The sequence below is a fragment of the Streptomyces sp. NBC_01320 genome, assembly GCF_035974375.1.
Taxonomy (GTDB): Bacteria; Actinomycetota; Actinomycetes; order Streptomycetales; family Streptomycetaceae; genus Streptomyces; species Streptomyces yanii.
In genome coordinates this window covers 9,168,189-9,224,092 of the sequence record NZ_CP108390.1, presented here as the reverse complement: position 1 = coordinate 9,224,092, position 55,904 = coordinate 9,168,189, and the positions used below count along the sequence as shown (strand labels likewise).

Annotated in this window: 57 protein-coding genes and 1 pseudogene (2 of these 58 cut by a window edge); 24 read left to right on the top strand and 34 right to left on the bottom strand. The window is 70.3% G+C overall.

Going from position 1 to position 55,904, the window contains the following annotated elements; genetic code table 11:
* Positions 1–1,248: the 3' portion of a GNAT family N-acetyltransferase gene (locus OG395_RS41990; protein WP_327249629.1), read on the top strand. Its footprint begins 183 nt before the window's first position; the window shows 1,248 of its 1,431 coding nt (coding positions 184–1,431); its start codon lies beyond the left edge, outside the window; its stop codon occupies positions 1,246–1,248.
* Here OG395_RS41990 and OG395_RS41985 read toward each other — a convergent pair.
* A complete protein-coding gene (locus OG395_RS41985) occupies positions 1,184–2,395 on the bottom strand; it encodes a trans-sulfuration enzyme family protein (RefSeq protein ID WP_327247591.1) in 1,212 nt (403 codons plus the stop codon). The two genes, OG395_RS41990 and OG395_RS41985, sit on opposite strands and share 65 nt — an antisense overlap.
* 59 nt (positions 2,396–2,454) lie before the next feature.
* On the opposite strand from OG395_RS41985, the gene OG395_RS41980 reads away from it, so the two are divergent.
* From OG395_RS41980 to OG395_RS41970, 3 genes and pseudogenes are all read left to right on the top strand, one after another.
* Positions 2,455–2,961 (top strand): Lrp/AsnC family transcriptional regulator, encoded by a 507-nt coding sequence (locus tag OG395_RS41980; RefSeq protein WP_327247590.1) that lies wholly within the window; start codon positions 2,455–2,457, stop codon positions 2,959–2,961.
* A gap of 121 nt (positions 2,962–3,082) precedes the next feature.
* A complete protein-coding gene (locus OG395_RS41975) occupies positions 3,083–4,768 on the top strand; it encodes a DUF885 domain-containing protein (protein ID WP_327247589.1) in 1,686 nt (561 codons plus the stop codon).
* A gap of 94 nt (positions 4,769–4,862) precedes the next feature.
* Positions 4,863–5,772 (top strand): annotated as a pseudogene (locus OG395_RS41970) (ATP-grasp domain-containing protein).
* A 118-nt stretch (positions 5,773–5,890) separates the two neighbouring features.
* Here OG395_RS41970 and OG395_RS41965 read toward each other — a convergent pair.
* On the bottom strand, positions 5,891–6,385 hold the full coding sequence (locus OG395_RS41965; RefSeq protein ID WP_327247588.1) for a rhodanese-like domain-containing protein: 495 nt from the start codon (positions 6,383–6,385) through the stop codon (positions 5,891–5,893).
* A gap of 88 nt (positions 6,386–6,473) precedes the next feature.
* Between OG395_RS41965 and OG395_RS41960 the strand changes: the two genes are divergently transcribed.
* On the top strand, positions 6,474–6,920 hold the full coding sequence (locus OG395_RS41960) for an Lrp/AsnC family transcriptional regulator (RefSeq protein ID WP_327247587.1): 447 nt from the start codon (positions 6,474–6,476) through the stop codon (positions 6,918–6,920).
* Here OG395_RS41960 and OG395_RS41955 read toward each other — a convergent pair.
* From OG395_RS41955 to OG395_RS41940, 4 genes are all read right to left on the bottom strand, one after another.
* Complete coding sequence (locus OG395_RS41955) at positions 6,910–9,996, bottom strand: SMC family ATPase (RefSeq protein ID WP_327247586.1); 3,087 nt, start codon at positions 9,994–9,996, stop codon at positions 6,910–6,912. The two genes, OG395_RS41960 and OG395_RS41955, sit on opposite strands and share 11 nt — an antisense overlap.
* Positions 9,993–11,159, bottom strand: a complete 1,167-nt coding sequence (locus OG395_RS41950; protein ID WP_327247585.1) for an exonuclease SbcCD subunit D — start codon at positions 11,157–11,159, stop codon at positions 9,993–9,995. Before OG395_RS41950 ends, OG395_RS41955 begins: the two co-directional genes overlap by 4 nt.
* Before the next feature lie 146 nt (positions 11,160–11,305).
* The gene (locus OG395_RS41945; protein WP_327247583.1) at positions 11,306–11,536 is read right to left on the bottom strand and encodes a hypothetical protein; all 231 of its coding nucleotides are present in this window, start codon (positions 11,534–11,536) and stop codon (positions 11,306–11,308) included.
* A gap of 28 nt (positions 11,537–11,564) precedes the next feature.
* Complete coding sequence (locus OG395_RS41940; RefSeq protein WP_327247582.1) at positions 11,565–12,191, bottom strand: YigZ family protein; 627 nt, start codon at positions 12,189–12,191, stop codon at positions 11,565–11,567.
* A gap of 59 nt (positions 12,192–12,250) precedes the next feature.
* Here OG395_RS41940 and OG395_RS41935 point away from each other — a divergent pair, with 59 nt between their 5' ends.
* From OG395_RS41935 to OG395_RS41925, 3 genes are all read left to right on the top strand, one after another.
* The gene (locus OG395_RS41935) at positions 12,251–12,676 is read left to right on the top strand and encodes a CoA-binding protein (protein ID WP_327247581.1); all 426 of its coding nucleotides are present in this window, start codon (positions 12,251–12,253) and stop codon (positions 12,674–12,676) included.
* Positions 12,677–12,746: 70 nt separating this feature from the next.
* Positions 12,747–13,580 carry an aminoglycoside N(3)-acetyltransferase gene (locus tag OG395_RS41930; protein WP_442818649.1) on the top strand — a complete coding sequence of 278 codons (834 nt, stop codon included), beginning with the start codon at positions 12,747–12,749 and terminating at the stop codon, positions 13,578–13,580.
* Positions 13,581–13,688: 108 nt separating this feature from the next.
* Positions 13,689–14,552 carry an alpha/beta fold hydrolase gene (locus OG395_RS41925; RefSeq protein WP_327247580.1) on the top strand — a complete coding sequence of 288 codons (864 nt, stop codon included), beginning with the start codon at positions 13,689–13,691 and terminating at the stop codon, positions 14,550–14,552.
* Positions 14,553–14,639: 87 nt separating this feature from the next.
* Here OG395_RS41925 and fxsT read toward each other — a convergent pair whose 3' ends face one another.
* The 6 genes from fxsT to OG395_RS41895 all read right to left on the bottom strand — a co-directional run bounded on the left by fxsT (position 14,640) and on the right by OG395_RS41895 (position 24,289).
* Positions 14,640–18,599 (bottom strand): FxSxx-COOH system tetratricopeptide repeat protein, encoded by a 3,960-nt coding sequence (gene fxsT, locus OG395_RS41920; RefSeq protein WP_327247579.1) that lies wholly within the window; start codon positions 18,597–18,599, stop codon positions 14,640–14,642.
* Complete coding sequence (locus tag OG395_RS41915) at positions 18,583–19,935, bottom strand: TIR-like protein FxsC (RefSeq protein ID WP_327247578.1); 1,353 nt, start codon at positions 19,933–19,935, stop codon at positions 18,583–18,585. Before OG395_RS41915 ends, fxsT begins: the two co-directional genes overlap by 17 nt.
* A gap of 176 nt (positions 19,936–20,111) precedes the next feature.
* Positions 20,112–22,541: an FxsB family cyclophane-forming radical SAM/SPASM peptide maturase gene (locus OG395_RS41910; protein ID WP_327247577.1), complete on the bottom strand. Its 2,430-nt coding sequence runs from the start codon at positions 22,539–22,541 to the stop codon at positions 20,112–20,114.
* A gap of 22 nt (positions 22,542–22,563) precedes the next feature.
* The gene (locus OG395_RS41905; protein ID WP_327247576.1) at positions 22,564–22,758 is read right to left on the bottom strand and encodes a hypothetical protein; all 195 of its coding nucleotides are present in this window, start codon (positions 22,756–22,758) and stop codon (positions 22,564–22,566) included.
* Positions 22,759–23,096: 338 nt separating this feature from the next.
* A complete protein-coding gene (locus OG395_RS41900) occupies positions 23,097–23,660 on the bottom strand; it encodes a YbaK/EbsC family protein (protein WP_327247575.1) in 564 nt (187 codons plus the stop codon).
* A gap of 56 nt (positions 23,661–23,716) precedes the next feature.
* A complete protein-coding gene (locus OG395_RS41895; protein ID WP_327247574.1) occupies positions 23,717–24,289 on the bottom strand; it encodes a helix-turn-helix domain-containing protein in 573 nt (190 codons plus the stop codon).
* 93 nt (positions 24,290–24,382) lie between these two features.
* Here OG395_RS41895 and OG395_RS41890 point away from each other — a divergent pair, with 93 nt between their 5' ends.
* On the top strand, positions 24,383–25,249 hold the full coding sequence (locus OG395_RS41890; protein WP_327247573.1) for a DMT family transporter: 867 nt from the start codon (positions 24,383–24,385) through the stop codon (positions 25,247–25,249).
* A gap of 72 nt (positions 25,250–25,321) precedes the next feature.
* Here OG395_RS41890 and OG395_RS41885 read toward each other — a convergent pair whose 3' ends face one another.
* Positions 25,322–26,059 carry an acyltransferase gene (locus tag OG395_RS41885; RefSeq protein WP_327247572.1) on the bottom strand — a complete coding sequence of 246 codons (738 nt, stop codon included), beginning with the start codon at positions 26,057–26,059 and terminating at the stop codon, positions 25,322–25,324.
* 144 nt (positions 26,060–26,203) lie between these two features.
* Here OG395_RS41885 and OG395_RS41880 point away from each other — a divergent pair, with 144 nt between their 5' ends.
* On the top strand, positions 26,204–26,734 hold the full coding sequence (locus OG395_RS41880; protein WP_327247571.1) for a gamma carbonic anhydrase family protein: 531 nt from the start codon (positions 26,204–26,206) through the stop codon (positions 26,732–26,734).
* Positions 26,735–26,777: 43 nt separating this feature from the next.
* Here OG395_RS41880 and OG395_RS41875 read toward each other — a convergent pair whose 3' ends face one another.
* A complete protein-coding gene (locus tag OG395_RS41875; RefSeq protein ID WP_327247570.1) occupies positions 26,778–27,437 on the bottom strand; it encodes a DedA family protein in 660 nt (219 codons plus the stop codon).
* A 155-nt stretch (positions 27,438–27,592) separates the two neighbouring features.
* Positions 27,593–28,030, bottom strand: coding sequence for a DUF4442 domain-containing protein (locus OG395_RS41870; RefSeq protein WP_327249627.1), 438 nt, complete (start codon positions 28,028–28,030; stop codon positions 27,593–27,595).
* A gap of 168 nt (positions 28,031–28,198) precedes the next feature.
* Here OG395_RS41870 and OG395_RS41865 point away from each other — a divergent pair, with 168 nt between their 5' ends.
* Both OG395_RS41865 and OG395_RS41860 read left to right on the top strand, forming a co-directional pair.
* On the top strand, positions 28,199–29,227 hold the full coding sequence (locus OG395_RS41865) for a hypothetical protein (RefSeq protein WP_327247569.1): 1,029 nt from the start codon (positions 28,199–28,201) through the stop codon (positions 29,225–29,227).
* 63 nt (positions 29,228–29,290) lie between these two features.
* Entirely contained in the window at positions 29,291–30,589 is a 1,299-nt protein-coding gene (locus OG395_RS41860; RefSeq protein ID WP_327247568.1) for an MFS transporter, read from the top strand.
* Here the strand turns inward: OG395_RS41860 and OG395_RS41855 are convergent.
* The 5 genes from OG395_RS41855 to OG395_RS41835 all read right to left on the bottom strand — a co-directional run bounded on the left by OG395_RS41855 (position 30,551) and on the right by OG395_RS41835 (position 34,563).
* Positions 30,551–31,396, bottom strand: coding sequence for a spermidine synthase (locus OG395_RS41855; protein WP_327247567.1), 846 nt, complete (start codon positions 31,394–31,396; stop codon positions 30,551–30,553). The two genes, OG395_RS41860 and OG395_RS41855, sit on opposite strands and share 39 nt — an antisense overlap.
* Before the next feature lie 22 nt (positions 31,397–31,418).
* A complete protein-coding gene (locus OG395_RS41850) occupies positions 31,419–32,264 on the bottom strand; it encodes a patatin-like phospholipase family protein (protein WP_327247566.1) in 846 nt (281 codons plus the stop codon).
* Between the two features lie 68 nt (positions 32,265–32,332).
* The gene (tuf, locus tag OG395_RS41845) at positions 32,333–33,502 is read right to left on the bottom strand and encodes an elongation factor Tu (RefSeq protein ID WP_037690479.1); all 1,170 of its coding nucleotides are present in this window, start codon (positions 33,500–33,502) and stop codon (positions 32,333–32,335) included.
* Positions 33,503–33,595: 93 nt separating this feature from the next.
* A complete protein-coding gene (locus OG395_RS41840; RefSeq protein ID WP_327247565.1) occupies positions 33,596–33,763 on the bottom strand; it encodes a hypothetical protein in 168 nt (55 codons plus the stop codon).
* Between the two features lie 83 nt (positions 33,764–33,846).
* Positions 33,847–34,563 (bottom strand): DNA alkylation repair protein, encoded by a 717-nt coding sequence (locus tag OG395_RS41835; protein ID WP_327247564.1) that lies wholly within the window; start codon positions 34,561–34,563, stop codon positions 33,847–33,849.
* Between the two features lie 49 nt (positions 34,564–34,612).
* Between OG395_RS41835 and OG395_RS41830 the strand changes: the two genes are divergently transcribed.
* Positions 34,613–35,326, top strand: coding sequence for a TVP38/TMEM64 family protein (locus OG395_RS41830; RefSeq protein WP_327247563.1), 714 nt, complete (start codon positions 34,613–34,615; stop codon positions 35,324–35,326).
* 232 nt (positions 35,327–35,558) lie between these two features.
* The gene (locus OG395_RS41825; RefSeq protein WP_327247562.1) at positions 35,559–36,431 is read left to right on the top strand and encodes an undecaprenyl-diphosphate phosphatase; all 873 of its coding nucleotides are present in this window, start codon (positions 35,559–35,561) and stop codon (positions 36,429–36,431) included.
* Positions 36,432–37,146: 715 nt separating this feature from the next.
* Here the strand turns inward: OG395_RS41825 and OG395_RS41820 are convergent.
* Positions 37,147–37,947, bottom strand: coding sequence for an SDR family oxidoreductase (locus OG395_RS41820; RefSeq protein ID WP_327247561.1), 801 nt, complete (start codon positions 37,945–37,947; stop codon positions 37,147–37,149).
* Positions 37,948–38,048: 101 nt separating this feature from the next.
* Positions 38,049–38,873: a hypothetical protein gene (locus OG395_RS41815; RefSeq protein WP_442818648.1), complete on the bottom strand. Its 825-nt coding sequence runs from the start codon at positions 38,871–38,873 to the stop codon at positions 38,049–38,051.
* Positions 38,874–39,219: 346 nt separating this feature from the next.
* On the opposite strand from OG395_RS41815, the gene OG395_RS41810 reads away from it, so the two are divergent.
* The 3 genes from OG395_RS41810 (at position 39,220) to lnt (ending at position 42,419) form a co-directional block, all read left to right on the top strand.
* Positions 39,220–40,083: a universal stress protein gene (locus OG395_RS41810; RefSeq protein WP_327249626.1), complete on the top strand. Its 864-nt coding sequence runs from the start codon at positions 39,220–39,222 to the stop codon at positions 40,081–40,083.
* Between the two features lie 102 nt (positions 40,084–40,185).
* Positions 40,186–40,686: a nuclear transport factor 2 family protein gene (locus OG395_RS41805; protein WP_327247559.1), complete on the top strand. Its 501-nt coding sequence runs from the start codon at positions 40,186–40,188 to the stop codon at positions 40,684–40,686.
* A 107-nt stretch (positions 40,687–40,793) separates the two neighbouring features.
* Positions 40,794–42,419, top strand: coding sequence for an apolipoprotein N-acyltransferase (lnt, locus tag OG395_RS41800; RefSeq protein WP_327247558.1), 1,626 nt, complete (start codon positions 40,794–40,796; stop codon positions 42,417–42,419).
* Here the strand turns inward: lnt and OG395_RS41795 are convergent.
* The 3 genes from OG395_RS41795 to OG395_RS41785 all read right to left on the bottom strand — a co-directional run bounded on the left by OG395_RS41795 (position 42,414) and on the right by OG395_RS41785 (position 44,980).
* Entirely contained in the window at positions 42,414–42,761 is a 348-nt protein-coding gene (locus OG395_RS41795) for a hypothetical protein (RefSeq protein WP_327247557.1), read from the bottom strand. The genes lnt and OG395_RS41795 overlap by 6 nt on opposite strands.
* Before the next feature lie 91 nt (positions 42,762–42,852).
* On the bottom strand, positions 42,853–43,752 hold the full coding sequence (locus OG395_RS41790; protein ID WP_327247556.1) for a Gfo/Idh/MocA family protein: 900 nt from the start codon (positions 43,750–43,752) through the stop codon (positions 42,853–42,855).
* A 16-nt stretch (positions 43,753–43,768) separates the two neighbouring features.
* Positions 43,769–44,980 carry an FAD-dependent monooxygenase gene (locus OG395_RS41785; protein ID WP_327247555.1) on the bottom strand — a complete coding sequence of 404 codons (1,212 nt, stop codon included), beginning with the start codon at positions 44,978–44,980 and terminating at the stop codon, positions 43,769–43,771.
* A 76-nt stretch (positions 44,981–45,056) separates the two neighbouring features.
* Between OG395_RS41785 and OG395_RS41780 the strand changes: the two genes are divergently transcribed.
* The 3 genes from OG395_RS41780 (at position 45,057) to OG395_RS41770 (ending at position 46,844) form a co-directional block, all read left to right on the top strand.
* On the top strand, positions 45,057–45,725 hold the full coding sequence (locus OG395_RS41780; RefSeq protein ID WP_327247554.1) for a TetR/AcrR family transcriptional regulator: 669 nt from the start codon (positions 45,057–45,059) through the stop codon (positions 45,723–45,725).
* A gap of 40 nt (positions 45,726–45,765) precedes the next feature.
* Positions 45,766–46,278, top strand: a complete 513-nt coding sequence (locus OG395_RS41775) for a DinB family protein (RefSeq protein ID WP_327247553.1) — start codon at positions 45,766–45,768, stop codon at positions 46,276–46,278.
* 119 nt (positions 46,279–46,397) lie between these two features.
* Entirely contained in the window at positions 46,398–46,844 is a 447-nt protein-coding gene (locus tag OG395_RS41770) for a hypothetical protein (RefSeq protein WP_327247552.1), read from the top strand.
* Between the two features lie 102 nt (positions 46,845–46,946).
* Here OG395_RS41770 and OG395_RS41765 read toward each other — a convergent pair whose 3' ends face one another.
* The 8 genes from OG395_RS41765 to OG395_RS41730 all read right to left on the bottom strand — a co-directional run bounded on the left by OG395_RS41765 (position 46,947) and on the right by OG395_RS41730 (position 53,505).
* Entirely contained in the window at positions 46,947–47,420 is a 474-nt protein-coding gene (locus OG395_RS41765; RefSeq protein ID WP_327247551.1) for a hypothetical protein, read from the bottom strand.
* Between the two features lie 223 nt (positions 47,421–47,643).
* Positions 47,644–48,327 carry a uracil-DNA glycosylase gene (locus tag OG395_RS41760; protein WP_327247550.1) on the bottom strand — a complete coding sequence of 228 codons (684 nt, stop codon included), beginning with the start codon at positions 48,325–48,327 and terminating at the stop codon, positions 47,644–47,646.
* Between the two features lie 77 nt (positions 48,328–48,404).
* On the bottom strand, positions 48,405–49,985 hold the full coding sequence (locus OG395_RS41755) for an ABC transporter substrate-binding protein (protein ID WP_327247549.1): 1,581 nt from the start codon (positions 49,983–49,985) through the stop codon (positions 48,405–48,407).
* Positions 49,986–50,103: 118 nt separating this feature from the next.
* Positions 50,104–50,859 (bottom strand): SDR family oxidoreductase, encoded by a 756-nt coding sequence (locus OG395_RS41750; protein WP_327247548.1) that lies wholly within the window; start codon positions 50,857–50,859, stop codon positions 50,104–50,106.
* Positions 50,860–50,879: 20 nt separating this feature from the next.
* Positions 50,880–51,641 carry a 3-oxoacyl-ACP reductase FabG gene (gene fabG, locus OG395_RS41745; RefSeq protein ID WP_327247547.1) on the bottom strand — a complete coding sequence of 254 codons (762 nt, stop codon included), beginning with the start codon at positions 51,639–51,641 and terminating at the stop codon, positions 50,880–50,882.
* 202 nt (positions 51,642–51,843) lie between these two features.
* Entirely contained in the window at positions 51,844–52,227 is a 384-nt protein-coding gene (locus OG395_RS41740; protein ID WP_327247546.1) for a DUF3037 domain-containing protein, read from the bottom strand.
* Positions 52,224–53,138, bottom strand: a complete 915-nt coding sequence (locus OG395_RS41735) for a HipA family kinase (protein ID WP_327247545.1) — start codon at positions 53,136–53,138, stop codon at positions 52,224–52,226. Before OG395_RS41735 ends, OG395_RS41740 begins: the two co-directional genes overlap by 4 nt.
* A 178-nt stretch (positions 53,139–53,316) precedes the next feature.
* Positions 53,317–53,505 carry a hypothetical protein gene (locus OG395_RS41730; RefSeq protein WP_327247544.1) on the bottom strand — a complete coding sequence of 63 codons (189 nt, stop codon included), beginning with the start codon at positions 53,503–53,505 and terminating at the stop codon, positions 53,317–53,319.
* 355 nt (positions 53,506–53,860) lie between these two features.
* Here OG395_RS41730 and OG395_RS41725 point away from each other — a divergent pair, with 355 nt between their 5' ends.
* From OG395_RS41725 to OG395_RS41715, 3 genes are all read left to right on the top strand, one after another.
* Positions 53,861–53,986 (top strand): hypothetical protein, encoded by a 126-nt coding sequence (locus tag OG395_RS41725; RefSeq protein ID WP_327247543.1) that lies wholly within the window; start codon positions 53,861–53,863, stop codon positions 53,984–53,986.
* Positions 53,987–54,013: 27 nt separating this feature from the next.
* A complete protein-coding gene (locus OG395_RS41720) occupies positions 54,014–54,166 on the top strand; it encodes a hypothetical protein (RefSeq protein ID WP_327247542.1) in 153 nt (50 codons plus the stop codon).
* A 65-nt stretch (positions 54,167–54,231) separates the two neighbouring features.
* Complete coding sequence (locus tag OG395_RS41715; protein WP_327247541.1) at positions 54,232–54,678, top strand: Rieske (2Fe-2S) protein; 447 nt, start codon at positions 54,232–54,234, stop codon at positions 54,676–54,678.
* Here the strand turns inward: OG395_RS41715 and OG395_RS41710 are convergent.
* Positions 54,662–55,327, bottom strand: coding sequence for a cysteine hydrolase (locus OG395_RS41710; RefSeq protein ID WP_327247540.1), 666 nt, complete (start codon positions 55,325–55,327; stop codon positions 54,662–54,664). The two genes, OG395_RS41715 and OG395_RS41710, sit on opposite strands and share 17 nt — an antisense overlap.
* Before the next feature lie 143 nt (positions 55,328–55,470).
* On the opposite strand from OG395_RS41710, the gene OG395_RS41705 reads away from it, so the two are divergent.
* Positions 55,471–55,904 carry the 5' portion of a pyridoxamine 5'-phosphate oxidase family protein gene (locus OG395_RS41705; RefSeq protein ID WP_327247539.1) on the top strand. The gene runs 37 nt beyond the window's last position, so the window shows 434 of its 471 coding nt (coding positions 1–434); the start codon lies at positions 55,471–55,473; its stop codon lies off the right edge, out of view.

The window sequence follows — 55,904 nt, the reverse complement described above, 5'->3', positions numbered from 1 at the left end:
ACCTGGTGGGCACGGCGGCACAGTCACGCCCCGCCGCCGACCGCCGGCGACCACAGCGTGGGCCTGTCCCACCACACGGTCACGGACAACGCGGCGGCCACCACTGCCGCCGCACCCATGACCACGCCCGCCGTCGGTCCGGCCCCGTCCGACGAGGACACGGTGCTGTGGCGGATGCGCACCACGGTCCGGGACGCCCCCGGCAGTCTCGCCGCGCTCTGCATCACGCTCGCCCAGCACCAGATCGACATCCTCACTCTGCAGACGCATCCGCTGGCGCAGGGCACGGTCGACGAGTTCCTACTGCGCGCCCCTGCCTCGCTCCAGGTCCGGCAGCTGAGCCGGGCGATCTCCGCCGCGGGCGGCAGCTCCACCTGGATCGAGCGGGCCGACGCGCACGACCTGGTGGACGCCCCGACGCGGATTCTGGGACTCGCCACCCGCACCGCCCTGGACACCGCTGAACTCCCGCTCGCGCTACGCCAGTTGCTCGGTCGCTGCACCATCCACTCGCTGCCTGCCGTCTCGATCACCGGCCGTGCGACCGGGGAGAGCGCACCGATCGAAGGGACGCTCGAGGAGACGGTGATGCGACTGCGAGACCCGTCCGGCGGTGCGATCACCATCGAGCGGCCCTATCTGCCGTTCACCCCGACCGAGTTCGCCCGGGCCCGCGCACTGGTGGAGCTCGACGCCCGGCTCGGCCCCCGCGTCCCACGCAGCGAGCACGTGCTCACGCTCCCCGAGGGCAACGAGATCACCGTCCGCCGCGCGGACCGGAGCGACCTGGCCGCCGCCCGCGCCATGCACGACCGCTGCTCCGAGCAGACACTGCGGCTGCGCTACCACGGTCCGGTCCGCGACGCCGACCGCTACCTGGACCACCTGCTGAGCCCCAGGTTCGGCCGCACCCTGGCCGTCCAGACGGCCTCCGGCCGCCTGGTCGCCCTGGGACACCTCCTCTGGGACGGTGACGAGACCGAGGTGGCCCTCCTCGTCGAGGACGACTGGCAGCGCCGGGGAATCGGCTCGGAGCTCCTCGGCCGCCTGGTGACGCTCGCCGTCGAGGCCGGCTGCGACAGCGTCTACGCCGTCACCCAGGCGTCCAACACCGGCATGGTCGCCGCCATGCGAACCCTCGAACTTCCCCTCGACTACCAGATCGAGGAGGGCACGCTCGTCATCACCGCCCGGCTGGACGCGACTCCGGTACGCTCCCGGCCGCCGTACGAGCAGGCGGGTCGCTGAGCGCCTGACAGAGATCGGCCCACAGGTCCTCGACGTCCTCCAGGCCGACCGACATACGCAGCAGCCGGTCCCCGACACCGGAAGCCTGCCGGTCTCCCTCATCCACAATGCGGTGGCTGATGGAGGCCGGATGCTGGATCAGGGTGTCCACACTGCCGAGACTCACCGCGGGAGTGATGAGCCGTACGGCGGAGATCACCCGGTGCGGATCCCCGTACACCTCGAAGGAGACCATCGCGCCACCCACCGCCGGGTAGTGGACCCTGGCGATGCGCGGGTCGGCGGCCAGCCGGCGGGACAGTTCAGCGGCGCTCGCGGAAGCGGCACGTACCCGTACCGGCAGGGTGGACAGACCCCGCAGCAGCAGATATCCGGCCATCGGATGCAGTACCCCGCCGGTGGCGAAGCGCACCTGTCGCAGCCGAGCCGCGAACTCCTCGTCGCAGGCGACGACGCCGCCCATCACGTCACCGTGCCCGCCCAGGTACTTGGTGGCGCTGTGCAGAACGATCCGCGCGCCGTGCTCGACGGGCCGCTGGAGGACCGGGGTGGCAAAGGTGTTGTCGACGAGCAGCGGAACCGACCCGCACGAGTGCGCGAGCGCCCGGATGTCGACCTCGGCGAGCGTCGGGTTGGCCGGTGTCTCGACCACGATCAGACCGGTGTCCGGCCGGATCGCCTCCGCGATGCCCGCCGGATCGGTCCAGGTGACTTCGGTGCCCAGCAGGCCGGCACCGAGAAGATGGTCGCTGCAGCCGTACAGCGGGCGGACAGCGATCACATGGCGCAGTCCCATGCTCGCGCGGGCCAGGAGAACCGCGGTGAGCGCCGCCATGCCGCTGGCGAACGACACAGCGCTCTCGGTCCCTTCGAGCCGGGCCAGAGCCGTTTCGAACCGGGCCGTGGTCGGGTTGTCGAGCCGGGCGTAGACGGGCGGCCCGTCGAGCCTGGCGCCGGTGGTGGCGAAGGTGTCGATCCGTTCCGCTTCTCCCCTGGAGTCGTACGAGGGGTAGGTGGTGGACAGATCGATCGGCGGGGCGTGCAGGCCGAGTGCAGCGAGGTCGTCGCGTCCGGCGTGCACGGCTTCGGTGGCCAGCGCCCTGGACCGGGGTGTCGTCGAGGGCCGCATCGAGGCTTCGGTGTCCATGACACCACTCTGAACAGGTACCGGGCCGTACCGTCGAAACACCGTGCTACGTTCGGCGAATGGCCGATTCTGTCGTTCTGGACCCGGTGGACCTGCACATTCTGCGGCTGCTGCAGAACGATGCCCGGACCACGTACCGCGAGCTCGCCGCCGAGGTCGGGGTCGCACCGTCGACCTGTCTGGACCGGGTGGCCCGACTGCGCCGCTCAGGCGTGATTCTCGGCCACCGGCTGCATCTCGACCCGGCCAGGATCGGCCGTGGTCTGGAGGCGCTGCTCTCGGTGCAGGTCCGCCCGCACCGCAGGGAGCTCATCGGCCCGTTCGTCGAGCGGATCAGGGCGCTGCCGGAGTCCCGCGCGCTCTTCCATCTGACCGGCCCCGACGACTATCTGGTCCACGTGGCCGTTGCCGACACCGCGGATCTGCAGCGGCTGGTGCTCGACGAGTTCACCTCGCGGCGCGAAGTGGCTCGGGTGGAGACGCGGCTGATATTCCAGCAATGGGAGTGCGGGCCGCTGTTGCCGCCGGCCTCCACGGCGCCCGGAAGAACCACAGAATCCTCATGACCGGTTGCGGCCACCGCGGTCGGTGCTCCGCGTCCACCGCGTCGAACCGGAATGAACTGTGTCAGGTCCTTGAGGTCTATCGATAGTGACGCGGGCCCCCCAACCATACGAAGATGTCCGCATGTCAGACACTTCGAACAGCGCGCTGCCCCGCCAGGTCGCCGACGCCTACGTCGACGCATTCATCGAACTCGACCCGATCTCAGGCACCTACCTCGGTGTAGCGGAAAGCTCCCGCCGTCTTCCCGACTTCTCCCCCGCCGGGCAGGAAGCCCTTGCCGAGCTTGCCCGCGCCACCTTGGTGGAGCTCGACGCCGCCGAGCAGCTCCCGGGCGCGGACAGCGACGCAGAGCGCCGCTGTGGCCGCCTGCTGAGGGAGCGGCTGACCGCGGAGATCGCTGTCCATGAGGCCGATGAGAGCCTGCGAGCCGTCTCCAACCTGCACTCGCCGGCGCACAGCGTCCGTGAGGTGCTGACGGTGACGCCGACCGAGACCGATGAGGACTGGGCGGCGATCGTGGAGCGGCTGCTCGCGGTTCCCGGAGCCCTGGAGGGGTACCGCGCCTCGCTCGCGCTCGGCCTGGAGCGGAAGCTGTACGGCGGTCCGCGCGCCACCGCCACCTTCATCGACCAGCTGACCGAGTGGGTCGGGCAGGACGGAACCGGGTTTTACCAGGGCTTCGTCTCCGCGGGCCCGGACTCGCTGCGCGCGGATCTGGACGACGCCGCCCGGCAGGCCACGGAGGCCACGCAGGCGCTGCGCGACTGGATGCGCGATGTGTACGCCCCCGCGGTCGAGGGTGCGCCCGACACGGTGGGCCGCGAGCGGTACGCCCGCTGGTCGCGATACTTCAACGGTACCGATCTGGATCTCGACGAGGCATACGCGTACGGCTGGTCCGAGTATCACCGGCTGCTCGGCGAGATGAAGGCCGAGGCCGAGAAGGTGCTGCCCGGGGCCGGTCCCTGGGAGGCGCTGGCCCATCTCGATGTACACGGCACGCACATCGAGGGTGTCGACGAGGTCCAGGCCTGGCTGCAGGGCCTGATGGACGAGGCGATCGAAGCCCTCGACGGCACACACTTCGAACTCGCCGAGCGGGTACGGAAGGTGGAGTCCCGGATCGCACCGCCCGGCGGCGCCGCGGCCCCGTACTACACGGGTCCGTCCGAGGACTTCTCGCGCCCCGGCCGCACCTGGCTGCCCACCATGGGCGAGACCCGCTTCCCGGTGTACGACCTGGTCTCCACCTGGTACCACGAGGGCGTCCCGGGCCACCACCTGCAGATCGCCCAGTGGGCCCATGTCGCCGACAGTCTCTCCCGCTACCAGGCATCGATCGGCATCGTCAGCGCCAATGCCGAGGGCTGGGCGCTGTACGCGGAGCGGCTCATGGACGAGCTGGGCTTCCTGCCCGACGCGGAGCGCCGTCTCGGCTACCTGGACGCGCAGATGATGCGTGCCTGCCGGGTGATCGTGGACATCGGCATGCACGCGGAGATGGAGATCCCGGCGGACTCCCCCTTCCACCCCGGTGAGCGGTGGACACCCGAGCTGGCGCAGGAGTTCTTCGGCAACCACAGCGGCCGCCCGGCGGACTTCGTGGAGAGCGAGCTGACCCGCTACCTGTCCATGCCGGGGCAGGCCATCGGTTACAAGCTGGGCGAGCGTGCCTGGCTGCTGGGCCGGGAGAACGCCCGCAAGGCACACGGCGACGCGTTCGACGCGAAGGCCTGGCACATGGCCGCGCTGTCGCAGGGGCCGCTGGGTCTGGACGATTTGGTCGACGAGCTGTCGAAGCTCTGATCCGGACGGTTTTCGACACGAAGGCGGTCGGGCCCGGTTCGGTACGGTGGGCCCGACCGCTTCCCCTCCGCCGGAAGAGGGCGGCGCAACGATCATGACAAGGTTCCTGTTCTGCTCCGACCCGCTGCGTTCCACGCGCCCCGACGCACAGTTCGCCGGGGAAGCCGAAGCGGTACGGGAGTGCGGCGGCCGGGTCGCGCTGCTGGACCATGACGCCCTGCTCACCGGGGACGTCGGGGCTGCACTCGCCCGGGTGGAGCGCGACTCCGGACCGTACTGGTATCGGGGCTGGATGATTCCGGCGAGCCGGTACGAGGAGCTGGAGCGGGCGCTCACCGCCCGTGGTTGCTCGCTGATGACGGATGCTTCCGCGTACCGCCGCGCGCATGAACTGCCGGGCTGGTACGAGGTGTTCGCGGGGCTGACACCGCGCAGCGTGTGGCGTCCCGTGGCGGTGAACGGCAGCGCCTCCGGCGACGAGGCGCCGGCGGCGCTCACGGCGCCGGTGGCCTTGGCGGCGTTGGCGGAACCACTCGGCGTGGGGCCCGGGATCGTGAAAGACTTCGTGAAGTCCCGCAAGCACGAGTGGTATGAGGCCTGCTATGTGCCGGAGTTGACGGACCGGACACACCTCGTCTCGGTCGCCGGACGGTTCTGCGAGCTGCAGGGGGGACTCGCTCGCCGGGGGTCTGGTGCTGCGCGCGTACGAGCCGTTCGTACCGGGCGGCGAGGCTCGGGTGTGGTGGGTGGACGGCGAGCCGGTGCTGGTCACCGCCCACCCGGACACCCCGGACCGGTTGCCGTCGCCCGCACTCGACCCCGTACGCGCCGCGGTGAAACAGCTCGGCTGCCACTGGGTCACGACCGATCTCGCGCTGCGCGACGACGGGGTGTGGCGAGTGGTGGAGGTCGGTGACGGCCAGGTCAGCGGCCTGCCCGCGGGGGCCGACGCCGTGCCTCTGTTCACCGCCCTGATCGGGGAGGGTCCCGGTCGCAGCGCCTGAAGCCGCGCTCGACGTCGATGTCCTGCCCGGTGGTCGGCCCGCCTGCGGGATCCGCCCGGTTTGTCAGACGGGTTTCCGACGCGCCACACGGGCATGACGGACCCGCCGCGTTCGCCGTTCAGCAGCCGCAGTCGTCGGAGTCGACCGGCGCGGTGAGCGCGTCAGCGGTGCGCCGCTCGCGTCCCTCCCAGGTCTCGAACTCGAAGCCTTCACGCGCCCAGTACTCGAAACCGCCGAGCATCTCCTTGACCTGGTAGCCGAGTTCGGCGAGTGCCAGCGCGGCGCGGGTGGCGCCGTTGCAGCCGGGGCCCCAGCAGTACGTGACCACGGGGACGGCCGGGTCGAGGAGATCCCGGGCCTGCTCGGCGATGAGCGCGGTGGGCAGGTGAATCGCACCGGGGACGTGCCCCTGGTCCCAGGAGGCGGTGGACCGGGAGTCGAGGACGACGAAGCCGGGGTCACCGTCGGCCGCGAGAGCGGCGGCGACATCGGAGACGTCGGCGTGGAAGGCGAGCGAGGCGCCGAAGTACGCGGCGGCCGCGGCCGGTGCGGCCGGCGGAACGCGGAGAACGGGGTTGGCTGCGGAGGCGGTGAGCTGTGAGGTCATGACCAAAAATCTACGACCAGTGATCCTTTGCCGGAAGATGAGATCCCCGGCACACGTCTTGATCCGCCGGGGATTTCCCTGTTGTCTACGAGATATGACCGACTATTCCCCGGACACCACCGACTGGCGCATCCTTGATGTCCTGCAGCGCGAGGGACGGGCGACCTTCGCCGAACTGGCCCGCGCCGTCGCGATGTCCCCGAGCGCAGTGACGGAGCGGGTGCGCCGCCTCGAGGAGGCGGGAATCATCAGTGGGTACGCCGCCGTGGTGGACCCGGAGGCGCTCGGACTGCCGATTCTCGCCCTCGTACGGCTGCGCTATCCGAACGGCAACTACAAGCCGTTCCACGATCTTCTCGACGCGACGCCCGAGATCGTGGAAGCCCACCATGTCACCGGCGACGACTGCTTCGTCCTCAAGGTGACCGCTCGCTCGATGAGCCACCTGGAGGAGGTCACGGGGAAGATCGGCACGCTCGGTTCCGTCACCACCAGCGTCGTCTACTCCTCGCCCCTCCCCCGGCGACCGATCAGCCGCTGACCCCGCCGGCCGCGCGGTGGAACACCGCCGATCCGTGCCGCTCCTTGACCACTTCGAGCTGGGCCGGGATCCGGCGGCGCAGATCGCCGACGTGGCTGACGATGCCGACGCTGCGGTCCCGCTCGCGCAGCGAGTCCAGTACGTCGAGGACCTCGTCCAGGGTCTGCTCGTCGAGGCTGCCGAACCCCTCGTCGATGAAGAGTGTGTCCAGCCGGACCCCTCCCGCCTCGTCGGTGACGACGTCGGCGAGACCGAGCGCCAGAGCCAGGGAGGCGAAGAACGTCTCGCCGCCCGAGAGCGTCGCCGTGTCGCGCTCACGGCCGGTCCAGGAGTCGACGACATGCAGCCCGAGGCCGGACCGGCGGCCTCCGGTGCGGGCGTCGGAGTGGACGAGCGTGTAGCGGCCCGACGACATCCGCTGCAGGCGTGCGGTGGCGGCGGCGGCGACCTGTTCGAGCCGGGCGGCAAGAACGTACGACTCCAGCCGCATCTTGCGTTCGTTGTCCGCGGAGGTGCCTGCGGTGAGCCCGGCCAGTCGGGCCACCCGGTCGTACTCGTCGCGCAGCGGTCCCAGTGCGCGCACGTCCTGCCCCGCGCGGCGGGACAGCCGGCCGAGTTCGGCGCATCGCTCCCGGGCGGCGGCGAGCGTGGCGGCGGCGTTCCGCAGCCGTGCCTCGGCCGCGTCGTACGCAGCCTGAGCGGCGTCGGGGTCGGCCTCCGGGTGCTCGGCGGCGGCGCAGGTCTCGGGCTCGGCGAGCCGTTCGGCGACGGCTGCGGCCTCGGCCTGCCAGCCATCGATCCGGTGCTGGATGTCGCGGTGCTCGACGTCCGTGAGCAGGGTCGCAGCGGCAGCCTCAGGGGTGTCGAAGCCGGCCCGGAACGCGGCGTCCGCGAGCCGGCCGTCGGCCTCCTTGCTGCGCCGCGCCGCGAGCTCCTCGGCGCGCACCGCCTCGGCGGCGTCGGCGAGCAGAGCCACCCGGCGCTCCAACAGGGCAGCGTGCGCGGCGACACTGCCGGATTCGCCGCGAGCGGCCGTCAACTCGGCTTCCAGTCCGGCCTGTTCCCGATCGATCCCTTCCCGCCGCGAGGTCCGGGCGGCGGAGCGGCGCTCGGCCTGCTGCCGCGCTTCGAGCCTCTCGGTCTGCTCCCGTTCGGCGACCGCGAGGGCCTCGCGCGCGGCGTGCATTCCGGCGGCGGTACGGTGCGCATGGGCGTGCTCGGCAGCCAACTCGGCGACCAGCGCCTCAAGTTCCACAACGGCGGGTTCAGCAGCATCGGGCCCGTCATCGGCAGTCCCGGCGGCTCCGCGGTCAGAGGCATCGTCGGCAGTGGTCCCCACCACGGGCAGCGCCGCGGCACGTTCCGCCGCGTGCTTCTCCCGTACGACTCCGAGCTCCCGATCCGCCTCCGTACGCGCCTGTTCGGCCCGCCGGTACACGGCGAGAGCCGTCTCCTCGGCCGCCCGGTCGACATGCCCGTCGGCTGCCCGCGCGGGCTCCGGATGGTCGCCCGACCCGCAGACCTTGCACGCCTCGCCGTCGACGAGTTCCGCCGCGAGCTCGGCGGCGATGTCACGCAGCCGCTGCTCGCGCAGCTCAAGCCACCTTTCGTGTGCACCCAGGGCGCGTTCGCGGGCCGCGGCCAGCCGGTCGGCCGCATCCGTCGCCTCGGCCGCGAGCGCGTCGCGGCGACGGGCCGCGTCCAGGCGGCGGCGGGCCGGCTCCAGCCGCCCCGCAAGGTGTTCGGCGCGGGTCGCGGACTCCTGTGCCGTCTCGATGCGTTCCCGGAGCTCGTGGCGGGTGGACTCCCAGCCCGCCAGCCAGCCTTCCGCTTCCTGGATCAGTTCGTCGTCGGCGCGGGCCTGGCGTTCCAGTTCGGCTCGCTCGGTGTCGATCTCCGCGCTGCGCCGCTCGGCACGACGCGCGGCGTCGAGACCGCCGAGCTCCTGCCGGAGCCTGCGCTCCAGGGTTGCCAACTGCTCGGCACCCGCGTCGACAAGGGTGTCGGGCAGCTGGGCGCGGACGCGCTCATGAGCCGCTCGGGCAGTCCGATAGGCGCGCTCGGCGTCGTCGCGCAACTCCAGTGCGGGGGCGACGAGTTCGGCCTTGCGCGCTCGTTCGAGCCGCTCGCGCTGCCGGTCCCGCTCGGGGCGGCGGGCTTCGAGCTCGCGGGCGCGGCGGCGCGTCTCCTCGTACCGCTGCTGGAGTCTGGCGAGTTCGCGTGCGGTGTCGAGTTCGCGGCGGGCGAAGGCCTGCCCGCTCTCGGCGGCGGAGAGTACGGACTCGGCGATGTCGAGCCGTTCCCGGGCGTTGCTGCGGGCCGCTGCGGCCCACTCCAGTACGCCGTCCGCGAGTCCCGGATCGCCGGGCCGGGCGTCCGGCAGGGGCAGTTCACCGGCAGCAGGTCCGGCGGCCTGGGCGATCCGCTGGGCGATCCCGAGGATCTGCTCGTCCCCGGCCTTGACCTGCGTCTCGGTGGTACGGCGCAGTTCGGTCAGCCGTTCCTCGACGGCCGCGAAGCGGCGGGTGTCGAAGAGTCTGCCGAGCAGTTTGCCGCGGGCTTCGGCATCGGCGCGCAGGAAGCGTGCGAAGTCGCCCTGCGGAAGCAGCACCACCTGGCAGAACTGGTCCCGGCTCATCCCGACGAGCTGGGTGATCTCCTCGCCGATCTCCTGGTGCGAGCGGCTGAGCGCCCGCCAGCCGTGCTCGGGGTCGTACTCGCGCAGCCAGCTCTGCGCCTTCTCGGTGGTGAAGCCCTCGCCCTTCTTCTTGGGGCGGGGCTGGGCCGGGCGCCGGGTGATCTCCAGGTGCCGTCCGCCGACGGTCAGTTCCAGCCGGACCTCGGTGGGGAGGCCGGCCGGGGCGTGATCGCTGCGCAGTGAGGTGCCGGGGCTCTGGCGGGCGCCGGGCACCGCGCCGTACAGCCCGTAGCAGACGGCGTCGAGGACGGAGGTCTTCCCCGCACCGGTGGGTCCGTGCAGCAGAAAGAGTCCAGCGGCGGAGAGGGCGTCGAAGTCGACTTCCTGGGTGGCGCCGAACGGGCCGAAGGCGGTGAGGGTGAGCCGGTGGAGTCTCAACGGTTCACCTCGCGCACGCCGTCGTCCACCCGTACGTGGTCGAAGGCGCCGCGCAGCACCGTGCGCTCCTGCTCGTCCGCCCCGTTCCCGCCCCGGACATGCGCCACGAAGTCCTCCGCGATCTGCTGGTCGTCGCGCCCCCTGAGGCGCTGTGCGTATGAGGCGAGCGGGTCCTCGGGGGCCCGCTCGGGTTCGAAGACGAGGCTCAGGGTGTGCGGAAACCTGTCCAGGAGGCGGGCCATCGGCTCGTCCGGACGGACCGGGTCCGTGAGGGTCGCCTCCACCCACGCCTCCTCGTGCCGGGCCACCGCGGGGTCTTCGAGCAGGGTGTCCAGGCGGCCGCGGAGGCGCGCGAGCGGACGGGGCACAGGGCAGTCGATCCGCTCGGCGGTGATCGTTCCGGTGGCCCCGAGGTCGATCAGCCACATGGTCTTGCGGTGGGCGACCTCGGAGAAGGAGTACGCGAGAGGTGAGCCGGAGTAGCGCACCCGGTCGGTGACGGCCTGGGAGCCGTGCAGATGGCCGAGCGCCGTGTAGTCGACGCCGTCGAAGACGCTGGCGGGTACGGCGGCCACACCGCCGATGGTGATGTCGCGCTCGCTGTCGCTGGGTTCGCCGCCCGCGACGAAGGCGTGGGCGAGGACCACGGAGCGAGTGGATTCCGGCCGGGTGGCGACGTCGGCGCGGACCCGGTCCATGGCCGCGGTCAACACCGCTTCGTGTCCGGCCCGCTCAGCCTTCAACACGTCCTTGACGAGGGCCGGTTCCAGGTAGGGCAGCCCGTAGAACGCCACATTGCCGTGCTCGTCGTGCAGGACGACGGGGGTGGCGCACTCCGCCGGGTCGGTACGCAGATGGATACCGGCCCGTCCGATCAGTCCTGCGCCGACGCCGAGCCTGCGGGCCGAGTCGTGGTTCCCGGAGATCATCACCGTGGGCACGCCCGCGGCGGCGAGCCGGTGCAGGGCCCGGTCGAAGAGCTCGACGGCGGAGAGCGGGGGCACGGCCCTGTCGTAGACATCACCCGCGACGACGACGGCGTCGACCTCACGCTCACGGACGGTCGCCACCAGATGATCGAGGTAGGCGGCCTGTGCCTCCAGCAGCGAGACCCGGTGGAACGACCGCCCCAGGTGCCAGTCCGATGTGTGCAGAATCCTCAAGACCTGGCTCCGACCTGCATATTTCTCTTCCTTCGCACCCAGCGTCCGCGCCTGTCGTGTCCGGGAGCCGCACCGGACCGGCGCGGGAGCGCACGGTCGGCATCGACCACGCTAACGCCACTGCGCCCCTGATCCCTCACGAACCCTCACAGCCCACAGTCTCCCATCGCCACGCACCGCCTCCGACGTGTTCGGCGAAGATGATCGATCCGCGTTCCGATGCCGATCCGTTCCGCCTGCCGGTATGCGGCCCAGGCGACGGCGAGATCCTGCCGGAGGAGCCCGACGGGGGTGGCGGAGTCGAGCAGGGCGAGCAGCGCGCCGTCCCGTCCGCTGTGCAGACGGATCACGCCGCGGAGCGCCGGGGCGGCCCGCACGCGGCCAGTCCCACCCCGCCGAGCGCGTTCAGGTGTCCCCGTACGCCTCGCCACCCAGCTCCAGCAGCGCCTCACCCGCCGTCGTATCGGCCAGCCAGCGCCGGAAGTCCTCGACATCCGCGTCCGGCAGCCCGATCTCGATGATCACCGCTTCCTGGTACCGGACCTCCCGGACGGCCCGTCCGGTGGCGCGCAGGTCGTTCTGGAGCCTGCCCGCCCGCTGGTGGTCGACGGTGACCGTGGCGAGCCGGAACCGCTGCCGGGTGATCGTGCCCAGCTCGTCGAGAGCCTCGCCGACCGCTCCTCCGTAGGCCCGGATCAGACCGCCTGCGCCGAGCTTCACCCCGCCGTAGTAGCGGGTGACGACGGCGGCTACGTACCGCATCTCCCGGCGCATCAGCATCTGCAGCATGGGGACGCCCGCGGTGCCACCGGGCTCCCCGTCGTCACTGGCCTTCTGTACGGAGGCGTCGGCGCCGATCACGTACGCGAAGCAGTTGTGGGTGGCGGTCGGATGTTCCCTGCGGACGCGTGCGACGAAGTCCTGCGCCTCCTGCTCGGTGGCGGCGGGGGCGAGCGCGCAGATGAAGCGCGATCGGTTGATCTCGGTCTCGTGCACGCCCGCTCGGGCGACTGTCCGGTACTGCTCCTGCATCCGTCCACCCTATGCGCAGCAGCGGGAATGGCCCGCGGCCGCAGTCCGTTGTCCGCATCATGTACGCAGACGCAGCAGGGACCGAGACTCAGACGATCCGCAGGATTCTCCGGGACTCGGGCGACACCTGGGCCGTGGTGGGACTGTCCGACAACGAGTCGCGCGCGGCCTATCGCGTCGCCGCGGTCCTCCAGCGCTTCGGCAAGCGCGTGGTCCCGGTGCACCCGAAGGCGGAACGGGTGCACGGCGAGGAGGGCTACGCGTCGCTGGCCGACATCCCGTTCCCGGTCGACGTCGTGGACGTCTTCGTCAACAGCGGACTGGCGGGCGGCGTCGCGGACGAGGCCGTCACGATCGGCGCGAAGGCGGTCTGGTTCCAGCTCGGCGTGATCGACGACGCAGCGTACGAACGCACACGGGCAGCCGGACTCGACATGGTGATGGACCACTGCCCGGCGATCGAAATACCCCTTCTGGACCGATGAGCGACATGCCACTCCTCGGCCGAATGTGCGGGGTATCACACATGGCGCTCCGCTGGGAGAATGCCCCCTTGTGAGTCTCACCAGTGCGCCGAGTGCCGTGAACATCGCCCACCGCCGAAACCGTCTGGCCGGTCAGCTGTCCCGGCTCGGCGTGGAGCGGAGCGGTGTCCTCCTGGTGCATGCGTCGATGCGGGCGGTGGGAGCGGTCAGCGGCGGGGCCGGTGCCGTGATCGGTGCGCTGCGGGACACGCTCGGCGAGGACGGCACCCTGATCGTCCCGTCGTTCACACCGGAGAACTCCGACACCTCCCCCCAGTACCGCAACCGGGTCCGCGGCCTCACCGACCACGCCCGGGAGGCGGTCCACGCGAGCATGCCGCCGTTCGACCCCGTCACCATGGCCGCACCGTCGATGGGCCGGCTCGCGGAGGCCGTACGGCTGACCCCGGGGGCGGCACGCAGCAGCCATCCGCAGACCTCGTTCGCCGCCCTCGGCCCCCTCGCCGGCAAGCTGCTCGCACACCACCGCCCCGACTGCCACCTCGGCGAGGACTCGCCGCTGGCCCGCCTCTACGACGTGCGGGCTCACGTCCTGCTGCTGGGCACCGGCTTCGACTCCTGCACCGCGTTCCACCTCGGCGAGTACCGCGTCCCCACCCCGCCGCGGCGCACCTACCGCTGCGTGGTGACCACTCGGGGCAGACGCCACTGGTGGGAGTACGAGGACGTGGCGCTGGACGACAGCGACTTCACCGCGCTCGGGGCGGAGTTCGCCCGCACGGACAACGGTGCGGCGGTACGCAGCGGCCCGGTGGGCTCGACGACCGGCCGCCTCTTCGACTTCACCGACGCGGTCGACTTCGCGGCCCGCCGGCTTCCGTCGCTGCGGAAGGAGCGGGTGTAGCGGCGCGTCGTCACGGCCGCCACTGGGCAGAAGGCCTGTGCGCGTATATACCAACACGTCAGCCTGTGCTCATACTTGCCGCGTATCGGCCTTACGGGGAGGCACCGGATGGAGCAGCTGATCCACACGGAGGACGGTCGCGCTTTGGCCGTGGAGCACTACGGCAATCCACACGGCAGTCCGGTCTTCCTGCTCCACGGCACGCCGGGCAGCAGACTCGGTCCGGCCCCGCGCAGCTCCGTCCTGTACCGCCTGGGCATCCATCTCATCACGTACGACCGTCCCGGATACGGTGCCTCGCACCGATTACCTCGGCGGTCGGTGGCCCATGTCGCCGCGGACGTCACCGCAATCGCGGACGCCCTCGGCATCGGCCGGTTCGCGGTGGTCGGCCGGTCCGGTGGGGCACCGCACGCGCTCGCCTGTGCCGCGCTGCTGCCGGAGCGCACGGCGCGCACCGCCGCGCTGGTGGGCCTGGCGCCGCGTGACGCCCAGGGCCTCGACTGGTTCGACGGAATGACCGAATCCAACGTGCGTGAATACATCAACGCCGCAGCGGGCCACCACCAGCTGACGGCCGCCCTGGAGCGCCGTTCCGCGTCGATCCGGGCGGATCCGATGGGTTCGGTCGCCGATATGCACCGCGGGCTGCCCGATTCGGACCGCGGGATCGTGTCGGACACGGGGATCAGGGCCATGCTGGTCCGTAACTTCGCCGAGGGTCTGCGCAACTCCGCCGACGGCTGGGTCGACGATGTCATGTCGTTCAGTAAGGACTGGGGGTTCCGTCCTGAGGACATCACGTCACCCGTACTTCTCTGGCACGGCGAGGACGATGTCTTCGCCCCGGTGCAGCACACCCGGTGGCTGGCGGAGCGCATCCCGGGTGCGGAGCTGGTGGTGGAGCGGGGTGCGGCGCACTTCGGCGCGTTACGGGTGCTGACGCGCGTGCTCAGCTGGGCCACCGGGTGACCCCGGCCGCCGCGCCGGCTCCCGGGACGACCCGGTCCGTACCGCACGGACCGGCCGTCCTCGCGGCTCCCGCCCCCTCTCCCGCGCTCACACAGGCTGCGGCTCCAGATCCCGGTTGATGCGCCGCCAATTGCGGGCTGCCACTGCGATGGGATGGTCCACGCCCAGGTGTTCGACGGCCAGGGACACAACTTCGGCGCGCAGCTGCTCGGCCTCGCTCTCCCTTTCCAGCGCGCGCAGGGTGTTCGCCAGGTTGGAGCGGCAGGCCAGCACGTCAGGGTGGTTCGGTCCGTAACGGTCCAACAGCCCTTCGAGAGCCGCCCGTTCCCACCTCTCGGCCGGTTCGGGCCGGTTCAGGTCGCCATAGGCGTTGGCCAGGTTGATCGCGGCGCAGAGGGTGAACGGATGCTGCGCGCCCAGGCTCTCCTCCAGAGCGGCCCGGACCTCCTCGCCCCATTCCGCCGCCTCCCCGGCCGCGCCCATGCCGCGCAGGTAGATGGCGACGTTATTGCGGCAGGCCAGGGTGAACGGGTGCTCGTCCCCGAGCGTGCTGCGGTAACCGTCGAGCGCCTGGTTGGCGAGATCGAGCGCCGCCTGCTTGTCACCGAGGGCGGAGAAGTCGGCCGCGAGGTTCAGCCCGCAGGCCAGAGCGTCCGGAACCTTCGTTCCGTACCGCTCGCGGTAGCGGTTGTACGTCTCCTCCGTCAGCCGCTTCGCCTCGTGCGGCTGGCCGGCCTTGCGGAGCGAGACGGCAAGGCTCTTCGCGGTACGCAGCGCCTCCGGCACATCCGCGTTGAGGACCCGCTCGAATGCGGCTTTGACCTCGCGCAGGATCTGTACCGAGGATGCGTATTCCCCGGTCTCCCGCAGGTCCCGGCCCAGGTGTCCCTTGGTGGTCAGGGTGTACGGATGGTCCACCCCGAGCAGCGTGCTGCGGCGCTCCACCGTGAGTTCGTCGAGCCTGCGCGCCGCTTCGCTGTCGCCGGTCAGGCGGTAGTCGATGGCCAGGTTGTGGGCGGCGACGAGGGTGCGCGGGTGAATGTCCCCGAATGTCTCGCCCATGACGTGATGGATCTTCCGGTCCCGGGCCAGCGCCTCGTCGAACCGGCCGAGTGCCCGGAGGTCGGCGGCCAGGCTGCCGGTGGTGATCAGTAGGCTGGGGTGGTCCTCGCGCAGCAGCCGGGTCTGCCGGGCGAGGGTGTCCTCGTCCATCGTCCGCGCTTCCTGGTAGCGGCCCTGGGCACGGAGGGCATTGGCCAGTTCGAAGCGGAGATTCAGGGTCTGCAGGTCATCCTCACCCAGCTCCTGGGTCCAGGCAGTGTTGAGCTGGGTGCCCAGCACCCGGGCGCTCTCCAGATCCCCTCGCTTGAGGAGGTAGCGGATCCGGTCGACCATGAGCTGCCGGGCCTCCGCCTCGTCGCAGTCGGCAATCCCCGAAGGGCCGAGGTGCGGCCAGATCAGCTCGAAGGCCGGCCAGCTCTGCGGATCGTTGACCGGGTTGTCCTGGTCCGCCCCCTGGGCGGGGCGGGCCTCCGCCAGGATGCGGTGCACCTCGTGCACCGCCGTGTTGCGCTCCTCGGCGCTCAGCCCGGCCCGGACTGCGGCCTGGACGAGGCGGTGGATCTGAATGCTGCTGTCCGCCGGGTCGACCTTGGCCAGGGCGAAGCGGTTGAGTGCCTGGATGACCCTGCCGAGCATGTACCGCTCCCGGAGATCCGGGTCGTACGGCAGCAAGGACCGGAACATCGAGTCGCTGCCGATGAGCGTCATCGAGATCGGCTCGGCGGAGAAGAACGAGCACAGTTCCAGCAGGCGGGCCGCCGCTCCGGACTCCTTGCGCAGCCGGGCGATCGAGATGTTCCAGGTCGCGCCGATCTTCTGCGCGTAGTCCTCGGGTCTGCCGAGCGAGAGCACTTTGGTGCTCTGCTCCTTGAGCTGTTCGACGTAGGCGTCGACCGGGGTCGCTGTCTCGGCGAGCCAGGCTGCCGCCACCTCCACCGCCAGGGGCAGGTCGCCGACTGCTTCGGCCACCCGGTCCGCGTCGCGCGGGGGCAGCTTTCGGACCCTTCGGCAGAGGTGTTCCACGGACTCGGCACGGGTGAAGACCTCGACCTCCACCGCCTCCACCCGGCTGGATATCGGCTTGTTGCGGCAGGTGGCGAGAATATGACCGTAGAGACCCGAGGAGAGTGGACCGGTCTCGTCCGGAAAGAGTGCGAGCGCCTGGTCGAGGTCCTCGACATTGTCGAAGACCAGCAGCCAGCGGGTGTACGGCGCTCCACTGCGCAGAGCGTTCAGCGCCGCCCTGGCCGCTTCGGCGACCACTTCACCGGCCCGCAGGTCCATCCGCTCGGCCAGTTCCGCCAATGACGACACCACCCGGTCGGGCTGCTCGGCCTCGACCCACCACACCAGGTCGTAGTCGGCCCGGAACCGGTGCGCGTACTCCCGCGCCACCTGCGTCTTGCCGACGCCACCGAGCCCGTACAGGACCTGCGGCAGATGCTGGTTCGAGCGGCCGCTGCCGCGTAATTGGTCGCGCAGCCGTTCCAGGACCGAGCCGCGTCCGGTGAACCAGGCGTGCCGGGGCCGCACGTTCCACACCCCGGGGACGGCTCCGGGAAACCGGGGCCCACCGGGCGCGACCGGGGGCCCGTCAGCGGATTCGGACCGGTCCAGGGCGGTGAGCACCGCGGTGGCCGCTTCGCGTTCGTCCAGCCGGGCCACATCGACGATGCCCCGGCTGTTGAGCGGAAGCGTCAGCCGTACGTCACTGATCCGGACCGGGACGAGCTGGCGTCGGCTGTCCGAGGGGTCGAAGCCCAGGACCGACTCCCACAGGCTCCGGGCAAGGCTCGAACTCTGGTACGCCTGCGAGACGACCGGGACGATCCGGTAGGCGCCGGACGACGCCCATTCCGCTTCGGTCCACGCCGCATGGGGGGTACGGACATCGACGGGCATGACATTGAAACCGGCGCGGAGCAGGACGGCTTCCAGCCAGTCCGCCCACATCTGGTCCTCCGCCGCATAGGTGAGGACGATGTTCGACGGCGGCACCGGCCTGCGGCGGGTGTAGGCCGACACATAGGCCAGCCGTTCCGCCTCGTCGATGGGCGGCAATGTGTTCACCCGCCCCTCCGTGAGCACCGAGGTGAGCCGTTCGCAGGCGGTGAGCATGGAGCTGGTGATGTTGGGGGCGTCCCCGAAGGTGGCCAGGATCTCCTCGTACGCGTAGAAGGGCCGGTAGGGGATCTCCACCGTTCCCCAGTAGTTGGCGAGTTCCTCTTTGCCGAGTCCGCTGGGGAAACCGGGAAAACTGTCCTTCGCAAGTGCACGCCCGGCGTCGGCCTTCTCCTTCTCCCCGTCGTCGATCCGCATCGGCACGGGAAGGATGCGGATGTGCTTGTCGTGGAATCGTTCCTCGATGTCGCGGGCCACGGCGGACGCGCCCTCGATGCTCTGGTCACTCAGGGTGAAACAGACCACGAGCACCTGAGGCATCTGAACGGTGCAGATGTCGGCGATATCACTGAGGCCGGTCCGGCTGTCGATCAAGGTGAAGTCGTAGTGCTTCTGCATGTCGGCGCGCATGGCATCGAAGAACTGGCCGCCGCCGTAACGCTCGTAGAAATCGTCCCAGTCCATCCTGCCGACGGTCGACGAATAGTCCCGGTTGCGACGGCCAGCGGAAAGGAAGTCGAGACTTCCGCCGTGCTGGAATGCCCAGTTGAGCGAGGTCGCATGCGGTCTGACCCGGGCGTATTCACGATGCCAGTCCGGATCACGCGGCGCGGGCCTGCGGGCCTCTTCCTGGTATTCGGTGATCAGATTGATCAGCCCAGGCGTGGCGGCCAGATCGGAAAGATCGAGAAAGGGGTGGAAGAACCGGTGCAGCCCGGGCGCTTCGAGATCCCAGTCGACGGCCAGGACACGATAGCCGTTCGCCGCGAGAATCCAGGCGGTATTGGCAAGTGCCATGGTGCGGCCGGTACCGCCCTTGTACGAGTAGAAGGTGACGACGGTCCCGTCACGGTTCTCGGTCATTCGATGGATCCTCCCCCTCGAAGGCTTCGCCGTCGTCGGCGCCGCCCTTGTCGTGGACCTTGCCGTGAACAGGTGGAACGGAATCGTTCGTTGAGCCATAACCGACGCCGTCCAGCAGGAGTCTGGGTATCCCGCCGCCCTCACCCGGCGGAGGGAAGGTCTCCGCGTGGGCCGCGTAGTGCCGTTCGGCGGCCTTCACCGCGCCGGGCAGTTCCTGGCTGAATGCCTCAAGTGTGGGAACGCCTCCGCCGTGGGACCGGTGGCCGCTCTCCTGTTCGGAACGCGGTTCGAGCGCCCCTTCGGTCACGGCACGCAGTTCGGACTCGCGACGGCCGGAGTCGGGATCGTCACGGTTCCAAGGCACCATGACGCTGATCCAGGGGTGTCCCACCTCGCCCAACCGCCGCACCAGCTCACTGCGGTGGGGCAGGTCGAGGGCCCAGCGGTCCAGGAGGAGCAGCCCGGGAGCCGTCGGGCGGTCGCTCCCCAGCAGCCGTTCCGCCTCGGTCTCGAAGTCCCCCACACTTACCTGGTAGTCGAGATTGCGGACGAGGTCGACTGCGTGGTCGGCCAGCGGCCTGGACGACTTGGGATGGTAGGGGTTCCAGTCGCGCTGGGCCGGTCCGTAGCAGTCGGGGGCGCGGCCCGCCGGCAGATCGGAAAGGGAGCAGGCAAGGACCGAGATCTCCATCTGCCGCGCCCGCCCCGGTGGCCCGAATGCACTGGGCACGGAGGCATAGTCCTGGTGGGGATCGCCCTCGGGCATCCGGGTCTGTTCGGCCACCTTGACTATGCGTTTGGCCAGGAGATAGACAGCGCGTTCGTACTGGTCGCGCAGATAGCGCAGCTTGATCAGTCCGTAGAACCCCTCGTCGGCGTAATCGTCGCCGAAGGTCGCATGGTTGAACTGGAGCCGCTCGGCAGGTTGCGGAAGCTGACGCGGCGGTACGGGGACCCAGAGCGCCGGTACGATTCCGGACATCTGACTGCCATTGCTCCGCGCCGCCTGGTTATGGACCGCGCGGCTTGAGAATGCGTACCACTCACGTCCGCACTGTTCACTCAGGAAATAGCGTGGCGAGTAGAGCGGCACGAAGACCCTGCAGTACGCAAGGGATTCGGAGAGCCGCTCCTGCCACCCTTCGCCCGGCTGCATCTGTTGATCCAGAAAGCCTGCGGGCACGCCGGCGGGCAGCGATGTCAGCTGCAGAACATGGGCGCACAGGTCCCGGTAGAACCGCTCGACCCAGAGATTCGGGTCCTTGTCCTTTGGATCGTTCCTGGGCGTATGGGCGTAGCTGAGAAAGAAGTACGGTCTTGGCTCAGCTCCCCGCACCCCCGCTGCCTCAAGATCCAACGTCTCCCCCGGTCCGCGTGTAGGACCTCAGTCTAGGAAGGAGAGAATCATCGACGGAACAGCACTAACGCGCCTAATTGTTGATCCTGCCACGCAAATGTCGCTGTCGATCAATCAATTACCGTCATATCCGTCATTTTTGAAGCCAGGTGCGGTCAGGAGTGCGTGACATGTGCCGGATTGCGCGCCTCCCAGTCGGCGCGGTGTCGTGCGGCGGAGCGTCTCGCCTCAGCCGACGCGGCGGGCGAGACGTCCTCCGCCGACCATTTCTCGACCGTGCGGGCCATCCCTGCGACGAAGCGGTCGCCGAGCGGTGTCAGGAGGCCGGACCCGGCAAGTACCTCGACGGCGCCGACGGTCTGCTCCCGCCACCGGGCGAACCGGGCCTCGGCCGTGCGCGCCGCCTGCCCCTGCGTGGTCAGTCTCCTTACGCGCCAGAAGTCCGTCACCGCGATATGCGCGTACGTCCCCTGGAGCAGACCGTCCAGCGGTCGAGGATCGTCGCGCCAGGGGGCGTAGAACAACCGACGGTCGCCAACGGGCTCATGCAGGTCGAAGCTGTCCAGGACCGCTCCCAGCTTGACGTGCTGGAACTCGTGGACGATCAGCAGGGCCAGCAGATCGGGCGTCGCGGGCCGCGCCGCCGCAACCGCCCCGAACGCCTCCTTGGAAGCGGCACTGACATCGCTGCCGTCCGGCGCGTGCAGAGGGGTGAGGACCCGGAGTCCTGCTGCCACGCCCGGTGCGTAACCAGGCAGTTCGCGCTGGATCAGTGACCAGGCCTCGGACAGGTCCTCCGCCCACACCTTCGCCTCGCCCACGGAGAGCCGATCGGAGACCGGCCACTGGTGGCTGTCGCGCAAGGGGTCCGTGTCCTCCAGAGCGACGGACCAGCCGGGCCGTTCCACGATCCGGACGGGCTGCCAGTGCGGGGTGAGGCCGTCCAGACCTTCGTCCCAGCCGACGCGCATCTCGCGGCCGGCCGCCCGGACCGTGAAGCCCTCCGGGTCCGCCGTCACCTCGGCGACGGATGCCTCGTCGGGAAGAATCACCGAACCGAGGCTCGGAAGCCTCAGCAGCCCGCCCCGCACGGGCACCTCGACCGTGTCGCCCTGGCGCGCCCGCATCGCACCGACAGCTGCGATCTCCGCAAGGCCGGACGCGATGGTCTGCGGAGCTCGGCCCTCCAGAATGCGCAGGGCCCAGGGCCGCGTGTACGGGTGAGCCACCGCCGCGTCCAGCGCCTCGGGCGCTCTGACGTCCAGGTCGACCAGCAGCTGCCATGCTGCCGTAGCTGTCCGGTCGGTCCGCGGGGCTCGCTCGCTCACCGCGGCCAGCAGGTCCCAGTTGAGCTCCAGCTGGGCGGCGGCCAGCCGACTCACCGTCTCCGCGCTACCGAAACCAGAGGCCAGTTCGTCCAGTTGGACGGCATCGAGGGGCTCGTGACGCCCCACCGACGGAGTGGGCGCCGAGGTCTCCCGGTCGCGGATACTCATGATCAGTTCCATCAGATCGGGGCAGAACACGGACGGGTTGTCGAAGCCGCTGCCGGTCCGATAGCGGTGGGCATAGAGGCCGCCGCCACAGGAGTTGACGACCGGACAGGCGCGGCACTCCTTGCTCAGCTGCTGAAGGCCTTGTTGCCTGGCGAGCACGCCGGGATGACGGAGCACGTCGTCGAGCGTGTTGGCGACGACATCCATGCCTGTGGCGGGCGCGGCGTCGTAGGCCGTCTTCAGGCTGTCCGCCTGCTCGAACGTGCCGTCGGTCTCGATGACGACGAGATCAGCCGGTGCCAGGCCGAGGGACTCGGTGAGGCTGCTCTCGCCGCGCAGGGTGCGCAGAACGGAGTCGAAGATCCGTACAGGGACCGGCCGGCCCGATGCGTCCCAGCGCCGGTAGACGGTGACCAGCCAGTCCGCATAGGGCGTTGCCGAGTCCCCGGGGCGGAGCGGCGGCACGTCCCACGTCGCGTGCGGCAGAAGGAAGTCGATGCGCGGCGAGTCGAGGGCGACCAGTGCGTCGTAGACGGCGATCGGGTCGTTGCGGACATCGATCGTGCAGAGCAGACCGGCGAAAAGCCGCCGGTGGGCGGGCCGGTTGAGCAGTTCGACGGCTCGCAGCACCTGGGGGTGGCTGCTGCGACCGTCGGCGTAGCGGCGGTGACGGTCGTTGGAGGCCTTGTCGCCGTCCAGCGACACGCCGACCTTGATACCGAGCTCGGCGAACAGCTCGCAGAAGTTCTCGTCGAGCAGCACACCGTTGGTGTGGATGCGCAGATCGAGTGCGCTGACGCCGTCCAGTGCACGGGAGAGCTCGTCGGCCGCGCGGCGCAGTCGGTCCGGGCCGGCCAGCAGCGGCTCCCCGCCGTGCAGCACCACATGGACGGAGGGCAGTCGATGGGCCCGGGCGTGCTCAGCAATACGGTCCGCCACCCTGACCAGAGTGTCCTCGGACACCACCTTGGGCCGGCCGCGCCAACTCGTGTCCGCATGTTCGTACACATAGCAGTGGTCGCACGCGAGATCACAGCGACTGTGCATCTTCAGTACGAATTGGCTCAGCGAGGGCGACGGCCGGTCCATGGCGAAATTCTGTCCCGGCTACTCAGACCGACGACTGAAAGGCTGCGATCACCAGTGGGCTCGCCCCGGCGTCGGTCGACAGCAGCCGACTGAGCGATGCGGACAGGGCCCCGCCGCTCTGGACGGCCGCCCGCTTGGCGAGCGGCACCCGAGGCGCGGCCGGAAGCCGCGGGGTGAGTCCCGGCCTGACGGCCGCCGAGACGAGTGTAGTGTTCATCTAAACCTCTCATGTCGATGGAGACCCATCGGCGACACGCATGTCACCGATGGGTGCAGTTCTCCATTCCCCATTGCCGGGGTAAATATGATTAAAGACGGGCAAATGGCGCATTGATATGCGTGCACGCATGTCTCCGGCACTCAAACTCCCCGCTGGACTCCCGGGTTTCGGCCGAGAACGCATCGCACCCTTTCGAGCTAGCGGTCGGCCACCGTTCAGCCCACAAGGACCCGGACCTGGACATGGCACACGACTCGACCAAGCCTCCCGCAGAGCGCGGGCCGGGTCAGCCGGTTGAGCCAAAACGTTGACCAATTCACCGAAGGTCTTCGGGCTCAGCCCACCAGGACGCCGAGCCCCTCGACAAGCACCGCGTTCGGCAGTGACGCCAGGGCCTTGCCCGGGACGATCAGCTTGCCGCGGCGGCTGCCGCTGCCGATCAGGACCCATTCCTGATCGACCACCGCGGGATCGAGGAGCAGGGGCCATTCGCCCGGGAGCCCGATCGGGGTGATCCCCCCGTACTCCATGCCGGTCTCGCCGACTGCCGTGTCCATGGAGGCGAAGGAGGCCTTGCGGGCGCCGAGATGCTTGCGGACCGCCCCGTTCACGTCGACGCGGGTGCGCGAGAGGACGACGCAGGCAGCCAGGGTGACATCACCGCCGCGCTTGCCCGCCACCACGACGCAGTTGGCCGAGCTGTCGAGCAGCTCGGCGCCGTGGTGTTCGACGAAGGCGGCCGTGTCCGCGATCGCCGGGTCCGTGTCGACGTGAAGGATCCGGTCGGCGGCGATGTCGCCCCACCCCTCGCTCACCGCCCTGGCGACCGGCGGGGTGAGGAGGCCGAGTCGGTCGACGGCGGGTCCGGCGTTCTCGAAGGAGCCAATGGGTGCGCGCATGGATGCAACGTAACAAGGCCTGCGCGGGGTCCGGTTGACCGTCTCAGCCGGTGAACTCAGCGCACCGGAGGGATGGAGACCGCCATGGTGAGCTCGGTGGGCTCGGCGCCGTCATTGCGGTAGACATGCGGGTGATGCGCCTCGAAGGTGGCGGAGGTGCCTGCGGGTACGGAGTGCTCCTCGCCGTCGACGACCAGGGTGAGTACACCCGTGGTGACGTGCAGGAGTTCGACGGTGCCTTCGGGATGCGGGTCGGAGGCGCTGCCCTCGCCGGGCATCAGGCGCCAGGACCAGAGTTCGAGGGGACCCCTGGCCTCCGTGCCGACGAGGAGAGTCGTGGAGCTGCCCGCCTCGGTGGACCACATGCGCACCGCCTGGCTCTCGGGCACCAGCCGCACATGGGAGCCCTGCTCGTAGTCGAGCAGGGTGGTGATGCTGACGCCCAGCGCGTCGGCCAGCTTGACGGTGGTGCCGACGCTCGGGTTGGTGCGCGCCTGTTCGATCTGGATGATCATGCCTCGGCTGACGCCCGCGCGGGCGGCGAGGGCATCCAGGGTGAAGCCGCGTTCGCCGCGCCAGCGCTTGAGGTTCCGCGCGAGCGACTGCGTGAGCTGGTCGAGGTCAGACACATTCCGTCCAATATTCTGGATGACAGAGTCGAAAATACTGCACTACGGTGTGGTGCACCCACTCGTTCATCGCACTGTACTGCGAGGCATGTCATGACAGCACTGTTCGCCCTGGCCACCAGCCTGCTGTGGGGGCTGGCCGACTTCGGCGGCGGACTGCTCACGCGACGAGTGCCCGCGCTCACCGTGGTCGTCGTCTCGCAGACGGTGGCAGCCCTCGTGCTGGGCGTCGTCGTGGTCGCGACCGGGGGCTGGAGCGAGGCAGGACCGCAGCTCTGGTTCGCCGTCGCGGCGGGCGCGGTCGGGCCGGTCGCGATGCTGAGCTTCTACAAGGCGCTGGCGCTCGGTCCGATGGGGGTCGTCTCCCCGCTCGGATCGCTGGGCGTCGCCGTGCCGGTGAGTGTCGGGCTGATCGTCGGCGAGCGTCCCGGTCTGCTGCAGTTCGCGGGCGTCGCGGTGGCAGTCGTGGGCATCGTGCTGGCGGGCGGGCCGGAGCTGCGCGGGGCGCCGGTCCAGCGCCGGGCGGTGGTGCTGACCCTGGTGGCTGCGTTCGGCTTCGGAACGGTGATGTCGCTGATCGCGGAGGCTTCCACGACGGTCTCCGGGCTGTTCCTGGCGCTCTTCGTGCAGCGCCTCACCAATATCGCGGTCGGCGGCACGGCCCTGTACGTGTCGGTGCGCCGCGGAGGACGTGCGCTGCCCGAGGTGGGCGGGGCGGCCGTGATCCGGGCCTCGCTGCCCGCCCTGGCGTTCGTCGGCCTCGCCGACGTCGCGGCCAACGGCACGTACTCGATCGCCGCGCAGCACGGCCCGGTCACCGTGGCCGCCGTACTCGCCTCGCTCTATCCCGTGGTCACGGCCCTGGCCGCGCGCGGAGTGCTGGGCGAGCGGCTGCGCGGAGTGCAGGCGGCGGGGGCCGGTCTGGCTCTGGTGGGAACGGTGCTGCTCGCCACCGGTTAGTCGGCGGGCTCGCGCCAGGGGTGTCCGGCGGATCAGGTCGGACACCGCCCGGGCATGCCCCGAAGAGAGGCCCTAGCTGTCCTCCAGTTCAGCGACGGCCAGCAGTTGCTCGGGCGTCACGCCCGCCGGGATCGGCACCGGGGCGGGCGTGCGCAGGGGCGGCTGCCAGCCCTTCTCGGGGTCCCAGCTGCGTACGACGCGTGCGGGCGCACCGGCCACGACCGCGTGGTCGGGCACCTCGCCACGTACCACCGCGCCCGCCGCGGCCACCACGTTGCGCCCGAGCCTGGCTCCCGGAAGGACCACCGCACCCGTGCCTATCCAGCAGCCGGGCCCGATGGTGACCGGCTCCATGCGCGGCCACTGCCGGCCGACCGGCTCGTGCGGATCGTCGTAGCTGTGGTTCGTCGACGTGATGTAGACGTACGGTCCGCAGTACGTGTTCGACCCGATGGTCACCGTGGTGTCGGCGACGACGTGGCTGCCGCGGCCGAGTACCACCCCGTCCCCCAGAGTCAGGATGGGTTCCGAACCGAGGTCCAGGTCCGGCATGAGTCCGGCGGTCAGGGTGACCTGTTCGCCGATGATGCAGTGGTCGCCGAGCTCGATCCACGGCTCCCCGAAGACCGTGCCCTGGGGGAACGCCAGCCGGGTCCCCTCGCCGATACGGCCGAACCGCAGCCCGCCCGGATGTTCCGCGGTGATCGCGCCCGCCTCCTGTACGGCACGCCAGCCGCGGTGGACGGCCCGGGACAGCAGGCGCCGCCGCCAGGCGGTGAGGGAGGAGAACGTGTTGCTGTTCTTGGGCACTCGCTCACCGTAGTCGGCGCTCCCTGGCCGGTCACCGCGGCCCCTTGTGATGTTCACCCCACTCACCGGCGGCCGCGCGGCTTTCGCATACGGTTCCCCTGGCGCGAACGGACAACCACGGTCGGAGACACGGAGGAACGGGCGATGGCAGAGCAGGCGTTGATCACGGGCATAGGCGGCCACGAGCCGGACATCGACGCGGACGCGTTCACCGCGCCGACATCGGTCGTGATCGGCGAGGTGACCCTGGCTGCGGGTTCCAGCGTCTGGTACCAGGCGGTGCTGCGGGCCGACTGCGCTCCCATCGCCATCGGCACCGGCAGCAACATCCAGGACAACTGCAGCGTCCATGCCGACCCCGGGTTCCCCGTCACGGTCGGCGAGCGCGTCTCGGTCGGGCACAACGCCGTACTGCACGGCTGCACCGTCGAGGACGACGTTCTCGTGGGCATGGGAGCCACGGTCCTCAACGGTGCGCGCATCGGCGCCGGTTCACTGATCGCGGCCCAGGCGCTCGTCCCGCAGGGGATGCAGGTGCCGCCGGGCTCACTCGTCGCGGGCGTGCCCGCCAAGGTCAAGCGGGAGCTGACCGAGGAGGAGCTCGAAGGGATCACGTTCAATGCCGCCGGGTATGTGGAGCTGGCCAAGGCGCACCGTCAGGCGCACGAGGGCTGAGTGACGGACGAGCGGGCGGCCCGGTGTGCCGGGTCGCCCGGGCTCAGTCCGCTGCCGGTACGGTCTCCGGCTCGGCCACGGTACGTTCCGCGGACTGGGCCGCCGCCTTCTTGGCACGGTTCTTGAGGACCAGCATCGAGGTCAGCCCGATCAGCCCGGCGACCACCAGGCCGAGCCAGGAGAAGCGCTTGAGCCAGGCCTCGGCGACGACTCCGACCGAGTAGATGACGGCCGTGGTTCCGCCCGCCCAGACGATGCCGCCGAGCACATTGGCGATCAGGAACTTCCAGTACGGCATGCGCAGGACGCCGGCCAGCGGTCCGGCGAAGATACGCAGCAGCGCGACGAAGCGGCCGAAGAACACCGCCCACGTGCCCCACTTCTGGAACGACCGCTCCGCCATGGCGATCTGGTCCTCGCCGAAGTGCTTGGGGAACTTCCCGCCGAGCCAGGCGAGGAGCGGCCGGCCGCCCTTGCGGCCGATGGCGTATCCGATCGAGTCCCCGATGATCGCCCCGGCGGAGGCGCAGGCACCGAGGATCACCGGGTTGATGCCGCTGTGTCCGGCGGCCAGCAGCGACGCGCTGACGAGGACGATCTCGCCCGGCAGCGGAATGCCCAGGCTCTCCAGACCGATGACGACGCCCACCAGGACGTACACGCTGACCGCGGGGACTGTCTCCAGCCACTCCTGGATGTGCAACGCCGGTTCCTCCCGTGCTGTTGTGCCGTCGCCCGCCGGGCAACTCCTCGGCGCACGGCGGGCAGCCTACCTGTCGTGCCATCTGCCCGGACAGCGCGATGGGCCGCCTCGCACCCTCGACAGGGTGGGACGGCCCGGCTGGGGAGGCAGGTCCCTCAGGCGTTGGGGCGGAGCGTCCACACGACGGTCATCTCGCCGGTGACCGCGCCGTCCGCACGCTGAATCTCGATGGCGACGGGGAATTCGGGCCGCTTGCCCGCGTCGAGTTCGGTAACGACCTCCGCGACCGGCCGACCGAGGGTCGCGGTCGCGGTGACGACGCCCATCGCGAGCTTCTTGTAGCCGATCTCCGCCTTCACGGCGAGTGGTACGGCGCGGGACAACTGGTCTCCGAAGGCGGCGATGACGATCGCGCCGCTGGCCGACTCCGCGAGCGTGAACATCGCTCCGGCGTGCGGTCCGCCGACGTGGTTGTGGTAGTCGGCCTGGTCCGGCATCCGGACGACCGCGCGTTCCGAGGTCGTCTCGAGGAACTCGAGGTTGAGGGTCCTGGCCATCGGAACCGTCGCGAGGAGCATGTCTCCGACTGTCATCTGTTCAGTGCTCATGAATCGAAGGTTACTCACGGGTAGCAGTGTTTGGCCATCCCTGGATCACGCCCGCATGCTCCCGTTTCGGCATCCGCGTGGCCATCGCCTTGACCGTTCCTTCACGGGGGCGGGCGTAGTCGACCGGCCGCCGTCCCTCTATGGTTACTCGCCATGTGGCCAGGACAGCAGCCGCCCGGGGGCGAGCAAAACCCGCAGAACCAGAATCAGAACCCGTATCAGCAGCCGGGGTACCAACAGTCGAATCCCTATCAGCAGCCGGGATATCAGCAGCATGGCCAGCCGGGATACCCGCAGCCGAACCCGTACCAGCAGCCCACCGTGCCGCAGTACGCGGTCCCGGGCCCGCCCGGTGCACCGCAGCCCGGGGGCGACAACAAGAAGAAGACGACCGTCGTCGCGATCGTCGCAGCCACCGCTGTGGTCGTGGCCGCCGTGGTCACCGGCGTCGTGGTGATGAACAAGGACGGCAAGGGCGGCTCCGACGTCGCCGACGACGGGACGTCGTCGTCCCCCGCGAAGCCGTCCGAGGACACGTCCTCCGCGGTGCCGAACCCGCGGGGCACCGACGGGGACGCAAAGCCTCTCGTCGCCGGCTGGAAGGTCGTCACCAACCCCAAGTGGGGAACCCAGTTCGACGTACCCGGTGACTGGGAGGTCGGTTCGCCCGGGACGTTCTCGTACTTCGAGGACGACAAGAAGGGCGACGGCTCGCCCCTCATCGGCTTCTCCGCGCCGGCGTACTTCCAGCAGAAGTGGTGCGTCGACGACGACGACAAGGACGGCACCAAGGAGGAGTACAGCCTGGCCAGTGCGGGTACCCGCGGCGCCGAGGGTGCCACGGACGCCGACGCCAACGCCCACAGCGAGGCCGGGACCTGGGCATGGGCCGCCTACGCGCAGCACATGCCGCAGAAGACCATCAAGTTCAGCAAGGCGAAGAAGTACACCACCCAGTCGGGTCTGACCGGCAGCCTCGTGACGGCCACCGCCCCCAACGTCACCAAGAAGAAGAAGTGCGACTCCGACGGCAAGACCTTCGCCTTCACCTTCAAGAACAAGAACGGTGACTTCTCCTCCTGGGTCCTCTACGGTGCCGACTCCGTCAAGGACGAGCTCCCGGACGCCACGATCATGAAGATCCTCAGCACGGTGCGGCTGACCGAGGTCACCGCCTCCTGACCTGCTCCACCTGCTCCGGCAAAGCATTTGGCAGGGCGGGGGCCCGGCAGCGATAGTTCCTCGGTGACTCCTGCCGGCATCCTCCGCATCCGCCGCCCCGCCTGGGCCGGCCGCAACTACAGTCTGCTGACCGCCGCCGCGATCATCACCGGCCTGGGTACCCACGGTGCGTTGATCGCGGCGGCGTTCGCCGTTCTGCAGTCCGGTGGCGACGGCGGCGACGTCGGCCTGGTGGCAGCCGCCCGTACCGCGCCGCTGGTGCTGTTCCTGCTCATCGGCGGCGCCATCGCGGACCGGGTGCCGCGCCACCGGGTGATGGTGGCGGCGAACGCGCTCAACTGTGTCTCGCAGGCCGCGTTCGCCTGGCTGGTCCTGGCCGGCGACCCGAAGCTGTGGCAGATGATGCTGCTCACGGCGTTGTGCGGTACCGGGCAGGCGTTCTTCAACCCGGCGGCCGAGGGCATGCTGATGTCCAGTGTCAGTGGCGAACAGGCCGGCCGCGCCTTCGCGCTCTTCCGGATGTCGATGCACGGGGCCGCCATCGGGGGTGCCGCGCTCGGCGGCGCCATGATCGCGGCGATGAGTCCCGGCTGGGTACTGGCCGTCGACGCGGCGGCCTTCGCGGTGGCCGGTGCGCTGCGCGCCTTCCTGGATGTCGCCCACATCCCGGCCCGGGAGCCGGGCGGCGGACTCCTGTCCGATCTGCGAGAGGGCTGGCAGGAGTTCATCGGCCGCCCCTGGCTGTGGTCGATCGTGGCGCAATTCTCGGTGGTGGTCGCCGTGGTCGGTGCCGCCGAGTCGGTGTACGGGCCACTGGTCGCCAGGGACGAGCTCGGCGGCGCCCGCCCCTGGGGATTCGCGCTCGCCGCCTTCGGGGTCGGCACGCTGTGCGGGGCGCTGCTGATGATGCGTTGGAAACCCCGGCGGCTCCTGCTCGCCGGGACGCTCTGCGTCTTCCCGCTGGCCCTGCCGTCGGCGGCGCTGGCGGTGCCGCTGCCGGTGGCCGGGCTGAGTGCGGTGATGTTCGTCAGCGGCGTGACCATCGAGGTGTTCGGCGTCTCCTGGATGACGGCCCTGCATCAGGAGATCCCGGAGGAGAAGTTGTCGCGCGTATCGGCGTACGACTGGTTCGGATCGGTGGCGATGCTGCCCCTGGCCACGGCGGTCGCCGGCCCGGTGGAGGACCTGGTCGGGCGCGGTCAGGCATTGTGGGGCTGTGCGGCGCTGGTCGTGCTCTGCACGGGGGCCGTGCTGTTCGTACCCGACGTACGCAACCTCACCCGCCGGACCGCGACCGTCGAGGTTGCGTCAGGGAAGACGCTGTCAGCCGATACCGAAGGAACCGTCGGGCGGCTCGGGTGAGGCGACCGCTTCGGCGTCCCCGACCGGCCGTGCCGCGCCGATGAGCCGGACCAGACCGGCGCCGTGCTCGACCCGGGCGGGGAAGACGTCTGCGGCGCAGCGGCGGGCCAGAGCCGCGGTGTCGAGGGGGCTGCGGGAGGCGACCAGGACGTGGTTCCCGAAGCGCCTACCACGCAGCACCGCCGGTTCGGCGATCAGCGCGAGCTCTTCGAAGACGGTGGCGAAGTTGGCCAGTTGCGAGCGGAGAAATGCGAAGGGTGCGCCGTCGGCGAGGTTGGCGGCATAGACGCCGTCGTCCCGCAGAGCCCGCCCGGCCGCCTGCGCGTACTCGACGGAGGTGAGGTGCGCGGGCACGCGCGATCCGCCGAACACGTCCGCGATCAGGACGTCGACGGTGCCGGGCGGCGTCCGTTCCAGCAGCCCGCGGGCGTCGGTGCCGTGCACGGTGATGCCGCTGTCGTCGGGGAGTGGCAGCTGCTCGGCGACCAGGGCGAGCAGGCCCAGGTCGGCCTCGGCGACGACCTGCCGGGAGCCCGGCCGGGTCGCGGTGACATAGCGGGGCAGGGTGAGGGCGCCGCCGCCGAGGTGGAGTACGTCGAGGGGGGCGTCCGGTCCCGCGGCGCAGTCCAGGACATGGGCGAGCCGTCGGGCGTACTCGAACTCCAGGTGGACCGGATCGTCGAGGTCGACGTACGACTGGGGTGCGCCGTCGACCGTGAGCAGCCAGGCCCGGTCCCGGTCCACGTCGGGAAGGAGTCTGGCGGTGCCCTGGTCCACTTCTCGGATCACGGGTATCGGCTCGTTCACTCCCCCATTGTGGGGTGCCGGTTCAGCTGCCGACGACCGCGGCGACCGCTTCGGTGTGCGCCGCGGACTGCGCGAGTCCGGCCCGGGCGGCGGCGGCCCGGCGGCTCGGGTTGAGGAGATTGCGGCCGAATGCCTTCTTGGCGGCCGCGTCCGGCATGATGACCGCGACCCGGGCACCCTTCGCTTCGAGATCGGTGGCCTGGGACCGGGGCGAGATGATCACCTTGTTGCCACTGGCCGTCGGTGCGATGACGACGACGCGCTCATACCCTGCGGCCAGATGGGCGTTGGCCGGGGAGTACACCCCGCCGTCGATCCAGCCCTGCCCGTCGATGGTGGCGACCGGCCAGACCGCGGGGACGGCGCAGCTGGCGGTGACGGCGTCGGCGAGCGGGATACCGCTGTCCTTGTCGAAGATGTGGAGTTCACCCGTGTCCGCGCGGACGGCGGTGATCCGCAGCTGCCGGTCGGGCCAGTCGGGCGACGGGAGCCGGCCCGCGATCAGCTCCTGCCGTTCGGCCGCGGTGATCGCGGTCCGGGTCTCCCGCGCCATCCGGGCCAGCTTCTGCCCGTACGCCTCCGGGGTACGGGAGGTCAGCACCGCCCGGGCGTAGCGCATGAGGGTGGCGGTGCCGAGTTTCCCGCCGACTTCGCCCTGAGGATCGGCCAGCTGACGTGCGTACAGTTCCGGGAGGCCGATCAATCCGGAGGCGAGCTGGGCGCCGACGAGAGCCCCGGCGGAGCTTCCGATGACGAGATCCGCAGTGGACAGGTCCACGCCCGCCTCGGCGAGCCCGTGCAGGATTCCGGTCTCCCAGGCGCCGCCGGTGGCGCCGCCTGCTCCGAGTACCAGTGCGATGTCTGCCATGCCGTCAGTCTCGCGCATGGCGCCGGGTCCGCCTCCCGTGGGGTCGGGAGGCGGACCCGGCGCCCGGATCAGAGCAGGCCGGTGACGGTGCCCGCGCCGACCGTGCGACCGCCCTCGCGGATCGCGAAGCCGAGCCCGGACTCCAGCGGGGTGTCGCGGCCCAGTTCGACGGTCATGGTGACCGTGTCGCCGGGGCGCGCCACCGCCGCTTCGCCGAGGTCGATGTCCCCGACGACGTCCGCGGTACGGATGTAGAACTGCGGCCGGTAGCCGGTGGTGACCGGCGTGGTCCGGCCGCCCTCCCGCGCCGACAGGACGTACACCTGCGCGGTGAAACGACGGCTCGGCGTGACGCTGCCGGGCGCCGCCACCACGTGGCCGCGGCGGACCCGGTCGCGCTCCACCCCGCGTACGAGCAGCGCCACGTTGTCACCGGCCTGCGCGGACTCCATCGGCTTACCGAAGGTCTCCAGGCCGGTGACGACCGTCTCGATGTCCGCGCCGAGCACGGAGACCCGGTCGCCGACGCGTACGGTGCCGCGCTCGACGGCTCCGGTGACGACCGTGCCCCGGCCGGTGATGGTCAGGACGTTCTCCACCGGCAGCAGGAACGGCGCGTCGGTGTAGCGCACCGGCATCGGTACGTATGTGTCGACGGCGTCCAGCAACGCCTCGACGGACGCGGTCCAGCGCGGGTCGCCTGCCAACGCCTTCAGTCCCGAGACGCGGACGACGGGGACGGTGTCGCCGCCGTAGCCGTGCGCGGAGAGCAGCTCGCGGACCTCCAGCTCGACCAGGTCGGTCAGCTCCGGGTCGCCCGCGTCGGCCTTGTTGAGGGCGACGACGATATGGTCGACGCCGACCTGGCGGGCCAGCAGGACGTGCTCGGCGGTCTGCGGCATGATCCCGTCGAGCGCGGACACGACGAGAATCGCCCCGTCGAGCTGCGCGGCGCCGGTCACCATGTTCTTGACGTAGTCGGCGTGACCGGGCATGTCGACGTGCGCGTAGTGCCGGGTGTCGGTCTCGTACTCGACGTGCGCGATGTTGATCGTGATGCCGCGCTGTGCCTCCTCCGGCGCCCGGTCGATGCGGTCGAACGGGACGAACGTGCCGGTGCCGCGGTCACTGAGGACCTTGGTGATGGCGGCTGTCAGGGTGGTCTTGCCGTGGTCGACGTGGCCCATGGTGCCGATGTTGAGGTGCGGCTTGGTGCGCACGTATGCCGTCTTGGGCATGGCTCATTCCTTGGAAACTCGAAGCTGAGAGAGAAGACCCCAGGGCCCCGCCGACCCTCCCCTCACGGGGTCCGCCGGACTGTCGGGGGAGGGTCAGCTTCGGGCGCCGCCGATGGGCGCTGCCGCAGCGGTGAACGCTGCTGCGTCGACTGCGGCTGCTGCCGCGGTGATTGCGGTGACAGCGAGGAGGGAAGGGATGACGGCAGCCTTCGGCGCGTCCGCGACTGCGGACTGCGCTGCGAGGAAGGCGTACCGGAACATGGGTCCGATCATGGCCCACGGCCGCGGCCCCGTCGAATGGTTTTCCGCCGGGCCCGGAAAGGGAGTTCGGCGCCGGCCGCGCCTCAGAGGTGCTTCATGGCCTCGCGTACGGACAGCGGCGAGAGCCGGTCCCGGGCGCCCTCGACGAAGTCCCGTACAGCCCACGGATCGGTCTTGGCGTACTCGCGCAGACACCAGCCGATCGCCTTGCGGATGAAGAAGTCGGGGTGATCCGCCCGGCGCAGGCAGTAGCCGAAGAGCCGTTCGGCGTCGGTGGCGTCCCGGTAGCGCAGCTGGTGCAGCAGGGCGGTGCGGGCGATCCACAGGTTGTCGTCCTCGATCCACTCGTCCATCACCGCCTTCAGCTCCGGGCCGGCGGCGACGAGCGGACCTGCGACATCGGCGGCGAGCACATCGACGGTGTCCCACCAGGGGACGGTGGAGACGAGGTGCCGTACGACGGGCAGGAACCCGGGGGAACAGCGGGGCGCGTGGCGGCGCAGATAGTCGGCTGCGAAGTACTGGTACTCCCGCTCGGGCAGTTCCCAGCAGCGCAGGGCGACGGCCGCGCAGTCCGCCTCGTCGGGACGCCCGGTGCCGTCCAGGACCGTACGTGACAGGGCCCGGCGCTGCGGTGCGGTGATGCCGAGGAACGGGGCGACGTGCTTCATGTACGCGGCGGCGGAGGCGGCCCGCCCGGGATCGGCGGCCCTGGGGTAGACGACCGTCAGACGCGTCAGCACGGTGTCGGCGAGCTCGCTCGGCGGCACACCGGGAGCGGCTTCGGCTGCGGGGCTCATACGGTGCACATTACGGCGATCACCCTCAGGTGTCGGTTACTCTCCCCGAATGCTCGACCCCGTCCCCGCCGCCCGGCCCGCCCCCGGCCTCGCCGCGCGCTGTACGAGGGCGCTGCTCTCGCCCTGGTCCCGGTTCTCGCTGCTCGTGGCCGTGCTGCTGGCCGCCGCGGTGACCACGCTGCTCCTCGATCCCCAGCGCCTCCTGGCCCATGGCTGGCCGGCGCAGCTGAGCGGTGGCGGCGCAGCGGTTCTGCTGTTCGGCCTCGCGTACGGCGTGTCCACCGTGGCGTTCGTGCCGCGGCCGCTCCTCAACCTCGCCGCGGGTGCGCTGTTCGGGTCGCAGGCCGGTCTGGCCGCCGCCCTGGCAGGCACGGTGCTCGGCGCGGGCATCTCGTTCGGGCTGGGCAGGGTACTGGGGCAGGACGCACTCCGTACGCTGGTGCGTGGGCGCTGGCTGAAGGCTGCGGACGGGCAGCTGAGTCGGCACGGCTTCCGTTCGATGCTGGCGCTGCGGCTCTTCCCGGGGGTTCCGTTCGCCGCCGCCAACTACTGCGCCGCGGTCTCACGCATGGGGTATCCGCCGTTCCTGGTGGCCACCGGGCTCGGCTCGATCCCGAACACCGCCGCCTACGTCGTCGCGGGCAGTGAGGCCTCGTCCCCGACATCGCCCGCGTTCCTGGCGGCGATGGGCTTCATCGTGCTGACGGGCGTCGGTGCGGCCGTCGTCGCCTGGCGCAAGCGGCACCGCCTCGCCGCGGACTGAGCCTGTGAGCCGGTCCGCGGTCCGGTGCCCGCCCTGACACCACCGGGGGTCGGCTGTGGGTGCGGGGGCAGTCGTCACCCTGTTCATCCAAGGGCGATACGCTGCCCGCGCACCGCAGACGATCACCGGGCCCGCCGTGGCCCGTCCCTCATATGACCGCAATCCGCACGCTGGCTACGGCCCTGCAGGCCGTCGTCCGATGCACGATCACTTTCGGGATGGCCAAAGCCCCATGAGCTGGTTCGAATCGTTCGTCCTGGGCCTCGTTCAGGGACTGACCGAGTTCCTGCCGATCTCCTCCAGCGCGCATCTGCGGCTCACCGCAGCGTTCGCCGGCTGGAACGACCCGGGTGCGGCGTTCACCGCCATCACCCAGATCGGCACGGAGGCCGCAGTCCTCATCTACTTCCGGAAGGACATCGTCCGGATCGTCTCGGCCTGGTTCCGCTCGCTGACCAACCGGTCGATGCGCAGCGACCACGACGCGCAGATGGGCTGGCTCGTCATCGTCGGCTCCATCCCGATCGGCGTCCTCGGCGTGACCTTCAAGGACCAGATCGAGGGCCCGTTCCGCGACCTGCGCCTCATCGCCACCACCCTGATCGTGATGGGCATCGTCCTCGGCATCGCCGACCGTCTCGCCGCCCGCGACGAGGTGGGCGGAAAGCACCGGGCGACAAGGGAGCGCAAGTCCCTCAAGGAACTCGGTGTCAAGGACGGCCTGATCTTCGGCTTCTGCCAGGCGCTGGCCCTGATCCCCGGCGTCTCCCGCTCGGGCGCCACGATCAGCGGTGGTCTGCTGATGGGCTACACCCGCGAGGCCGCGGCCCGCTACTCGTTCCTGTTGGCGATCCCGGCGGTGCTCGCCTCGGGTGTCTTCGAGCTGAAGGACGCGGGCGAGGGGCACGTGTCGTGGGGGCCGACGATCTTCGCGACGTTCATCGCCTTCGGTGTCGGATACGCGGTCATCGCCTGGTTCATGAAGTTCATCACGACCAAGAGCTTCATGCCGTTCGTCATCTACCGCGTACTGCTGGGTCTGGTGCTGTTCGCGCTGGTGGCGACCGGTGTGCTGAGCCCGCACGCGGGTGAGTCGGCGGGCTAGTGCTGCCGGTCGAGTCCGGCGGCGTGACCTGCGGCCCCGTCCGAAGCCGCCCGCGAGGTTCCGTCTGCGCCTCGCCTGACGCTCGACACGCGAGAGCCGAGGCGCCGCACGCTGCCGGCTTGGCCGACTCGCAGTGAACCGGACGTGGCTGAGAGCCTGTCGGGTGACCTTCGATCGGATAGCGGACGCGGTCTGGTGCGTGCGATTCCAAGGCGGCGGGATGTCCTCGGATGGGGTCTCCCCTGCTCGAACGAAGCTGAGAGCTCGGGGAAGGAGCTACTAGGACATTTCGGCAACGCGGGAAGCGTGCGTGCCAGGGCGTGGCCGCCCGATCAGAGGTCACCCGACAGGCTCTGAGGCGCGACTCGATGGGGGCAGCGACCAACCGAACTCACCCCGTCGCAGCCGCAGACCCTCCCGTGGGGAGGTTTCGGGAGGGGCGGCGGGCCTGCCTGCTGCGCAGCACAGGACGGGGCCGAACTGGATACCTGGGCCCAGCGGCTTCGGGTCCCGCGTGAGCAACGATGCACCCGGAACCAGACACAGGGATAGAGGTGTGACCTAAGACGTTTGGTCAGCCCTGTGCTCGGGCGGTGCTCAGTACTGCCCCGTGGAAGTCGGCTGCTCACCGGCCTTCTCCGCAGACTCCTGATGCCGTGCTCCTGGAGGGCGGTGACGATGCGGGGACCGGGGAGCAGGCGGTCAGCGCATTGGTTCAGTGTTCCTGGGCCGTCGGGCGCACCATGATCTCGTTGACCGCCGCGTGCCGCGGCTGAGTGACCATGAAGGCGATGGCCCGGGCAATGTCCTCGGCGTCGAGCCACGTGCTTTGCGGCAGACCACGCGCGGCTGCGAACCCGGCGCCGGTCGACATCTCCGTCGTGGTCATCCCCGGCTCGACGAGGCCCACCCGGACACCGCGCCCCGTGACCTCCTGGCGCAGGGCCTCGCTGAATGCTCCGACCGCGTGTTTCGTCGCCGAATAGACGCTGTTGTTCTTACGGGCCACCCGGCCCGCGAGCGAGCTGACGTTCACCAGGTCGGCGACCCGGCGCGGGGCGTCAGCAGCCGCGCGCAGCAGGTGCGGCAGCGCTGCCTGCGACATGTGCAGAACGGCCTTGAGGTTGAGGTCGACCATCCGGTCCCATTCCTCGGGGTCGCCTTCCTCCACGGCTCCGATCGCCACGTACCCGGCGTTGTTCACCAATACGTCCAACCGTGCGAACCGGTCCGCGGCGTCCTCCACGGCACGACGGGCCTGAGTCGCATCGCGGAGGTCGGCGGTGAGGGCGACGCACGAGCCGCCCCGGTCCCGGATCACGGTGGTCAGTTCCTCCAGCCGGTCCGCTCGACGGGCGACCAGTGCGAGAGCCGCGCCCTGCCGGGCCAGCGCCAGGGCGGTGGCCGCCCCGATGCCGCTGGAGGCACCGGTCACCAGCGCCGCGCAACCGGACAGCGCCGCGTCGGCCGGGGCCGCGGCCCCGGCATTCCCGACGTTCGCATCCCTCGCGCTCATGATCGCCTTTCGCGTGCACCCCGGCGCGTTGCCTTTTCCGCAGCTTGCATCACGTACTCCGAGTTCGCCTCCTCACCGCCCGGATGCCTGCACCGCCTTCGTCAGTACGCGACGACCGCCCACAGCAGCGCCCCGCCGACGGCGGCCGCATAACACCCCACGGCAGCGCGGACGACGGTACGACGGGTGCGGGCGGTCCACGAAGTTCTGGCCGACACCGCGGCCAGCAGGGGCAGCACCAGGATCGCGTGCAGGCCGACCGCGTGCAGTGGCTTCACCGATGCCGTGGAGTCGTAGCCGGCCGACTGAAGGCCGGTGCGTGTCAGATAGACACCACGGGCGATCATCGCCGCTCCGGACAGCAGCCCGACGACGAGGATCGCGAAACCGGCCCGAATCGCGAGCGCCATGCCCGTCGGTCCGTCCGGGCGCCGGACGAACGCGGCGACCGCGAGGGTGGTGAGGATGACGACCAGCACTCCCCCGCCGACGGCCAACGCCATGGAGACCGCCGTGTCGAAGGAGGTCTCCATGTTGAAGTGGGACGGTACGCCGCGCCACGCCTGGAGCGTGATGCCGCCGACCTCCAGCACGCAGTCGGCGGCGAACAGCGCGAGCAGCACGGTATGCGTGCGGGGGCGTATGCGCAGGTAGGACGCCACCCAGCAGAGCGCGATGAGCGTCAGTCCGAACGAGACCCCGAAGGTGACGGGCTTGCGCCAGGACACCGGGCCGTCCCAGGACCCGCCGTCGACGGCGAAGACGATCAGATGCAGCAGCCCGGAGACGACGAGGAGCACGCCGGTCCCGTAGCAGAGGCGCTCCACCGGGCGCACATTCCGCCATACGGGCGCGGTCGGCGACGAGCCGACTGCGCTACTGCGCACGGGCTGTGTCGTGGTGGCCCCTGCGGGCTGGTTCTCCATGCCCGGAGCATCCCTCGGGAGGCGCCCGGCGTCGTCGTACGTCCGAAGGCAGCCGACGTACGCCCCTCGGAGTACCGGTCGTCACCCCCACGCGTCGGTGGCGCGCCTTGACCACGACGACGAGCGACCTCGGGCTGGACGATCTGTTCCGGGACGCCGGCCTGCCGCTGCCCAAGGTCCCGGCGGTGGTCCGGGACCGGCCGCCACCGGCACCGGAAAGCGGCCGGTCCTGCACCCGCCGGGTCGGCCCTCGGACGCACAGGGCAGAAAAGGGCCGAAAGTCCCTGTCGGATGCTGCGTTCGCATACCAGCCTGGGACATGCACCGCCGGACTCTGGAGGACTCCATGACCACCGCCGAGCGTCCCGTGATCGCCGCCGTCGACGGCTCCTCGCACAGCTACGACGCCCTCGACTGGGCCGCGCGTGAAGCCGTCCGGCGAGGACTTCCGCTGACGATCGTGCATGTCCGGATCCCCTCCCGGCATACCGCCCAGGAGGCGCAGCAGCGACAGGCCGAGGAACTGCTCACGGAGTCCGTACGGCGGGTGTCGCTGATCGCTCCGGACCTGCACCCGTCGACGCTCAGCCCGCTCGACTTCCCCGTGGCCGCGCTGACCTCGCTCGGCGGGCACGCGTCGCTGCTGGTGCTGGGCTCCCGCGGTCTGGGCGGATTCCGGTCCCTGCTGATCGGATCGAACAGTCTTGCGACGGCTTCGATGGCCGCGTGCCCGGTCGTCGTCATCCACAGCGGTCGGGGGGACGACGACGCGGTGGACGCTGCTGAGACATTCCCGGACATTGTCGCGGGAGTGGCTGCCGACGAGAGCAGCGAGGCGGTACTGGAGTTCGCGTTCGAGGCGGCAGCGGCCCGGCCCGGCGCGCGGCTGCGGATCGTGCACGGCTGGACGATGTTCTCGTCGATGCTCTCCGGCGGACCCGTCTTCGACCGGGACGCGGCGGCGGGCGCCGCCGAGCGGACCCTCTCGGAGCTCACCGCAGGCCGACGCGAGAAGTACCCGCAGGTCGAGCTCGTGCTGGAGCCGACCCACGGCTCCGCGTCGCACACCCTGGTGACGGCATCGGCGACGGCCGCGCTCACGGTGATCGGGCGGCGAAAGGGCGGCGAGGCGCTCGGGTTCGGGCTGTCCCCGGTCGCACAGACGACGCTCACACACGCGCTCGGGCCGGTGGCCGTCGTCCCCTGCTGAGGCATGCACCGTGCCGGACCCCGGGCGTCCGGATCAGGACCGGACCGCCGCCGCGCGTGCACGGCCCTTGGCCTCGGCGGTCGGCGGGCACACACTGACCGGATGACGCAGCGCGTGGCTCTCGCAACCGTGATGGACCAGCTGTCCATCGATGCAGTGATCACCGGCTATGCGGTGGCGGTGGACGACAGCGCCTGGCAGGACTACGGGGAGCTGTTCACCCCGGACGGCCGCGCCGACTACCGCAGCGCGGGCGGCATCGAGGGACCCGCAGCCGAGGTGGCGCAGTGGCTCGCGGAAACCATGCGCCTCTTCCCCGTACGACAGCATCTGATCGTCAACCGTCGGCTGGACCTCCAGGACCTGGGGGGCTATCCCGGCGACCGGGCCGAGGTGCAGGCCGACTACCTCAACCCGATGCGGCTGCGGGGCACGCCGGACGACGGCGTCACCGAGGCCGCGGACAGCAACACGGCACCGAACTTCGTCTCCGGCGGCCGGTACGCGTTCGGGCTGTTGCGCACGGAGATCGGCTGGCGGATCCGCACCGTGGCCGTCCATGAGAAATGGCGCAGCCTCACCGGGGAGCTCGCCCCCGGCTGATCCCCGCCAAGGGCCCCACCCCCCTCTGGCCGCGGCCGTTCCCCTCCCCCCACACTGGGGAAGGAGGAGGGGGACACTGCTCACCGGGCAGGACGAGGAGGCGCAGCATGCGAATTCCGGCCGTTCGGCGTGAGCACGGGGAGCGCCTGCTCCGGTCCCCCTGGTGGCGCGGTGGTGCCGCGCTGCTCGCGGGTGCACTGCCCGCGCTCGCCTTTCCCGCCCCGGCTCTGTGGTGGTTCGCGTATGTCGCGCTGGTGCCGTGGCTGCTGCTGATCCGGTCAGCCGGTACGGGCCGGCGGGCCGCGCTCGACGGCTGGCTCGGCGGTACGGGCTACCTGCTCGCGGTGCACAACTGGCTGCTGCCGAGCCTGCATGTGTTCCTCGTGATACTGGCGGCGTTCCTCGGTCTGCTCTGGGCGCCGTGGGGGCTGCTGGTCTCCCGGCTGCTCGGCGGATCGCCGTCCGTCGCGAGGGTCGGGGCGGCCCTGGTCGTGGTCCCGTCCGGCTGGCTGATGATCGAACTGGCCCGCTCCTGGGATGCCCTCGGCGGCCCTTGGGGGCTGCTCGGCGCAAGCCAGTGGCAGGTGCCCGTGGCGCTCCGGGTGGCATCGGTAGGAGGGGTGTGGCTGGTGAGCCTCCTGGTGGTGGGGGTGAACACCGCGGTCACCCTGCTGCTCGTGACGTCCGCCGCCCGGACGGCTGCGGCGGTCGGCATCGTGGTGGGCGCGCTGGCGGTGGGCGCGATATGGAGGTGGGCGCCGCAGCCGGAGCCTGCGGGAGCGGCGCGGATCGCTGTCGTACAACCCGGTGTCGTCGAAGGGTCGAACAGCGTGGAGCTGCGTTTCGCACGCAGCGAGCAGCTGACCCGCACGCTGGTGGGCCGGCAGCTCGACCTGGTCGTCTGGGGCGAGAGCAGCGTCGGCGAGGACCTGTCACAGCGCCCGGATCTCGCAGCCAGGATCGCGAAGCTGTCACGCGAGGTCGGCGCGGATGTGCTGGTCAATATGGATGCCCGGCAGGCCGACACCTCGGGCCGGACGGGGATCTTCAAGAGTGCGGTGCTGGTGGGGCCGGACGGCCCGACCGGGGACCGCTACGACAAGATGCGTCTGGTGCCGTTCGGCGAGTACATTCCGGTTCGTTCGGTGCTCGGCTGGGTGACGTCGGTGGGCAAGGCGGCGGGCGAGGACCGGCTGCGCGGGACCCGGCAGGTGGTGATGTCCGTTCCCGAGCCGCCGTCCCCGGTGTTTTCCTCCCGATCCCGGGCCGGAGCGGAGAGGCTCCGCATAGGTCCGCTGATCTGCTTCGAGTCGGCGTTTCCCGACATGAGCAGGCGGCTCGCCCGGGACGGGGCCCAGCTGCTGATCGCCCAGTCGTCGACGTCCACGTTCCAGCACAGCTGGGCGCCGGCCCAGCACGCCTCGCTGGGCGCCCTCCGGGCGGCGGAGAGCGGCCGCCCGATGGTGCACGCCACGCTCACCGGGATCAGTACGGTGTACGACGCGCAGGGGCGTCGCATCGGCACCCCGCTCGGTACGGACACCAGCGCGGCCGCCGTGTTCGACGTACCGCTGGCAACCGGCACCACGCTCTATGTCCGGCTGGGCGACTGGCCGGTGCAGGGTGCGCTCGGTGTGCTGGCGGCGTTCTGCGCCTATGAGGGTGTGCGGTCGCTCCGGGGGCGGACCCGGGTGGAACCGGTCGGTGCGGCCGCTCCGGCGGGCCGGTTATGACGGGGCGTTGACGGAGACGATGTGCCCCTGTGCGTCGACGGTGAGGGCAACCCGCTCGACCTTGTTCGTCACGGCCAGCGCCACCCACACGGCGCCCCACAGGAAGCAGCTGAACACCATGAGCAGGGCGTGCAGCACGTGGTTCAGCGGCTGCCCGCGGACCATGACGACCTGCGTCTCGGCGCGCGACTCCACCCGCCAGCCGCTCGCAATCCGCTGATTGACCGCCCAGTCCAGGATCAGGGCGCGCTGCATCGCGTCGGGTGGCCGCCCGTCCGCCGAGTAGTAGCCGGGCGGCGGTTGAAGAGCACCCCACCCCTGTGGCTCGTCGTGGGGCTTCACCAGGTCACCTCCACGGGCTGGCGGTCCATCACCCCAGCCTGCATCCGGCCCGTGCGGGACGCATCCGGACCTGCCTTGACCAGCGGTTTCGCTACGCCCAGTCCAGGTCCCGCAGAATGCGCTCGCACAGTTCGTGCGTCTCCAGCGCGTCCCGGGCGCTCAGCAGCTTCCCGGCGCGCACGGCGTCCAGGAAGGACAGCACGCACTGTTCGATGCCGCGCTGACGGGCTACCGGCACCCAGTCACCACGCCGCCGCAGGCTCGGCTGTCCCTTGTGGTCGATCACCTCGGCAAGGTTGACGACCTCACGCTTGGAGTCCTGCCCGGAGACCTCGAGCCGCTCCTCCGTCGAACCGCTGAGCCGGTTCATCGCACCGATGGCGGTGAATCCGTCTCCGGACAGCTGCAGCACGACATGGTGCATCAGACCTTCACGGATCCGCGCCCGTACGACGGTGTGCTCGACCGGCCCCGGCACCAGGAAGCGCAGGGTGTCGACGACATGGATGAAGTCGTCGAGCACCATGGCGCGCGGTTCCTCGGGCAGGCCCACCCGGTTCTTCTGCATGAGGATCAGCTCGCGCGGGTGCTCGATGCACTGCGCATAGCCGGGGGCGAACCGCCGGTTGAAGCCGACGGCCAGGCTGACAGCGCGCTCCTCGGCGAGGTTGACCAGCCGCTCGGAATCGGCGAGTTCGTAGGCGAGCGGCTTGTCCACGTACGTGGGGACACCGGCCCGGAGCAGGCGGTCGGTGATCTCCGGGTGTACGGAGGTCGGGGCGTGGACGAAGGCGGCGTCCAGGTCCTGGGCGATCAGCGAGTCGAGCTCGGAGTGGCACTGCTCCGGCGGGATCCGGTGGGACGCGGCGACGGCGGCGAGGGTGGTGGGAGTGCGGGTCTGCAGATGCAGTTCGACCCCGGGCAAGGTGGTGAGGACCGGCAGATATGCCTTCTGCGCGATGTCGCCGAGCCCGATGCAGCCGACCTTCACTGGGGTCTCCCTCTGACTAACGCCGTGTCATATGCATGTCCTTCGCCCGGGCAGCATACGTGTGCTGCGGCGGCCGCCAGTCCGCGATGCCGTCGAAGGTACGCAGCACCAGGGCCGGCCCGAGCCGGGACACGGCGGACATCAGCGTGTCGCGCACCGCGACGGAGGCGGCGCTGGTCAGGCACATCAGACGGGCCACCTGGGCAGCCTTGCGGACGATGGCGCCCGTCCGGGGGAGCCGGTCCGCACTGTATGCGGCGAGCGCTGTCCCGAGGTCGGCGTCGGGCGCCGCGTGGTGGGCGAGCACGATTGCGTCCTCGATGGCCTGATTGCCGCCCTGTCCGAGGCTGGGCGTCATGGCGTGGGCGCTGTCGCCGACCAGGACGGTCCGGCCTCGGTGGAATGCGGGCAGTGGGTCGATCAGATGGTGCACATCGTTGCGGAGGACCTGGTCGGGTTCGACGGCGGCGATGATCCCCGGGATCGGATCGTGCCACGCGCCGAAGCGGCGCAGCAGTTCGGCCTTCTCGTCGTCTGCGGCCCGGGCTCCGGCGGGGGCGACCGCGGCTGCGTACGCGTAGATCCGGCCGTCCTTGAGCGGCTGGGTGCCCCAGAGGGTGCCGCGGCCCCAGGTCTCGTGCGGGGCGAAGGGCTGCTCGGGAGCGGGGACGACGACGCGCCATGTGGTGAAGCCGGCGTACGACGGCCCGGGGTGATCGGGGAAGAGGTGCGTGCGTACGGCCGAGTTGATGCCGTCGGCTGCGATGACGAGGTCGGCCTCGAGGTCCGCGGTGGGCATCCTGACGACGGCGCGGGCGCCGCCCGCGGTCCCCGGGTTCACGAGTTCCGCCGTCGTTCCGGTCCGGATCACGGATGCGGGCAGTTCGGCCACGAGAGCATCGATCAGGGTCGCACGGTGCAGCAGGACGACCGCTCCGCCGAACCGCTCGGTCGCCGCCGCGCTGTCCGTCCGGGAGATCCAGCGGCCGCTCGGACTGCGCATACCGCCGTCGCCCTGCCAGGCGGCCAGGGATCTGATCCGGTCGCCGAGGCCGATGACGTCCAGGGCGCGTTGCGCGTTGGGAGCGAGGCCGATGCCTGCGCCGACGGGCTCCAACGAGGCCGCCCGCTCCAGGACGGTGACCTGCCAGCCGCGCCGGTGGAGGGCCACGGCGGCGGTGAGGCCGCCGATTCCGCTGCCGATGACGACCGCATGGGACTTGTCCATGACTCCTCCTCGAAACTACACCTGTAGTGACGAGACCAACGTACTACAGGTGTAGTCACAGCGGTAGGTTGATCCCATGACCACCAGCACCACACGCACCGGCGGCGCCTCCCGGGCGGACCTGATCGCCGATGCCGCCCTGGCACTTCTCGCCGAGCGCGGGATGCGAGGGCTCACCCACCGGGCGGTCGACGAACGCGCCGGACTCCCCCAGGGCTCGACATCCAACTACGCGCGTACCCGGCAGGCGCTCCTGGAGGCGACGGTACGGCGCCTGGCGGAGCGCGAGGCGCAGGTCCTGGCCCCGGGCGAACTTCCGATGCCCGGGGCCCGGCCCGAGGGCAGGCCGGACGGCGAACCGGACGCCGGACCCGCGGGCGGGCCGCCCCACGGCGTTGCCGCGCTCGTCGGCAGCCTCGCCTCAGCCCTGCACCGATACCTGACCCGCCACCCCCACCTGCTCATCTGCCGCTACGAACTGGCCCTGGAGGCCACCCGACGCCCGGAGCTTCGGGAGTTCTTCGACGCGACGGGCGGACAGTTCCGCGAACCCCTGGTGGCGCTGATGACGGCAGCCGGTTCTGCCGAGCCCGAACGACACGCCCTCTCCCTGGTGGCCTGGTGCGAAGGGCTGATGTTCTCGTGCGCCGCGGGGTCGTACCACCGGTCCGTACCGACCGAGAAAGAGCTGCGCACCGGCTTCGCCGAACTGCTGCGCGGCTTGCTGACACCCCCCTGCGAATAACATCTGGCCAGGTCTTGATCATTGGGAAAGAATGCCCGGCATGACCGCAGACGAACGCTCCGAACCCGCCATCACAGCCGCCGAACGCCCGATGCTCGAGGGTTGGCTCGCCTATCACCGCGACACGCTCGCGCTGAAATGTGCGGGGCTCACCGACGCCCAGCTGCGGGAGGCGTCCGTACCGCCGTCGCAGCTCAGCCTGCTCGGGCTCGTACGCCACATGTCGGAGGTGGAGCGCCACTGGTTCCGCAACGTCATGGCCGGCGAGGAAGCGAAGTCGCTGTACTGCACCGCCGAGGACGAGGACGGCGACTTCCACCCCACCGAGGCGGACACCTGGGAGGAGACCGGGACCACCTGGCGGGCGGAGATCGACGCGGCCCGGGAGATCGCCGCGAAGTACGGGCTCGAGGACCTGTCGATCGGTCGCAGCCGCAAGGGCGAGCAGTTCAACCTGCGCTGGATCTACACCCACATGATCGAGGAGTACGCGCGGCACAACGGCCACGCCGACCTGGTCCGGGAGCGGATCGACGGCGCGACCGGCGACTGATCCGAATCCCACGCGCCCGGTCGGCGGCCGGGGCGTTGCGCTGACCGGGGTCACTCGTGAGGGCCAATCATCACCGGCCGGCTCGCGCGGCGCCCTGCCCGCACAGCAGAGTTGCCCAGGTGCAGCGAACCAGTATCACCGTGAAGCTCCTGGTCGGCGTGGCAGTCACTGCCGTCACCGGCTGTGTGTCCGTGGAGCCCCGGTCGGGCATTGCGCCCCGGCCCGAGACCAGCAGGCCCGTCCAGGACCTGGCGCCCCAGATCGTGGGGCCGCCGGTCCGGGACAGCCTGGAGTCGATCCCCGCCCCGAAGCCGTCGCCGAAGGCCTCCGGCCGGCCGGCGAAGGCGCCGTCGGACACCCGACGCACCGCGCCACGCGCCCCGCAGCAGCGGAAGCACGTCGGCGTGCCCCGGCCTCGTCAGGTCCCGCCCGCAGCCGCGCGGGTGCTGAATCCGCCGGCCGCCCCCGCCACCGGGACGAATGTCTGCGCGCTCGGCCGGGGCTACGGAGGCTGGTCCGCGGGCAGCCCCGCGGCCCGGATCTGCGAGGACACCTACGGCCGCTGAATGCCCCCCGTCGGTCGCGGATCCCGCCGGGATCCGGCCGACTCGGATCGTTGCGGTCCACCGGCAACGGACGGGCCGCAACGATCCGCGACAGACCTCCGCTCACAGCTCCCGAATCCGCCGCTCCAGCCGCCCGATCGCCGCGCGCACCCCTCCCCCGTACCCGTCGTCCACGAGAAGCTCGGACGCCTTCCGGGCCCGGTCCAGATGGGCCCGGGCCGCGTCGGGGCGCTGGAGCTTCACATAGTCCGCCGCAAGGTTGAGGTGGAGCGAGGGGTAGAAGGCCCGCACCGCGAGCGAGTCCCCGTGTTCCGCGACGCGCTCGTCGGAGAGCCCCTCGGCGGCGGTCAACGCCCTCAGATCCCATGCCAGTTCGTCGCCGGGATCGTCCTGGGTGTCGGCCATGTAGTGCGCGAGGGTGCAGCGGTGCAGGGCGCCGCCGCCCTCACCGATCTCCGCCCAGAGCGCCCCGAAGCGGTTACGGGCCTCTTCCCGGTCGCCGCCGTGGAGCAGCATGATCGCCTGGCCGATCCTGGTCATGACGGCATCCGTCGACGCCTCCTGCTGCTCCGTCACCGCGGTCTCCCTCGCATGTGTCCAGCCGTTCCCGGTTCACCCCGGCCGACGTCGAGCGGGCCCGGTGGAGCCCGTTCGATTCCGGTCACGGCGACGCTAGCGGCTGGCACCGGCAATCCCGCTCAGGCTCGGGCTAAGGCCTGCCTTTCGGGTCAGGTGCGGCCACGGCACGACCCGACGGAGACCCCCGGGGGCCCGGGGCCTGTCGGGCGGGTCGGACGGATCAGCCGAGATCGGGGATGCGCCAGTCGATGGGCTGGTGTCCCTGCGCCGCGACGGCCTCGTTGATCTGCGTGAACGGACGGGATCCGAAGAACTTCTTCGCGGACAGCGGTGACGGATGTGCGCCCTTCACCACCGCATGGCGCTCCTCGTCGATCAGCGGAAGCTTCTTCTGGGCGTAGTTGCCCCAGAGCACGAAGACCGCCGGATCGGGCCGCGTGGCCACCGCTCGGATCACCGCGTCCGTGAACTTCTCCCAGCCCTTGCCCTTGTGCGAGTTGGCCTCGCCGGCGCGGACCGTCAGCACGGCGTTGAGCAGCAGGACGCCCTGCTCGGCCCACGGCATCAGATACCCGTTGTCCGGGACCGGCAGGCCGAGCTCCTCCTTCATCTCCTTGTAGATGTTCCGCAAGGAGGGCGGTGTCCTGACGCCGGGCCGCACGGAGAAGCACAGCCCGTGCCCCTGCCCCTCGCCGTGGTACGGGTCCTGGCCGAGGACCAGGACCTTCACCTTGTCGTACGGAGTGGCTTCCAGGGCCGCGAAGACCTGCTCGCGGGGCGGGTAGACCGGCCCCTTGGCCCGCTCCTCCTCGACGAACTCGGTGAGCTCCTTGAAGTACGGCTTCTGCAGCTCTTCGTCGAGGACGCCGCGCCAGGACTCGGGCAGCAGGTCGGTGTCGGTCACTTCAACAACCTCCGGTACACAATCGGTTCTTGACCACAGAACCTACCGGGGGCCACTGACAACCGGCCGGGCGAGCCCTACCAGCTGGCCTTGCGGTACAGCTCCCACATCTGCATGACCGTCTGCGGGTCCAGCGCGCGCTCGCCGCCACCGATGTCGTCGCCCGCCGCGACATAGAGCTTGCCCTGCCACAGAGGCAGCAGCCGGACGTCGTCGACCAGGATGTTCTGCGCCTGCTCGAACTGCTTGCTGACCGCGCCCCGGTCGCTCTCCTGGCGGGTCTGCGGCAGCAGGTGCTGGGTGATCTCGGTCTTGTCGTACGGCATCCCGGTGACACTCTCCTTGCCCACGAAAGGAGCGATGAAGTTGTCCGGGTCCGGGAAGTCCGGGAACCAGCCGCGGCCGAAGACCGGGTACTGGCCCTTGGTGAAGCCCTCCTGGAACTTCTTCCACGGCAGGCCCTTGAGCGTGATCTTGAACAGACCCGACGCCTCCAGCTGACGCTTCAGCTCACCGAACTCGGGTTCGGTCGACGAGCCGTACCGGTCGGTGGTGTACCAGAACGTCATCGCGACGGGCTCGGTGATGCCCGCCTTGACCAGGATCTGCTTGGCCTTCTGCCGGCTCGGGTTGCCGAAGGTGTCGAAGAAGCTGGTGGTGTGGCCGGCGATACCCTTGGGGATCATGGAGTACAGCGGCTCGGCGGTGCCCTGGTAGACCTTGGCGACGAGCGCGTCCCGGTCGACGAGCTGTGCGACGGCCCGACGGACGGCGGGGTTCCCCGCAGCCGGGTCCTCGGGATTGAAGACCAGGAATCGGATGTCGGCGCCGACGGTCTCGACCAGCTGCAGCTTGCTGTTCTCGTCCTTGTTGTCCTCGAGGTTCACCACCTCCTCCGCGGTGAGACCGCGGTAGGTGGCGTCGATCTCGTTCCTCTTCAGCGCGTCGACCATGGGGGCGGACCCCTCGAAGTACCGGATGGTCACGGCGTTGTTCTTGCGGTTGGCAAAGCCCTTGTAGCCCTGGTTCTTCACCAGCTCGGCCCGGTCCCCTGGCACGTACTTGTCGAGGAGGTAGGGGCCCGATCCGGTGACCTTGCCGTCCTCGCGGAGCTTGTCCTTCGGGTAGTCGCTGGGCGCCACGAGGGACATCGCGGGGGTGGCCAGAATGAACGGGAACGTGGCGTCCGGCCTGTTCAGATGGAAGATGACGGTGTCGTCGCCCTTGGTCTCGACCCGGTCGAGCGAGCCGAGCATGCCAAGGGGGCCGCCTTTGACCTTGATGGTCGTGATCCGGTCGATGGAGTACTTCACAGCCTCGGCGTCGAGCTTGTCCCCGTTGGAGAACTTCAGGCCCGTCTTGAGCGTGCAGCGATAGGCCGTGCTGGTCCGGTCCGTGAACACACAGGAGTCCGCGGCGTCGGGCTCCGGGCTGGTACTGCCGGTGGGGAAGCTCACCAGGGTCTGGAAGACGTTGCGCATCAGCTCCCACGAGTTGTCCCATGCCGCCGCCGGATCGAGGGTGGAGGGCTCACTCGTGGTACCGACGGCTATCTTCTGCTTCGCCTCCGAGCCATCGTCGGAAAGCAGACCGCAGCCGGCCAGCAGAGAAAGGGAAGCAAGGGCTGCAGCGGCCTGCAGCCTGGCCCGGTAGAACACGTGTACGCTCCTCGATCGGCCATGGGTCGGCAGACCATACCGCAGCGCCCCGTCGGGTCAATCCGCAGGTCCGACGGGGCACTTGAGTCAATCGGGGCCAAACCGGCGCAGGCTGTGCTCAGCCCACGCCCGCATTCAGGAAGATGCCTCCGTCGACCACCAGCGTCTGGCCGGTGATCCACTCGGACTGGCTCGACGTGAGGAACGCGGCGGCCCCGCCGATGTCCGCGGGGACACCGAGCCGACCGAGCGGATAGGCGGCTGCCGCCTCCGCCTCGCGCCCCTCGTACAGCGCCTTGGCGAACTTGGTCCTGACCACGGCCGGAGCGATCGAGTTGACCCGGACGACCGGGGCGAACTCGTGCGCCAGCTGCAGAGTCAGATTGACCATGGCCGCCTTGCTCATGCCGTACGCGCCGACGAAGGGCGAGGCGGAGAGACCGGCGACCGAGGCGATGTTGACGATCGCCCCGCCGTTCTCCTTCTGCCAGGCCTTCCAGGTCTGCTGGGCGAAGCCGAGCGCCGAGATCACATTGGTCTCGTAGACCTTGCGCACGACATTGAGGTCGAGCTCGGCGATCGGGCCGAACACCGGGTTCGTACCGGCGTTGTTGACCAGGAAGTCCACGCGGCCGAACGCCTCCATGGTGCGCTCGACCGCCGCCGCCTGATGCGCCTCGTCGTGCGCCTTGCCCGCGACGGCGATGACCCGGTCGGAGCCCAGCTTCTCGACGGCCTCCTTGAGGGCGTCCTCGCCGCGCCCGGTGATGCACACCCGGTCGCCGCGGGCGACGAGTGCCTCCGCGATTCCGTAACCGATCCCCCGGCTCGCGCCCGTGATGAGCGCGACCTTTCCGCTGTCCTGCACAGTCATGATGTCTGCCGCCCTTCGCGTCAGTTGAGCGGTCCGCCGGCGACGTACATGACCTGGCCGGAGACGAAGCCCGCGTCGTCGCCGGTGAAGAAGGCGATGGCGTTGGCGATGTCCTCCGGGCGGCCGACGCGCTGCACGGGGATCTGGGTGGCGGCGGCGGCCTGGAACTCCTCGAAGCCCATGCCGACCCGGGCCGCGGTCTGCGCGGTCATCTCGGTGACGATGAAGCCGGGGGCGACGGCGTTGGCGGTGATGCCGAACTTGCCGAGCTCCTTGGCGAGGGTCTTGGTGAAGCCCTGCAAACCGGCCTTGACGGCGGAATAGTTCGCCTGACCGCGGTTGCCGAGCGCCGAGGACGAGGACAGCGAGACGATACGGCCGAACTTGGCGTCCACCATGTACTTCTGGACGGCCTTGGCCATCAGGAACGCGCCCTTCAGGTGCACGTTCATCACGGTGTCCCAGTCGGACTCGCTCATCTTGAAGAGCAGGTTGTCGCGGAGCACGCCCGCGTTGTTGACGAGGATCGTCGGCGCACCGAGCTCGGCGGCGACCCGCGCCACGGCGGCCTCCACCTGGGCGCTGTCCGACACGTCGCAGCCGACGGCGAGGGCGGTGCCCCCGGCGGCGGTGATCTTCTCGACGGTGTCCTTGCAGGCCGCCTCGTCGAGGTCGAGTACGGCGACGGCGCGGCCCTCGGCCGCCAGGCGTACCGCGGTGGCGGCGCCAATGCCTCGCGCCGCTCCCGTCACGATGGCGACACGCTGCTCGGTGGTGGACATGCTTGGTTCTCCTCGCCCTTGGATCGCGGCTCAGCGGACGTCAGGAAGTTCCCGATGACTGAGCAACCGCTTAGTACCTTCAGCAGACGAGACGCTAGAAGCCCTGGCACTCGGTGTCAACGGCCCACGGGCGCAGCAGTGCATGTCACACCGGACGGCGCCGCGACCGCAGGGTCCGCGCGCGGCGCCGACAGTGGCCGGATCAGCGCACCAGCAGGTCGAGCAGCCGCTCGACCTCGGCCTCCGGATCGGCGGTGAGGCCGCTGTGCACGGCGCTCGGCTGGACCACCGTGGAGCGCGGGGCGATCAGCCAGCGAAAGCGCCGCCCGGCATCGTCACCGGCGGCCTGGCCGGCCGCGTCGCCGCCGCCGCAGACACCCTCGACGGCCCGCAGCGCCGCCCGGACCCCGACCACGTCGGCGTTCGGATCGAGCGCCCTCAGCTTGCTCTCGTCGAGATGGGTGCGGGCCGCCACGAAGGACTTGGCTCGGCAGTACACCAGCACGCCCGCGTTGAAGCACTCACCGCGCTCGACCCGGGGCACGACGCGCAGCAGCGCGTACTCAAAAACATCACGCTTGCTCACTGGCTGTCGTCCTTGCTGCTCTGCGCCTCGTCGGCCCGCCCGGCCGCCGCCTTCTCCGCCGCCGCCTTCTCGGCACGGTCCTTCTTCGTGGGGTGCGGCCACGGAGTGAGGTGCTCGGTCAGCCACCCCGGCGCGCGGGACGGCGTCGTCCTCATGGGCGCGTCCATCGAGATCCGCTCGTGGATGGTGGCGGCGCGCGCCAGCAGAGGCTCCACATAGGCGCGGCGCAGCGCATCCGTCGTGTCGAAACCGGGCTCGTCGACCAGCCACTCGTCGGGCACCTCGGCGGTCACCTCGGTCAGCAGCTGCTCGGTGACGAGCGGGGCGAGCTCGGCGGCTGCGGCGGCGATGTCCGGGCCGAAGGGCGCGAGCACATGGTCGGAGGCGTTGTACGGCTTGGCCGCGGAGGCCTGCGCACCCGGCCAGTTGTGGTGCCAGATCATCGTGGCGCCGTGATCGATGAGCCATGCGTCCCCGTGCCAGACCAGCATATTGGGGTTCCGCCACGACCGGTCGACATTGTTGATCAACGCATCGAACCACACGATCTTCCCGGCCTCTGCCGGGTCCACCTGGTAGGCGAGCGGATCGAACCCGATCGAGCCGGGCAGATAGTCCATTCCGAGATTCAGCCCGCCGCTCGCCTTGAGCAGTTCCTGCACCTCTTGGTCCGGCTCCGCGAGCCCGATGACCGGGTCGAGCTGGATGGTGACGAGCTCCGGGACCCGCAGTCCCAGCCGCCGGCCGAGTTCCCCGCAGATGACCTCCGCGACGAGGGTCTTACGGCCTTGTCCGGCGCCGGTGAACTTCATGACGTAGGTACCGAGATCGTCAGCCTCGACGATCCCGGGGAGTGAGCCGCCCTCACGCAGGGGCGTGACATAGCGGGTCGCTGTGACTTCGGTGAGCATTTTATCAGGCTATCCGTTCATTCAGCCTTGCCATCAAAGGGACATGACCCTCGCCTCCGTCTCCTGACTCAGCGGCCTGGCGGCCTGGGGAGAATCTGGGGATTTTCAGCCGAGAGACGCCCCCGCCCCCAACAACCATCGGCGGGCTCCCACCACCAGCGTAGGCGCCGTGATCGCCTCATCCGCCCAGGAACCGCAACAGCTCGAAGGAGAGCATCGTCGGCCGGTGGGCGGAAGCACCACCCGACGAGGCCGGGTGCGACGACCAACAACTGCTTCTGAAAATAAGGGATATGCCCTTGATCAGGTGCCGGGCGAGCAGGATGTCATGCGCGACGGGGTCGCCCGACACAACGGCTTCGTCCACGAAGACGCACCCTCCCGCTTCACCGGCCACCAGCTCTGCGACGCCGGCTCGTGGTTGCACGCCCCGCACCGACCGATCGGGCAGTCCTTCCACCGGAACGCGCCGGCCGGGCGGGCGTCCATCCGCCCGCACCGGAGGCCGCCGCCCGCGTCAGGAGGGACGAGACGAACGGATGGGCCACCGCCTCCGGCCCGTGCCTGCTGCACGCCCCGCACACAGCGCCGTCGACGACGTGCTGACGACAGGGCTGACCGTCCCCGGGGCGACCCTGAGACCGCCCCGGGGGCCGACGCCTGACAGCCGGCCCCCGGGGCACCGAACCACTCTCCCGAGCACCACGGAAGGAACACGCACCGTGCAGGCCGAGGTCATCGTCGTCCGAGCCGGGCTCGCGGGTCTGGTCGCCGCCCACGAACTCCCCGATCCCTGCCTGCCCGGCTACGACACGCTCGGCGCCGTGCCGCCAAGCTGCACGTCCTGACCGCGAGACACCGTGACCGTCGCCCACATGCTGCGTTTCTCCGTCCCGCTGCCGGCGGCGGGACGACCGCTCACGGTGCTGCCGCTATCCGGGTCGACCCACCTGGTCACCCAGGAGGAGACGGCGGCCCACCCGTCGGTCCTGGAGCCGGACGTCCTGAGAAAATCCCTCGGTCGTTGAACATGGGACATCGACCGCACGTATCCCCGGTCGAAGCCATGAACACCGCGGAAGGGAATGCCAGCATGAGCGCATCGCAGGAGCACGAGGTCCGTCCCGGGCGTCGCACCGTCGTCGCAGCCGCCGGTGCCGTCGGAGTGGCCGCCGTACTCACCGCGTGCGGCGGCTCGAAGGACTCGGGCGGCTCGGCCGCCGTCGGGCAGGCCGGTGCCGGCGGTGCTGCGGGCGTCCTGGCGAAGACCGCCGACATCCCCGAGGGCGGCGGGAAGGTCTTCGCCGACAAGGGTGTCGTCGTCACGCAGCCGAAGGCCGGGGAGTTCAAGGCGTTCTCGTCTAAGTGCACCCATCAGGGGTGCGCGGTGTCGAGCGTCTCGGACGGCACGATCAACTGTCCGTGTCACGGCAGCAAGTTCGACGCCGCGACGGGCAGTGTGTCGGCGGGCCCGGCCACCGAACCGCTGCCCGCCGCATCGATCAAGGTCGAGGGCGACTCGATCACGCTCGCCTCGTAGGTCGGGACCTGGCCCTGCGGGGGCTCTGCCAGCAGCCCAGCACGTCCTGCGTGGTGGTGACGGTGGCGACGAGGGCGAGCGTGTTACGGATCATCGCGGGGGTGTAGTCGACGGGCACCCCCGCGATGGCGTCGGCCGGCACGACCGCCGTGTACCCGAGATTCACCGCGTCGAAGACGGCGTTGGGGATGGCGACATTGGCCGAGACACCGGCGACGACGAGGGTGCGGCAGCCGAGATTGCGGAGCAGCGCGTCCACATCGGTGCCGGCGATGGGCGAGAGGCCGTGCAACCTGCGTACGACGATGTCCTCGTCGGCCACCTCGATGGGCGCGGCAATCCGGACCGCCGTGGTGCCGGAGTGCTGCTGCACGGGCAGGCGCCCGGCGGCCCGGAAGAGGCGGGCGTTGTGGTTGGCACCGCGCCCGTCGGGGCGCCGTTCGGCGACTGCGTGCAGCACCTGGACACCGGCCTCGTGGGCGGCTGCGACCAGCCGGGCGACATGCTGGAGGGCGCCGGATCCGCGCGCCGCTTCGGCGAGTTCGGGCAGTGCGCTGTCGGGGCCCACGACTCCCTGCTGGCACTCGACCGTCAGGAGTGCGGTGGTGGCCGGATCGAGTTGCTCGGCGAGCTGTTCCCTGGACGGCACGGCTGCCCCTCTCGGTGGCTCATGGCGTCTGCCCGCGGACTTTCTGCCGACAGCCGGGCGCGCGAGGTTAACGGCCATTGCGCCGGGAGGGAAGAGGATCCATGATTTCTGACACTTGGTCAGCTACTTGGAGGGGGCGCCCCATGGCCGTCAGTCAGCGACGGGGCCGTCGGATCATGATGACGGACGCGGAACGCGACACGTACCTCACGGAGCAGCGCACCTGCCGGGTCGCCACCGTCTCCGCCGGCGGTCGCCCGCACATCGGGGCACTCTGGTTCGCCTGGGACGGCACCTCGCTCTGGCTGTACTCGATCACCCGGTCCCTGCGCTGGTCACAGCTGCGCCAGGACCCGAGGATCGCGGTGGTCGTCGACGACGGGGTGGAGTACGGAGAACTGCGTGGCGTCGAGCTCTCGGGCCAGGCAGCCTTCGTCGGCGAGGCCCCTCGTACCGGCGAGGACTGTCCCGAACTGGACTTTCCGGAGCGACTGTTCGCGGCGAAGTACTTCGGGATGGACGTGATGCCGCACGACGGGCGGCACGCGTGGCTGCGGCTCACCCCGGAGGCGATCGC

Excerpts from the sequence above, each read along its gene's own strand:
- OG395_RS41985 (WP_327247591.1), bottom strand. The coding sequence starts at position 2,395 with ATGGACACCGAAGCCTCGATGCGGCCCTCGACGACACCCCGGTCCAGG.
- OG395_RS41980 (WP_327247590.1), top strand. The coding sequence starts at position 2,455 with ATGGCCGATTCTGTCGTTCTGGACCCGGTGGACCTGCACATTCTGCGG.
- OG395_RS41975 (WP_327247589.1), top strand. The coding sequence starts at position 3,083 with ATGTCAGACACTTCGAACAGCGCGCTGCCCCGCCAGGTCGCCGACGCC.
- OG395_RS41960 (WP_327247587.1), top strand. The coding sequence starts at position 6,474 with ATGACCGACTATTCCCCGGACACCACCGACTGGCGCATCCTTGATGTC.
- OG395_RS41940 (WP_327247582.1), bottom strand. The coding sequence starts at position 12,191 with ATGCAGGAGCAGTACCGGACAGTCGCCCGAGCGGGCGTGCACGAGACC.
- OG395_RS41935 (WP_327247581.1), top strand. The coding sequence starts at position 12,251 with ATGTACGCAGACGCAGCAGGGACCGAGACTCAGACGATCCGCAGGATT.
- OG395_RS41925 (WP_327247580.1), top strand. The coding sequence starts at position 13,689 with ATGGAGCAGCTGATCCACACGGAGGACGGTCGCGCTTTGGCCGTGGAG.
- fxsT (WP_327247579.1), bottom strand. The coding sequence starts at position 18,599 with ATGACCGAGAACCGTGACGGGACCGTCGTCACCTTCTACTCGTACAAG.
- OG395_RS41910 (WP_327247577.1), bottom strand. The coding sequence starts at position 22,541 with ATGGACCGGCCGTCGCCCTCGCTGAGCCAATTCGTACTGAAGATGCAC.
- OG395_RS41905 (WP_327247576.1), bottom strand. The coding sequence starts at position 22,758 with ATGAACACTACACTCGTCTCGGCGGCCGTCAGGCCGGGACTCACCCCG.
- OG395_RS41900 (WP_327247575.1), bottom strand. The coding sequence starts at position 23,660 with ATGCGCGCACCCATTGGCTCCTTCGAGAACGCCGGACCCGCCGTCGAC.
- OG395_RS41890 (WP_327247573.1), top strand. The coding sequence starts at position 24,383 with ATGACAGCACTGTTCGCCCTGGCCACCAGCCTGCTGTGGGGGCTGGCC.
- OG395_RS41880 (WP_327247571.1), top strand. The coding sequence starts at position 26,204 with ATGGCAGAGCAGGCGTTGATCACGGGCATAGGCGGCCACGAGCCGGAC.
- OG395_RS41870 (WP_327249627.1), bottom strand. The coding sequence starts at position 28,030 with ATGACAGTCGGAGACATGCTCCTCGCGACGGTTCCGATGGCCAGGACC.
- OG395_RS41865 (WP_327247569.1), top strand. The coding sequence starts at position 28,199 with ATGTGGCCAGGACAGCAGCCGCCCGGGGGCGAGCAAAACCCGCAGAAC.
- OG395_RS41850 (WP_327247566.1), bottom strand. The coding sequence starts at position 32,264 with ATGGCAGACATCGCACTGGTACTCGGAGCAGGCGGCGCCACCGGCGGC.
- tuf (WP_037690479.1), bottom strand. The coding sequence starts at position 33,502 with ATGCCCAAGACGGCATACGTGCGCACCAAGCCGCACCTCAACATCGGC.
- OG395_RS41840 (WP_327247565.1), bottom strand. The coding sequence starts at position 33,763 with ATGTTCCGGTACGCCTTCCTCGCAGCGCAGTCCGCAGTCGCGGACGCG.
- OG395_RS41835 (WP_327247564.1), bottom strand. The coding sequence starts at position 34,563 with ATGAGCCCCGCAGCCGAAGCCGCTCCCGGTGTGCCGCCGAGCGAGCTC.
- OG395_RS41830 (WP_327247563.1), top strand. The coding sequence starts at position 34,613 with ATGCTCGACCCCGTCCCCGCCGCCCGGCCCGCCCCCGGCCTCGCCGCG.
- OG395_RS41825 (WP_327247562.1), top strand. The coding sequence starts at position 35,559 with ATGAGCTGGTTCGAATCGTTCGTCCTGGGCCTCGTTCAGGGACTGACC.
- OG395_RS41820 (WP_327247561.1), bottom strand. The coding sequence starts at position 37,947 with ATGAGCGCGAGGGATGCGAACGTCGGGAATGCCGGGGCCGCGGCCCCG.
- OG395_RS41815 (WP_442818648.1), bottom strand. The coding sequence starts at position 38,873 with ATGGAGAACCAGCCCGCAGGGGCCACCACGACACAGCCCGTGCGCAGT.
- OG395_RS41810 (WP_327249626.1), top strand. The coding sequence starts at position 39,220 with ATGACCACCGCCGAGCGTCCCGTGATCGCCGCCGTCGACGGCTCCTCG.
- OG395_RS41805 (WP_327247559.1), top strand. The coding sequence starts at position 40,186 with ATGACGCAGCGCGTGGCTCTCGCAACCGTGATGGACCAGCTGTCCATC.
- lnt (WP_327247558.1), top strand. The coding sequence starts at position 40,794 with ATGCGAATTCCGGCCGTTCGGCGTGAGCACGGGGAGCGCCTGCTCCGG.
- OG395_RS41785 (WP_327247555.1), bottom strand. The coding sequence starts at position 44,980 with ATGGACAAGTCCCATGCGGTCGTCATCGGCAGCGGAATCGGCGGCCTC.
- OG395_RS41780 (WP_327247554.1), top strand. The coding sequence starts at position 45,057 with ATGACCACCAGCACCACACGCACCGGCGGCGCCTCCCGGGCGGACCTG.
- OG395_RS41775 (WP_327247553.1), top strand. The coding sequence starts at position 45,766 with ATGACCGCAGACGAACGCTCCGAACCCGCCATCACAGCCGCCGAACGC.
- OG395_RS41750 (WP_327247548.1), bottom strand. The coding sequence starts at position 50,859 with ATGACTGTGCAGGACAGCGGAAAGGTCGCGCTCATCACGGGCGCGAGC.
- fabG (WP_327247547.1), bottom strand. The coding sequence starts at position 51,641 with ATGTCCACCACCGAGCAGCGTGTCGCCATCGTGACGGGAGCGGCGCGA.
- OG395_RS41735 (WP_327247545.1), bottom strand. The coding sequence starts at position 53,138 with ATGCTCACCGAAGTCACAGCGACCCGCTATGTCACGCCCCTGCGTGAG.
- OG395_RS41720 (WP_327247542.1), top strand. The coding sequence starts at position 54,014 with ATGCTGCGTTTCTCCGTCCCGCTGCCGGCGGCGGGACGACCGCTCACG.
- OG395_RS41715 (WP_327247541.1), top strand. The coding sequence starts at position 54,232 with ATGAGCGCATCGCAGGAGCACGAGGTCCGTCCCGGGCGTCGCACCGTC.